The organism is Litoreibacter ascidiaceicola, from assembly GCF_900129235.1.
In the GTDB taxonomy this organism is placed as follows: Bacteria; Pseudomonadota; Alphaproteobacteria; order Rhodobacterales; family Rhodobacteraceae; genus Litoreibacter; species Litoreibacter ascidiaceicola.
This window is the reverse complement of the sequence record NZ_FQUV01000006.1, coordinates 115344-171866: the sequence shown is the minus strand read 5'-3', so window position 1 is coordinate 171866 and position 56523 is coordinate 115344. Positions and strand designations below refer to the sequence as shown.

Below are 56523 nucleotides of genomic sequence, written 5' to 3'. Positions count from 1 at the left end.
AGGAAGTGGGAAGGTATCACGACGCCCCAAGAAGGCCAAACCTTGGAATGGGCGCGTCCCAACGCATTGAAAAACTATCCTATGCCACCGGCAGATATTCCATTGATACCCATTTTACGTGACTGGCTATAGACTTAACACCTGCGTCAAATTGAAAAAATATTTGGTGGCATAGATGAAAAAGCTGGCTAAACTCCGCCTGAATAACTTTGGGGGAAGTTAAAATGCTACGTACAGTGACAATTGGCAGCTGCGTTTCAATTCAGGGTATTTTCGTCAAGGCGCTTGAGAACGGGTTTATCCGCATCAAGGTCGATGGCAACATTTATGAGGGTCGCCCCGTGACCCCCAGAATGAACTAGACCCAACCCTTCAGGTTATCTTCAATGATCTGGGTCAGCGCTGCGATGTGCTTTGACTCGTCGTTGAGGCATGGAATATAGGTGAACTGCTCGCCACCGGCTTCTTCAAAGCTTTCTTTAATCTCTTCATTGATCTCTTCCAGCGTCTCGATGCAGTCGGCAGAAAATGCAGGGGCGATCACAGCGATCTTCTTTTTGCCAGCCTCCGCCAAACGAGCCACCTCTTCAACGGTGTAAGGTTTTAGCCATTCCTCACGGCCAAAAACAGACTGGAAGGTCGTAGTGATTTCGGTATCCGCCCAGCCTAAACGCTCCTTCAAAAGACGCGTCGTTTTCTGGCATTGGCAGTGATAGGGATCGCCCTCCATTAAATAGCGGATTGGCATTCCGTGATAGGAACAGACCAAGATATCCGGCCGCTCAATTCCCTCATACGCGCGTTCAACCGAGTGAGCGAGCGCGTCAATATACGCCTCGTTCTCGAAATATGCTGGAACAGTGCGGGCAGACGGCTGCCATTTCTCCTGCATCAAAGCTCTGAAGAACTCGTCATTTGCAGTGGCCGAGGTTGCTCCCGCGTAATGGGGATATAGCGGGAAAAACACGATCTTGTCGCAGCCCTTAGCGATCAGTTCCTTAACCTTTGATTTGGTCGACGGATTGCCGTAGCGCATGCAAAAATCTACTTCGACGGCGTCGCCGTATTTTTCGTGCATTGACGCCTTGATCGCTGCGGTCTGTTCTTTGGTGATCGTCAACAACGGGCTCTCGCCCTTGTCATGGTTCCAGATGCTTTTGTAAGCCTCGCCGGACGCGAAAGGGCGGCGCGTCAGGATGATCAGCTGTAGCAATGGCTGCCACTTCCACGACGCGATATCCACAACACGCTTGTCGGATAGAAACTCGTTCAAATAGCGGCGCATCGGCCAATATGTGTAGTCATCAGGCGTGCCAAGGTTGGCAACGAGGACGCCAATCTTTCCGAATTTTACTTTAGGGTGGTCTGCGTCTGCGTAAGGCAAGGGTGTCGGGTTCATCATATTCATTTCTATTGATCCTTGTCCCCATTAACGGGTTTTGCATCTGATCCCAACTCGGGCGTGCTTAGAAAATCCGCCAATCGCGTGGTGGCCGACCCGGGTTGCAACGGTTTTTGCTGCGTTTCGGAAGGAGCCCACCCGGTCAGGAATATCATCTCGAACGTGGCCGCCACCCGATCTGGTTCAGAACTATAATTGTCGGAGTAGATACGTGCCATGCGCGCAAACAGATCACGCGGTGGCGGGGTTTTCTGGCGGTCAAACAAGACGTTGCCCTCGCCCATCGCCCGCAAGTCATGAAGCAGGACCATTGGAGAGCTGTAGCTAACAGTGCGCTTGGAGCTATCTGCGACCGGTAATGCAAGCCCGGCGCGTTGCAGCAAACCACCCAAGTCACGAATTTCACCCATCGGTGCCACGCGGGGCGACAGGCCGGCGGTCAGGGAGACTTCGGCCTCCGACAATGCGGCCCGTAATTCGGAAAGCGTTTGGCCACCAAGGAATGCCGAAAGAAACAAGCCGTCGGATTTCAAAGCGCGGCGGCACTGGACCAGCTGACCGACAGGGTCGTTTGACCAGTGTAGGCACATTGCGTGAATAACCAGATCATGCGCCTCAGGCTCCAGCGCCAAGGTGTCTTCGTCCGGCACAATCCGTGCATTGGGGAAAGCTTTCGCCCAGAAATCCGGATGCCCCGTAACAATCGCGGGGGACGTAAACGACCTGTTAACGTCAATCAGCCTTTCTTGAACCTCAAACAGCGCCTCGTCGTGCAGGAACATCGCAGAGCCCTGCTGCTCCGCCCGTGCACGCTGCCGAAGCAGCGCCGCGCGGTCAGTGAGGAGGCGAGGTTGGGACAATGAAAAACTCCTGTGGCTAAGACGCCGCTACTTAGAGGAATGGTATGAAATTGCAATCCGCCCTGAGGCTGATCTACCCGCCACAATGCCTCACATGTGGCGCAGCGGTAGAGGACGATCTGTCGCTTTGCGGCGAATGTTGGCGCGAAACGCATTTCATTCATGGCCTCACGTGTCGCAGTTGCGGCTTACCGCTCCCTGGCAAAGATCGCGGCACAGACATGCAATGCGATGATTGCATGACCATTGCGCGGCCATGGAACCGCGGCGCGGCGGCGATGATGTATCGCGGGAAGGGGCGCGACATTGTTTTACGCCTGAAGCATGGCGATCGCACGGATCTTGCGCGACCCGCGGCGCGGTGGATGGCGCGCGTCGCACCGCCCGTTGAAATGGGCACACTCATCGTTCCTGTTCCGCTTCACTGGTTGCGGCAACTCAAGCGCCGCTACAATCAGTCAGCCCTTATCGCAAAAATTTTGGCGCGGTCGCTGAATGCGACCTATTTGCCAGACGCTTTGCACAGGCCCCGCGCCACAGAAACGATGGATGGAAAATCGCGCGATACGCGTTTTGCCTCGCTCGATGGGGCAATTGTTCCACACCATAAAAGAGGCCAACTGCTTAAAGACCGTTCGGTGTTGCTGGTCGACGATGTCATGACATCGGGGGCGACGCTCGCCGCTTGTACCGAGGCGTGCATTTCAGCGGGCGCGCGGCAAGTTGACGTGCTGGTCCTAGCGCGGGTGTCGAAAGATGACTAGATAAGACGCAAACACAATGTGACGAAGGACTTAGCCACATGGCGAATATTGAAATCTACACGACCTCTTTGTGCGGCTACTGCCACGCTGCGAAACGGCTATTGGCCCAGAAAGGCGTTTCCTACGCCGAAACAGACGTAGGTCGCGACAGCAGCGAAAAGGCTGCGATGATCCAGCGGGCCAACGGGGGCCGGACTGTGCCCCAGATTTTCATTAACGATAAGCATATCGGTGGGTATGACGATCTCAACGCTCTGGATCGGGCCGGCAAACTCGACGCGCTACTTGCATGAAAATCGCTCTCCTCCAGCTCAATGTATGCGACGACCCTGTCGCGAATTTGCCCGTCACGCTGTCGCTGATTGAAGACGCCGTGGCCGACGGGGCGGAGTTCATATTGACACCGGAGGTGACCAACTGCGTGTCGACAAGCCGCAGCCATCAGATGCAGGTTCTGTCCCATCAGGATGACGATCCAACCTTGGCAGCGCTGAGGGCTGCGGCAGCCAAGCATAGTATCTGGCTGCTGATTGGCTCGCTTGGGCTGAAAACCGACGATCCTGACGGGCGTTTTGCCAATCGCTGCTTTCTGATCAACCCCAAGGGAGGGATCGAGGCGTGGTACGACAAAATCCATATGTTTGATGTGCAGATATCCGAAAGCGAAAGCTATCGCGAAAGCGAAGGGTATCGGCCCGGTAATCGTGCGGTGGTAGCTGACGCGGGGTTTGCCAAAATTGGTATGTCGATCTGCTATGATATGCGGTTCCCGAAGCTTTACCGCGATCTGGCGCATGCAGGTGCGCAAATTATCACGGTTCCAGCCGCGTTCTCCCCCATAACGGGTGCTGCACATTGGGAAAGCCTGCTGCGCGCCCGCGCTATCGAAACAGGTTGTTTCGTGATCGCGCCTGCCCAAACTGGCAAACACCAAGCATCTAAGGGGAAATCTCGGTCAACGCATGGGCATTCAATTGTTATCAGCCCGTGGGGGGAAGTTATTCTGGACGCAGGGACCGATCCCGGTATGGTTTGCGCAGAGATCGATCTGGACGACGTTGCGAGGGCGCGACAGCGTGTCCCTTCCCTAACTCATGACCGTCCCTATACGATTTGACTTATGGCAGAGACCCAAGATCCAATCGCAGTATCGCTGTTTAGCGAGCTGTTTATGGCCGACCAACTTGCCCGTAGCAAGTTGAGCAAAGCGCTGCCCAAGGGGATGGAACTGTCCCACTTCACAATGTTGAACCACCTCTACCAACTGACCGAGCCCAGAACCCCCGCGCAATTGGCCAAAAGCTTTGCGCTCACCCGTGGGGCGTTGACCAACACACTCGCAAAGCTGGAATGGGCCGGTCACATCCACGTTTCACCAGACTGGGACGACGCACGGCGCAAGCAGGTGGTGATCAGCCCAGCAGGACGCCGCGCGCGCGATACCGCATTGGAGTCAATTGCCCCGATCATCTTGAAGATCATCGAACGCGTGGGTGCTGACAGGGTTCGGGACGCCGTTCCGGTTTTGCGCGACTTGCGCCGCAGCCTTGCGGATGACTAAGCGGGCTTAACGCTGGCTGTGACATAATTTACAGACAAGTCACGATCAGACAGCGACCAGCTCCAAGTGATCGGGTTGAATACGAATCCTTTGCGATCTACGGGGTTTAACCCCGCATTTGAGATCAGCTCGAACAACTCATCCGGCGTGATAAACTTGTTCCACTCATGGGTGCCTTTGGGCAACCAGCGCATAATATGCTCCGCGCCAACGATGGCCATCATGAAGCTTTTCGGATTGCGGTTGATCGTCGAGCACACCATCAGACCGCCCGGCTTCAACAACGTTTTGCACGCGGTGAGGTAGGCCAGCGGATCGGATACGTGCTCGACAACTTCCATATTCAGAACGACGTCAAACTGCTCACCATCCTCTGCCATCGCTTCGGCAGTTGTGTGACGGTAGTCGATTTCCAGCCCGGACTGCGCTGCATGTACTTGAGCGACCGGGATATTCCCACCCGCGGCATCCGCCCCTACGACGTCCGCACCAAGTCGCGCCATGGGTTCAGAAAGCAGCCCGCCACCGCATCCGATATCCAGAATGCGCAGGCCCTTAAATGGTACCGGCGCATCCAGATCGCGATCAAACTCGGCTGATATCTGACTGGTGATGTAGTCCAGACGGCACGGGTTGAGCATATGAAGAGGCTTGAATTTGCCGTTCAAGTCCCACCATTCGGCAGCCATGGCCTCGAACTTTGCGATTTCCGAGGGGTCGACGGTAGACGTATTCATGTGCAGACTCATCTTTGACTTGGTCATTTTCGGGCATGGTACCCAGCGCTCAACAAACTATATAGGGCTCTATGGACAGATCGTCAGGACAAAACCGCGCGGTGGCACATCTCTACCCACCGATTGACCCATTCGACCAGCAGATGCTGGACGTGGGCGATGGCCACCGGATTTATGTCGAGCAATGCGGAAATCCGGACGGTATTCCGGTTGTTGTCTTGCACGGCGGGCCGGGCGGTGGATGTTCTCCCGCAATGCGGCGTTACTTTGATCCGACCACATATCGTATAGTTCTGTTTGACCAGCGAGGCTGCGGCCGGTCACGCCCGCATGCCAGCGTCGAGAACAACACTACGTGGCATTTGGTCCGCGATATCGAGTTGATCCGCGCACGGTTCGGCATTGAAAAATGGATTGTCTTTGGTGGCAGTTGGGGCGCTACGCTGTCGCTGCTCTATGCCCAAAGCCATCCTGACCGAGCGGCACATCTAGTCCTTCGCGGCGTGTTTTTGATGACGCAGGCAGAGTTGGACTGGTTCTACGGTGGCGGCGCGGGGCTATTCTTCCCCGAACAATGGTCCAAATTCGCGGATCTTATTCCCGAGGACGAGCAGGGCGACATGATCGCGGCCTATCAGCGACGCTTGTTCTCAGGAGACATACCCCTTGAATCCCGATACGCGCGTGCTTGGGCTGGATGGGAAAATGCACTTGCGGCCCTGACCGTTTCACATCCCGTTGGCGATGCTCCGGCAGAATATGCCCGTGCCTTCGCCCGCTTGGAGAACCACTATTTCACCAATCAGGGCTTTCTGGAAAGCGATGGCCAGATTCTCTCGAACCGGGAGGCAATCGAGCATATTCCTGCCGTGATCGTTCAAGGCAGATACGACATGATTTGCCCGCCTATTTCCGCATATCGACTGGCTGATGGATGGGCGAAGGCCGACTTGCGGATGATTAAAGCGTCCGGACACGCGCTATCCGAGCCGGCCATCACTGCTGAACTTGTGCGCACCATGGACGATTTACGCGCCGTTTACGCGTAAATGAGACCTTAGGAATACAAAAATAACCTAATTCGGTGTTACGGGTTTACAGATCAAGAGCAACCGCTAGTCTCGCGTACTCTGGGAAACTGTTGGGATGTAGAAAGCCTGTGGCTGGACTTTTAGGGATTATCCTCCAAAGATTGTTGCTAGGGATCGCAACGCTCTTCGCTGTTTCCATAATCATTTTCGTCGCCGTGAATGCCCTGCCGGGTGATTTTGCACAGTCTATTCTTGGACAAGGTGCAACGCCTGAAGCCGTTGAAGCCATTCGCAACCAATTGGGCCTGAACGAGAGCCCTCCGACCCGGTATTTCAAGTGGCTTCTTGGTGCAGTGCAGGGCGATCTTGGCATACCAATGTCCCAAGCCTTGTTTCAGTCGTTCACGGGCTCGAGCACGGGTGGCGACGTCGTCACTGTTTTCGACCAAATCATTCCCCGACTGAAAAACACCATGTTTCTTGCCGGGGTGAGTGCCGCGATTTCGGTTCCCCTTGCTGTGACGCTCGGCATTTTGACAGCGCTGTTCCGCAATACCGCATTCGACAAAGCGATGAACGTATCGACGCTGTCAGCGATCTCCAGCCCGGAGTTCTTTCTGGCCTATATCCTGATCTTGTTTCTTGCAGTTCTGAATCCGGTGTTCCCATCCCTGTCCAACATCTTTCCGGGGATGGAGTTCGGTGACCGGTTGAATAAAACCATGCTGCCCGCGTTGACGCTTACACTTGCAGTCACGGCACAAATGATGCGCATGACACGCGCCGCCATCATCAACCTTCTGGCTTCGCCTTATATTGAAATGGCGCGGCTAAAAGGTCTTTCACCGATGCGCGTAATCGTGAAGCATGCTTTGCCAAATGCTTTGGCGCCGATCATCACCGTTGTTGCATTGAACCTTGCCTACCTCGTCACCGGCGTTGTCGTAGTGGAGGTTGTCTTCGTCTATCCGGGCATCGGCCAGCTATTCGTCGACAGCGTCAAAATCCGCGATATCCCGGTAGTGCAGGCCTGCTGCCTGATCTTTGCGGCTGTTTACATCCTGCTCAACCTGACGGCTGACGTCTTGTCCATCATTTCAAACCCACGCCTGAGGCACCCCAAATGAACGCACTTGTTTGGATCCTTGGCGGGCTTCTCGTCATTCTTGCGATCGCTTGGGTTTTCCGGTTTGCCACGCAAAAAGCAACGGACAACAAGCCCTACTTCCGCGACATGCCGCTGAGCGTCGCATTCGGCTATGTGTTCGCAGCAGCGGCGCTACTGCTCAGCATTTGGTACTTTTTCCAGCCCAAAGCCGTTGACGGAATTCCGTCAGCAGGCGTGATCTTCTTTCGCTGGGCTATCATCGGATTGCTTGGCTTTGCGGCGGCGGCCTGGGTCTTTCGCACAGTGTTTCGCAACGTCGGGTCAGAGAATAGCAAAAAGCTGTTCCGCTCCATGCCGCTCACCGCTGCCTTTGGCGTGATGATCATCATTGTCTATGCAATCGTGTCGATCTTCGCTGGCCTCATCGCCCCTTACGGCCAAGAAGAAATTCTAGGTGCGGCGAATGTCGTCGCTGGTGGCGATCCGGCAATTGGTGGCAATCCGGAGTATCCGCTTGGCACCGATCAGATTGGTCGGGATATTCTCAGCCGGCTTATTTACGGCGCGCAGAACACGGTCGGCATCGCCTTCATTACCACCTGTCTAGCCTTTATTCTGGGCGGCACCTTGGGCTTTCTTGCTGCGGTGTTAGGCGGCTGGCTGGACCAATTGCTCTCTCGGATGGTCGATGCACTTATGGCAATTCCGTCCCTGATCTTTTCGCTGTTGCTGATGACAATCGCCACCGCTTGGGCGGGCAGCGAGGCTTGGCTGGTCACCATCTACATGATCTTCATCATTGCCGTGATCGATAGCACGCGTGTCTTTCGACTGTCGCGCGCGGTCGGGCAAAGCATCGTCGTCATGGACTATATCGAAGCCGCGAAACTCCGCGGCGAAGGAATGGGCTACCTGATTTTCCGCGAGATTCTGCCAAATGCCTTGGCACCGCTGCTCGCCGAGTTCGGATTACGCTTTTGCTTTGTGTTCCTCACAATTGCGTCCCTCAGCTTCCTTGGTGTCGGCATTCAACCACCTAAGGCCGACTGGGGCACCATGGTGCGTGACCTGTCACCGTTCATCAACTACGCGTCGTTCGCGCCGAATGCCGCCGTTACGCCCTTGTTGGCGGCTGGCGCTATCGCCCTGCTAACAGTCGCTGTAAACTTTGTGGTCGACTGGATGCTTCATAAATCATCGGGGCTAAAAGAATGAGCGATCTGCTGCTAAAAATTCGTGGCCTGAAGATCGAAGGTCGCTCTGACGAGACATGGAACCCGATTATCAACGGTATCGACGTTGATCTGAAAAAGGGCGAAGTGCTGGGCATGATCGGCGAGTCCGGTGCCGGTAAGTCCACGGTCGGGCTTGCTGCAATGGGCTACACACGCGATGGCGTACGGATCAGTGAAGGCTCGGTCGAGTTTGACGGCGTTGATCTGGTAAAGGCATCCGCTTCGGTAAAACGTTCGCTGCTTGGCAAACGGATTGCCTATGTCGCGCAATCTGCCGCCGCCAGCTTCAACCCGGCTCATAAGCTGATCGACCAGCACACTGAAGGTCCTGTTCAGCATGGCGTCTCCAGCCGTGCCGAAAGCGAAATTGATGGTATCGAGCTTTACCGCCGCCTGCGCCTGCCAAGCCCCGAAGAAATCGGCTTCCGCTATCCGCATCAGGTGTCTGGTGGACAACTTCAGCGGGCAATGACAGCAATGGCGATGGCGTGTCGTCCTGATCTGATTATCTTTGACGAACCGACAACGGCCCTAGACGTGACAACCCAAATCGAGGTTCTCGCCTCGATCCGCGACATCGTCGAGCAGTTCGACACGGCCGCGATCTACATCACGCATGATTTGGCTGTGGTCGCGCAGATGGCGGATAGGATCAAAGTTCTGCTCAAAGGTGACGAAGTCGAAGAAGCTGACACGCGCACCATGCTTACCGCGCCGACAGAGGATTATACCAAGTCGCTTTGGGCGGTCCGCAGCTTTGAGCGCCCCGCAAAGCCGGCAATCAACGTGAATGCCACACCTGTCGTCAGCGTCCGCAACGTAACCGCAGCCTATGGCACCGTCGACGTGCTGCATGATGTAAGTTTTGATATTCACGCAGGTCGGACTGTGGCTGTTGTCGGTGAATCCGGCTCTGGCAAATCAACCGCGGCGCGCTGCATCACAGGGCTACTTCCTCCTCGCATTGGCCATATTGAGTTTGACGGCCAACAACTTCCATTAAGCTACAAGCAGCGCGACAAAAGCCAGCTGCGCCAAGCGCAGATGATCTATCAAATGGCTGATACCGCCCTCAATCCGCGCAAAAGCATTGGTGAGACGATCGGGCGACCGGTCGAGTTCTACATGGGCCTTAAAGGCCGCGAAAAGCGCAAGCGTGTCGAGGAGTTGCTGGCCGAGATCGAGCTGGAGCCGACAGAGTATTTCAATCGCCTACCGTCAGAGCTTTCGGGTGGCCAAAAGCAACGTATCGGCATCGCGCGCGCACTGGCCGCGGAACCGCAATTTATCATCTGTGACGAAGTGACATCCGCTTTGGATCAACTTGTCGCCGAGGGAATTCTGCGACTGCTTGCCAAGCTGCAAGACGAGTTGGGCTTGAGCTACATGTTCATTACACACGATTTGGCCACCGTCCGCTCCATCGCTGATGAAGTCGTGGTGATGAAAGACGGCGACGTGGTTGAGCAAGGCCCCAAGAAGGAAATGTTCAAGCCGCCGCACCACGCCTATACCGACCTTTTGCTAAGCTCCGTACCTGAAATGGACCCGGACTGGCTGACAAATCTTCTGCAGGAACGCGGAGTTGATAACATCGGCGACGCTGCTGTTGATAAGATGTAAAACGAATCGCCCTGTAGAGGGGCCGATATAATTGCGGAAAAACCGCTTTTAACTAAACCAACTGGGAGACACTCATGTCACAAATTTCAAGACGTAGCCTGCTTAAGACAGGTGTAGCTGCTGGCGTTCTATCCGCCACTGGCCTGCCGCTTCGTGCACAAGCCAAAAAGGGTGGAAGACTTCGCCTCGGCATCGCTGGCGCAAACACTTCTGACAGCTGGGATGGTCGTACCCACTCTGACAGCTATATGATCATGTGTGCCCACGGCGCCGTGTTTGATTGCCTGACCGAAATCGGTGCTGATGGCCAACTCAAGGGTGAATTGGCCGAAAGCTGGGAGGCTTCCGCCGACGCAAAAACTTGGACGTTCAAACTGCGCCAAGGCGTAACCTTCCATAACGGCAAGGCCTTTGGCGCTGACGATGTGATCGAGTCGCTGGGAATGCACACCGCCGAAGGCGCGAAATCCGCTGCTAAGCCGATCATTTCTGCCATCACCGAGATGAAGAAGATCAACGATCACGAAATCCAGATGACTCTGGAAGCCGGCAATGCCGACTTCCCATTCTTGTTGTCAGATTATCACATCTTGATGTTCCCCGCAGGCCAAGTGGATGAAGCAATCGCAAAAGGCATCGGTACGGGATTGTATCAGGTCGAAACTTTTGACCCAGGTGTTCGCTTTGTCGGCAAGCGTTTCCCCAACCACTACAAGGGCGATAACGCCGGTCACTTTGACGAGGTCGAGGTCATCGCAATCAACGACTCCTCTGCCCGCATGAACGCGTTGATGACCGGTCAGGTCGACGCCGTGAACCGTGTGGACGTGAAGACCGAAGCACTACTCAAGGCCAACCCAATGGTCACCATCATGGAAGTAACTGGCAACCAGCACTTCACGTTCCCGATGCTGACTGCCAACGCGCCGTTCGACAACATGAATGTGCGCAAGGCGCTAAAACACGGCATCAACCGTGAAGAGTTGGTCAATAAAATCTTGCAGGGTCACGGCCAAGTTGCCAATGATCACCCAATTGGCCCAGCAAACCAGTATTACGCCGCTGATCTGGAGCAGAACTCCTATGATCCAGACAAATCCAAGTTCTACCTAAAAGAGGCTGGATTAGACAGTTTGAGCGTAGACCTCTCGGCGGCAAACGCTGCCTTCCCGGGTGCAGTCGATGCGGCGCAATTGTATCAGGCTTCCGCCAAGTCGGGTGGCATTAACATCAACGTGGTTCAGGAACCTGATGATGGCTACTGGTCCAACGTTTGGTTGAAGAAATCCTGGTGCGCCTGCTACTGGTCTGGACGTGCAACCGAGGACTGGATGTTCTCGTCTGCGTATGAAGCTGGTGTCCCTTGGAACGACACTGGTTGGGAAAATGCACGCTTCCAAGAACTGCTTCTGGCGGCTCGTGCAGAGCTCGATAGCGCTAAGCGTAGAGAGCAGTATACTGAAATGCAGAGCTTGATGTCCAAAGAGGGCGGAACCGTAGTTCCAATGTATGCCAACTACGTTGACGCGCACTCGTCCAAGCTGACCAATTCCGGCACCACGGGTAACGTGTTCCAGATGGACAGCTCTCGCTTCATGGAGCGCTGGTGGTTCGCATAAGCGACCCTACCTAAAATTAGAAAAACGCCCCGTCCATTTGGCGGGGCGTTTTTTTTGGTTAGGCTGCGGTGGCAGCGCGTTCAGAGCGCTCCGCATCCCGTTTTTTCCAAGTGCGGTTCATCACCACATACATGACGGCCACGCCGCACAGAAATGCGCCGCCGCCAACAGTGGCGACTACGCCAAGGCTGCTAAAGTCCATTTTCGTTCTCCTTCCGAATTGACTGCAGCAATGGTTAATTTCGGAATAGGGCAGATTTTGGACAGGTTTGCGGCCCTTGCCGGAATACTCAGAAACAAAACTTGCAGACTCACCCGCCTTCCCCTATATCCCCCTCAACAGCGGCGCGCTGGTCTCCACCCCCAGCGCTCCACCGGGAAACATCAACGGGCCGCGCGCCCGTTTTTTTGTGCCTCTAAGGAAACTATGTCTGATCTGATTGCCAAAGCCGCCATCGACCGCCGTCTGGCCGAGATCGCCCAACCCGTTATTGAGGGTCTGGGCTATGAACTCGTGCGGATGCGCCTGCTCACAGGCAAAGCCGATATCGTGCAAGTTATGGCTGAGAAGCCCGAAGGCGGCATTGAAGTCGATGACTGTGCTAAGATTTCTACCGCCTTGTCTGCGATTTTCGATGTCGAAGATCCGATCTCTGGCGAATATAGCCTAGAGGTGTCGAGCCCCGGCATCGACCGCCCCCTGACCCGCTTGAAGGATTTCGAGATGTGGGACGGGTACGAGGCAAAGATTGAAACCGAAGAACTCATCGACGGCCGTCGCCGCTTTAAAGGGCAATTGGCTGGCGTTGAGGGTGATGAAGTTCTGATCACCATCGAAGAGGGCACAATCGGCCTGAAATTCGAATGGCTCACTGATGCGAAGCTTGTTCTGACCGACGAGCTGATCCGCGATGTTCTTAAAAACCGCAAAGACGCGGGCGAAATTGACGAAACCCAATTCGACGAAGTTCAACAGATCGTCGATGGCGAAGGAGACGACTAATGGCAATTACTTCAGCCAACCAACTTGAGCTGCTGCAAACCGCAGAAGCCGTGGCCCGCGAGAAGATGATCGACCCGGAACTGGTTGTCGAAGCGATGGAAGAATCCCTCGCCCGCGCCGCCAAGTCTCGCTATGGCGCAGAGTTGGACATCCGCGTTTCCATCGACCGTAAGACCGGTAAAGCAACTTTCACCCGTGTACGCACGGTTGTGGCAGATGACGAGATCGAGAACGACCGCGCCGAGTTGAATGTCGAGGACGCCAAAGATTATCTGGACGACCCGAAAATCGGCGACACAATCGTAGACGAAGTACCGCCGGTTGAAATGGGCCGCATCGCCGCGCAATCCGCCAAGCAGGTTATATTGCAGAAGGTGCGCGAAGCAGAACGCGACCGTCAGTACGAAGAGTTCAAGGATCGCGCCGGCACGATCATCAACGGTCAGGTCAAACGCGAAGAATACGGCAACGTCATCGTCGACATCGGCCGTGGCGAAGCCATTCTGCGCCGCAACGAAAAAATCGGCCGCGAAAGCTACCGCCCGAACGACCGCATCCGCGTTTACATCAAAGATGTGCGTCGCGAAGTGCGCGGTCCGCAAATCTTCCTGTCGCGGACCGACCCGCAATTCATGGCCGAACTGTTCAAAATGGAAGTGCCAGAAATCTATGATGGCATCATCGAGATCAAAGCGGTTGCCCGTGACCCCGGTTCGCGCGCCAAAATCGCTGTCATTTCGCATGATAGTTCCATCGACCCCGTTGGTGCCTGTGTTGGTATGCGCGGCTCCCGCGTTCAAGCTGTCGTGAACGAGCTTCAGGGCGAAAAGATCGACATTATCCCGTGGAATGAAGACCAGCCGACCTTCTTGGTGAACGCGCTTCAGCCCGCTGAAGTCTCCAAAGTGGTTCTGGACGAAGAAGCCGAACGTATCGAAGTTGTGGTTCCCGAAGAGCAGCTGTCGCTGGCGATTGGCCGTCGCGGCCAGAACGTGCGTCTTGCGTCGCAGTTGACCGGCCTCGACATCGACATCATGACCGAGGAAGAGGAATCCGCACGTCGTCAGGCTGAGTTCGAAGTTCGCACCAAGCTGTTCATGGAAACGCTGGACCTCGACGAATTCTTCGCACAACTGCTGGTCTCCGAAGGCTTCACCTCGCTGGAAGAAGTGGCTTACGTCGAAGTGGACGAGCTGCTGGTTATCGACGGCGTCGATGGTGACACAGCGTCCGAGTTGCAGGCTCGCGCCCGTGACTATCTGGAAGCTGCTGCCAAGAAATCCTTGGAAACCGCACGTGAACTTGGCGCGCAGGACAGCCTTATTGAATTCGAAGGTCTGACACCCCAAATGGTGGAAGCACTTGCGAAAGACGATGTTAAAACGCTGGAGGATTTCGCAACCTGCGCTGACTGGGAACTGGCCGGTGGCTGGACGACTGTTAACGGCGAGCGGTCGAAAGATGACGGTGTTCTGGAGCCCTTCGACGTGTCGTTGGAAGAAGCTCAGAACATGGTCATGACGGCCCGTATCCAACTTGGCTGGGTCGATCCTGCCGATCTGGTGTCTGAGGAGGAAGCCGAAGACGGCGCCGAAGAAGAAACTGCGGAGGCTGAGGCCTGATCTCAGGCCTCAGGGATCCCGGCATGAGCCGCGGCGGTCAGGAAAAAGAACAAAACGGCCCGGAGCGACGCTGCATCGCTACGGGAGAGTTGCGCGATCCTGCGTTGATGATCCGTTTTGTGGTCGGACCGGAAGGTCAGGCCGTACCCGACGTGCGTAACAAGTTGCCGGGTCGTGGCATCTGGGTAAGCGCCGACAAAGACGCCTTGGAAAAGGCGATCAAAACGAAGGCGTTCTCGCGCTCCGCCAAGGAGCAGGTAACTGTGCCGGATGGTCTGTTCGAACAGACCGACAAACTGCTGGCACGCAGACTGGTTGATCTGATCTCGCTCGCGCGTAAGGCGGGGCAGGCAGTCACCGGTTACGAGAAGGTAAAAAGCCTGCTGGAGAACGAGCGTGCGACGCTGTTGGTGCAGGCAAGTGACGGGTCCGAACGGGGCAAATCAAAGCTCCATTCGCCGCCCGGAAAAGACGTATTTATTGGCTGTTTGACCTCTCAGGAATTGGGTTTGGCTTTCGGTCGGGAAAGTGTGATACATGGCGCCTTAACGGCAGGTGGACTCAGCAGACAGATAAAAGCTGAGGGCATCAGGCTGAAAGGTGTCCGCGGACATAGCGGCGGAAAGAAATCCCGCCCGAAAGGAAAAGACGACGCATGAGCGATAGTGACGGTAAAAAACCCCTTGGCCTTAAAGGTGGCGCACGTCCCGGTAACGTGAAGCAAAGCTTCAGCCACGGGCGCACCAAGAACGTGGTGGTGGAAACCAAGCGCAAGCGCGTAGTGGTGCCTAAACCCGGTGGCGCTAAGCCTTCAATTACAGGATCGCCCTCTGTTGGTGATCCTTCCAAACGTCCTGCTGGTATTTCCGATGCAGAAATGGATCGCCGCATGAAGGCGCTTCAGGCTGCTAAAGAGCAAGAAGCAGCCGACATCGAACGCCGCGCCGCCGAAGAGGCCGAACAGCAAGAGCGCCGCGAACGCCGCCGCGCCGAGGCTGAAGAAAAAGAGCGTGAAGAAAAAGAACGCGAAGACGCCCTCAAGGCCAAGGCCGATGAAGAAGCGCGCAAAATTCGCGAAGCCGAGGAAGCTAAAACACGTGCAGAAGCACCTGCCCCTGCGGCCGCCGCGCCGGGCGAGCCCGCTGTGTCTCCGTCCGGTCCACGCGGTGGTGGCAAAGCAGCGCCGACACCTGCGGTACGTCGTGACCGTGACGATCGCGAAAGCAAAGGTGGCAAAGCCCGTGTCGATGACGCGCGCCGTTCCGGCAAGCTAACGCTGAACCAAGCCCTACGTGGTGGCGAAGGCCGTCACAAATCCATGGCCGCGATGAAGCGTAAACAAGAGCGCGCACGTCAAAAGGCGATGGGTGGATCTGTTGAGCGCGAAAAGGTTGTTCGTGACGTTAAGCTTCCAGAAGCCATCGTAGTTTCGGAGCTGGCCAATCGCATGGCAGAGCGCGTCGCTGACGTTGTGAAAGCCTTGATGAACAACGGCATCATGGCGACTCAGACCCAGTCAATCGACGCCGATACGGCTGAATTGATCATTGAGGAATTTGGCCACAACGTGGTTCGCGTTTCTGATTCTGACGTGGAAGATGTCATCACGGAAGTGGCTGACGACGACAAAGACCTTAAATCACGTGCGCCTGTGATCACGATTATGGGCCACGTTGACCATGGTAAAACGTCCCTGCTTGACGCTATCCGCAACGCTCGCGTCACCGCTGGCGAAGCTGGCGGCATCACGCAGCACATCGGCGCTTACCAAGTCGACCAAGATGGCACGAAGCTTACGTTCCTTGATACACCGGGTCACGCGGCGTTTACGTCGATGCGTGCTCGTGGTGCTCAGGTAACGGACATTGTTGTGCTGGTTGTCGCTGCTGATGACGCAGTCATGCCGCAAACCATCGAGGCGATCCACCACGCGAAAGCGGCTGGCGTTCCGATGATCGTAGCGATCAACAAAGTCGACAAGCACGATGCCAACCCTGACAAAGTTCGCACCGACCTGCTTCAGCACGAAGTGATCGTTGAGAAAATGTCCGGCGACGTCCAAGACGTCGAAGTCTCTGCAACCACCGGGCAAGGCCTTGATACCTTGCTTGAAGCCATCGCGCTTCAGTCGGAGATCCTGGAATTGAAAGCCAACCCTGATCGCGCCGCTTCTGGCGCTGTGATCGAGGCGCAGCTTGACGTGGGTCGCGGCCCTGTCGCCACCGTGCTGGTTCAAAACGGCACGTTGCGCCAAGGCGACATTTTCGTTGTGGGCGAGCAGTACGGTAAAGTCCGGGCGCTGATCAACGACCAAGGCGATCGCATCAAGGAAGCCGGTCCTTCGGTTCCCGTAGAGGTTCTAGGCCTGAACGGCACACCCGAAGCCGGCGACGTTCTGAACGTCGTTGATACCGAAGCGCAGGCCCGTGAAATCGCAGAATACCGCGAGAAAGCCGCCAAGGACAAACGCGCCACCGCTGGTGCCGCAACGACCCTTGAGCAGCTGATGGCCAAAGCCAAGGACGACGAAAACCTGACCGAGATGCCAATTCTGGTGAAAGCCGACGTGCAAGGTTCTGCAGAGGCAATCGTTCAAGCGATGGAGAAAATCGGTAACGACGAGGTGCGCGTTCGCGTTCTTCACTCCGGTGTAGGTGCCATCACAGAAAGCGACATCGGTCTGGCGGAAGCCTCCGGTGCGCCCGTGTTTGGCTTCAACGTGCGGGCCAATGCGTCCGCGCGGAACACCGCCAATCAGAAGGGTGTCGAAATTCGCTACTACTCGGTCATCTACGACCTTGTGGACGATGTAAAGCAAGCCGCATCCGGGCTTTTGTCCGCCGAAGTCAAAGAAACTTTCATCGGTTACGCCGAGATCAAGGAAGTCTTCAAGGTCACCGGTGTTGGCAAAGTTGCAGGGTGTATCGTTACCGAGGGTGTGGCTCGCCGCTCCGCCGGTGTTCGACTGCTACGCGACAACGTCGTGATCCACGAAGGCACGCTGAAGACCCTCAAGCGCTTCAAAGACGAAGTGCCTGAAGTTCAGTCGGGCCAGGAATGCGGCATGGCGTTTGAAGCTTATGACGATATTCGCCCACAGGACGTTATCGAAATCTTCACGCGTGAAGAAGTTGAGCGTTCGCTAGAATAAGCTCGCAGTTCATAAATTCGAAAAGGCTCCGCGCAGAAATGCACGGGGCCTTTTTTATATTTGAACCATTCTAAAATGCGCAAAGGGGCGCTTTTTCGTTTTTTACATATCGGTCAATCATATGCCGCACCCGCGCACCGGACTGTAATGGCCTCACAGGACATGGTTGCACCATCATGACTTTGGCAAGCCCCTCCGGAAAAAGGATCGCCAACTCTTCACGCGCAGTGCTTGAAACCGCTTCAAGCGACTCAGGCCCAAGATACAAGCTTTCTGCGGCCACGCCATTGGCGTTCAGAACGTGGTGGCCGTCCAGAAGCAGGTGGAAGTAAAAGAAGGCCGTCTTCGAGGTATCAATCGAAACACCAGCACAGCCCAACAAGTCTTTCGCGGGGACGAGAAGCTCGTTGTGGCCAAACATGCGCTGCGCAATCTTGCCGGTGACAAGAAGCCGGTGTTGACGCGACACGCGAAGTGGGCTTTGTCCGGTGGCGAGCCCGACAGCCTTCGCGTTGATGGAGATAGGTGCAAGATTGTCATCAGCCAGAAGATCCCAGGCGCTAACGCGCCGCGCGAATATCCAACGGATCGGCTGGAAACCATCGTCGCGGGTGTTCACAAAGTCACCCACGCGCAACCGCTCGATACTGGTAAATCCTTGCGGTGTTTCCAGAACGGCTCCGGAAGCAAAGCACACATTTTGCGAACCGGGCGTTGGAGTAGAATTGTTGGTGAAACTTGCCCCGCCGCGCTGAATCGAGAACCCGTCTTGATCATTTCCGAAGTTTTCGCCCGAGCCAACACGTGTGGCTGTACTCGAAAATCCAGTATAGTTAGAGCCTGTTGTTGGATCATCCAAGGCATCGCCGTTGAATGTGGCTTGAATGAATTCGTCATTCGCAGGGTCATAGACAACCAGATTGTCGCCGCCGTTGTTGAACACGTTGCTGCTATAATTGGCGTCAAACGCCAGATTGTCGCCAGTCACACTGGGAAGACTGCCTCCACTTTGGACATTGCGCACGACGACAGCTACCGCCCCCGATTCCAAAACAGTGCCAGGGGGGAAGGTAAACCAGTTGTCGCGGCCAGCGTCCCAAAGCTCGAGGCCTGAAATGTCTATTGCGCTGCCCGAGGTGTTTATAAGCTCAAGAAATTCGTCGCCGCCACGTGCGACGCCGTTTCCATCCGTGTCAAAGTTGTTTGCGCCATTGGGGTCAACGAGGACCTCGTTAATCGCAATACCGCCCAGTAATAAGTCGGGCACTGCTCTGCTCTTTATAATTTATGATCTAGACGATTCTAATTTACCTGAACTTTTAGGCAAAATTGCGGGGAAACGGTGCCACCCGAATGCAAGAAATCAATTCTGAAGGGTTTCTGACACCTCTTTGCGCTCACTCCCATCCATGACTATATGTCCTCAAAGAACTAAGGAGAGCGGCATGTCTGACGACAAATTTCCCGGCTGGCACGGCACCACCATCATTGGCGTCCGCAAGGGCGGTAAAGTGGTTATCGCGGGGGATGGGCAGGTTTCTGTCGGCCAAACCGTGATGAAAGGCACCGCGCGCAAGGTCCGCCGCCTGTCTCCGGGGGGGATGGATGTCGTTGCCGGTTTTGCGGGATCTACCGCTGATGCGTTCACTTTGCTTGAACGGCTCGAAAGCAAGCTGGAGGCCGTGCCCGGCCAACTGGCGCGCGCTGCGGTTGAATTGGCCAAGGACTGGCGCACCGACAAATACCTGAAGAATCTGGAAGCCATGCTGATCGTCACTGACGGTAAAGACCTGTTCGTCATCACTGGCGCAGGGGACGTGCTGGAACCGGAACACGATGTCACAGCCATCGGCTCTGGCGGGAATTTCGCGCTCGCGGCAGGTCGTGCCATGATGGACACCGACAAAGACGCTGAGACCATTGCGCGGGACGCAATGAAGATCGCAGCGGACATTTGCGTTTACACAAACGGCAATTTAACCGTCGAGACAATCGATGAGTGAGGGTGTTTCGCGCGACGATCTTCGCGCCGCGGTCGCGTCCGGTGTTTTGGACGAGGTCCAAGCCAGCAAACTGATGATTTTGTCAGACCAGCGGCAAGGCTACCGCGCCAACATGATTGGCGATGATGAGCCGTTCGAGCTGTTCAAGGGCTTTGCCGAGATTTTCGTGACGGTTGGCCTTGGCTTGCTGATGTCCGGATTGATCGGCCTGACAGCAATCTTCGGCGAGGTGGCCTTGATACCCGCATTCGCAATGGTGATTTCTGTTGCGCTGGCCTTCTACTTCACCAAGAAGCGCCGCATGTCGTTGCCATCAATTGCGCTTTGTATCGCGTTTGCCTCGACCCTCGCACTAACGGTCGTAGCGGCAATCATTGGTAAATACGGGGATATGACGCCCTTGAAAACGGTAATCCTTGGCGTGGTCGGCATAGCAGGCATGCTGGGCTATTTTCGCGTGTTCCGATTGCCTTTCGCCATGTTCGCACTTGGCGTGTTTGGCATCATCACGATCGTCGGCGCTGTTGACTTAATGTTTCCGGGCAGTGCATCGAACGATGCGGGTCTAACCGACTATTTCGATCTGCGACGCCAGCCATATCTTGCCCTTGGGACGCTCGTGTTTGGCGTTTTCGCCTTTGTTGGCGCGCTATGGTTTGACCTACAGGACCCCCATAGGGTTAGCCGCAAATCGGCATCTGCCTTTTGGCTACATATCCTCGCAGCCCCTGCCTTGGTAAACACACTGGTGATGTCGAATTATCAAGCCGGCGGCACTGTTGGCACGACCCTCGCAATTGTTGTTCTAGCGCTATTCACGCTGTTGGCGATCATCATTGACCGGCGCAGCTTTCTGACCGCTGGATTGGTGTATATGGGGCTGTTGTTGGCCTCGGCAATCAATGAAACGGGCGCCGATTGGGCACCCGTTCTGACCATGCTTGTGCTTGGCCTTTTCGTAACCTCGCTGGGTGCGTTCTGGACGCAAACCCGCGCTTGGCTGCTTGGTCTACTGCCCGACTTTCCGGGCAAACACCGCCTGCCACCCTATGAGGACGGTCTAGCGGTGTCCGAGTGATTACAGCTTGGCAACGCCCAGCGGCACGTTGAACTTTTCGCACCAGATCCAGACCTCGTTGTAGTCATCGGGGTTGATTCCCGCAGGAATCTTGTATGTGGAAGCGCCGTTGTTCGACTTTAGGGGACCCATCAAAGTTTTTGGATCGTACCCATTCTTGCCCAAAGCGACTTTAGGGTCGGGGGCGCCGTCAAAAGTGAAGTCGCCCATCAGCTCCACAGAACCTCCGGAACCAGACTTAACAAGCTCGGCGCGACCCGTGGTCTTGTGATTGCTTGCGCCTTTAAACTTGCCGATACGGCCGTGGCCGCCCGCAAATGCCGGAAGGGCTGCAACAGTCGAAACGGTGACCGCGCCGCGTAAAATAGCTCGACGAGAGATCATGGGATGCTCCTTTGGTTGAACTCTTGGGTTCGAGTATTCGACGGAATTCTGTAAATCGGAAGCCCTCACACGCAAACGTCAACACCTGTGAGGCAACCCTTCAAGTTGCGGGTGAGGAACCATAGGTCTAAAACAATCTCAAACTAGAAGGATGTCGCCGTGACCGACCTAACCCCCCGCGAAATCGTATCCGAGCTGGATCGATTCATTATCGGGCAAAAAGACGCCAAAAGAGCCGTTGCAGTGGCTTTACGAAACCGTTGGCGGCGCAAGCAACTGGCTGACGATCTTCGTGACGAAGTATACCCGAAGAATATCCTGATGATCGGCCCCACCGGCGTAGGTAAAACCGAAATTTCGCGCCGTTTGGCCAAGCTTGCCCGCGCACCGTTCTTGAAGGTCGAAGCGACTAAATTCACCGAAGTCGGTTATGTTGGCCGCGATGTGGAGCAGATTGTGCGCGACTTGGTTGACGCTGCGATAATCATGACCCGCGAACAGATGCGTGAAGATGTCAAAGCGGCCGCACATGAAGCTGCAGAAGAACGCGTTATTGATGCCCTTGCCGGAACTGACGCCCGCGAAGGCACACGTGAAATGTTTCGCAAGAAACTACGCGACGGGCTGCTTGATGATAAAGAGATCGAGTTGGACATCGCCGACAATAGCGGCGGCAACCCATTCCAGATGTTTGAAGTCCCCGGCCAGCCCGGCATGGGTGGTGGCCCCGGCATGATGAACCTCGGAGACCTGTTCGGCAAAGCCATGGGTGGCAAAACCACCAAGCGCAAACTGAAGGTGTCTGAATCCTATGAAGTGCTTGTTGCCGATGAAGCTGACAAACTGCTTGATCAGGAGGCCGTGACAGAAAACGCCATCGAAGCGGTAGAGCAAAACGGGATCGTTTTCCTTGACGAGATCGACAAGGTCTGTGCGCGTGCCGATGCGCGCGGGGCAGATGTCAGCCGCGAAGGCGTTCAGCGTGATTTGCTGCCACTTATTGAAGGTACGACAGTGTCGACCAAACATGGTCCGGTAAAAACCGACCACGTTCTCTTCATCGCGTCTGGTGCATTCCACATCGCCAAGCCTTCGGATTTGCTGCCAGAGTTGCAAGGACGTCTTCCTATTCGGGTCGAACTCCGCGCCCTGACGGAAGAAGATTTTGTACGCATCCTGACCGAAACCGATAATGCGCTGACGCTTCAGTACACAGCATTGATGGGCACCGAAGAGGTGAAGGTATCCTTCACAGACAATGGGATCGCGGCTTTGGCGCGGATCGCCGCCGAGGTGAACCAATCCGTTGAAAATATCGGCGCCCGCAGGCTTTACACCGTTATGGAACGTGTCTTCGAGGATCTAAGCTTCACCGCACCTGATCGCGCTGGCGAGAACGTCGTGGTCGATGCCGATTTTGTCGAAACACATCTGGGCGAGCTGAGCAGATCAGCGGACCTCAGCAAATACGTGCTGTGACAATATGAAAGCCAAAGCCCTCCTCCTTTTCGCTGTTATTTTGCTGACAGCGTGCACGCACAAAGGAGGGCTTGCCCGTATTCCTGCCGGTTTAACACCCGCGGTGGAGCGTCCGATCTTTTTTGCCACAACGCGCCAAACAGATCGTCTTCCGTTCGGAACGCTTCGCTCGCGCAAATCAATCTACGGTCTCGTGGATGTCTCCATACCGCCGGTTCACAAGGCGGGGCAGATCGAGTGGCCAAATGCGAAACCTGACCCACAGAAGCACTTCCTGTTGGCAAGCACCGAGGCTTTTGAAAACAGCACCGGAATGCGGGCAGCGTTGAACAAGGAGCTCGCGACCAAGAACGCGAAAGATCGCGCTGTGATCATCTATATCCATGGGTTCAACAACCGGTTCAGCGACGGCCTGTATCGTATCGCACAGATGAGCCACGATCTTGGCCTGCCCGGTGTCGCGATAACTTATTCATGGCCTTCTGCTGGGAACCCCCTGAATTATGCTTATGACCGTGATAGCGCGCTGTTCGCCCGCGACGGATTGCGTCGTTTGATTGAGGTTGCAACCAGATCAAACGCCCGCGAAGTCATCCTCGTTGCGCATTCCCTTGGCTCAATGGTCACAATGGAAACTCTGCGGGAACTTAGTGTTTCGGGTAACACGCGTGCGCTCAACAGGATTGGTGGCGTTGTTCTCATGTCTCCAGACCTTGATCTGGATGTCTTCAAGTCGCAAGCCGATGCCATCGGGGAGCTGCCTGACCCATTCATCATCTTCTCGTCCAAGAAAGACCGCGCGCTACGTTTGATCGAACAGCTAACTGGTCAGAAGAACCGACTTGGGCGGCTCGAAGATGTGAGCGAAATTGCTGAATATGACATCACATATGTTGACGTGACTGCGTATAGCGAAGGTGGAACTAACCACTTTCCGGCGGCCAAATCACCAGCGTTGCTAAAGCTGCTAGGTCAGATACCAGACTTGGAAAACGCTCTTTCCCGCGACGGCGCGCGCATCGGCCTATTGCCGGGGTCAGTTTTGACCGTTCAGAACGCCACAGCGTTAATCCTATCACCGGTGGCGAGCCGGTAGTGGATACCCTTCGATTTATTCGCAGCAACGCCCATTGGCTTAGCGCGGGACTGCTCCTCACATTCGCATCATCGTTCGGGCAAACTTTTTTCCTTTCGATTTTCGCAGGCGAAATTCGCGCAGAGTTCGGGCTGACATATGCGGCGTGGGGCGGCATCTATATGTTGGGCACGCTGTGCTCCGCCGCTGTGATGGTCTGGGCCGGCGTCCTGACGGACTTGCTAAGGGTGCGTGTTCTGGGACCAACAGTTCTTATTGTCCTGGCACTTGCCTGCGCCTCGATGGCCTTCGTTTCATCAGTGCCAATGCTCGTCGCGCTTATCTTTATGCTGCGCTTGATGGGGCAAGGAATGTCCAGCCACGTGGCAAGCACGGCAATGGCGCGATGGTTTGTGGCTGCAAGGGGCCGGGCACTCGCTGTTGCAAGCTTTGGGTTCTCGATCGGGGAGGCATTACTGCCAATCCTGTTCGTAGCCCTGATGGGGTTGATAGGTTGGCGCAGCTCATGGCTTATCGCTTGTGGCGCGCTTGTCGTCATCTCGCCCTTGGTATTTCTGCTATTAAAGCAAGAACGCACGCCCCAATCGTCGTCATCTGATGATCATGTATCGGGTATGGGAGGGCATCACTGGACGCGGCTTGAAGTATTGCGATCACCACTGTTCTGGATGGTTGTGCCTGTATTGATTGGCCCGCCCGCCTTCGGAACTGCGTTCTTCTTTCTTCAAGTCCATTTGGCAGACGTAAAAGGGTGGAGCCATCTCGAGCTTGTCCAACTCTTTCCCGTTTACACAGGCATGTCGATCTGCGCGATGATCGTGTCAGGCTTTGCGATCGACAGATTTGGCACCGGCCGGATGATGTCGGTTTACACGCTGCCCTTGGCTGTAGGGTTTCTGGTATTCTCACAAAGCACATCACTGGTCGGAGGCGCCCTTGGCATTGCGTTTTTCGCCATGACGTCCGGCATGCAGGCGACCCTTCCCGCAGCGTTCTGGGCCGAGTTTTTCGGAACTCGGTACTTGGGAAGCATTAAGGCAATGGCCACCGCTATCATGGTGTTTGGCTCCGCCATCGGGCCGGGATTAACCGGCCTGATTATCGACTTCGGGATTGATTACACGCGGCAGATGGTTTGGGTCGCCCTATACATGATCGCGGCAACTGCATTCGCAATGACCGGCCTGAAAAAGGCGCGATCTCATTTACCGCGTACGCCTGAGGTAGACGTAATACGCACCTGAACCGCCATGCTTCAGGCTTGCTTGTGTTACCTGTAAAATATGGGGTTTCAGCGGGTATTGTTGGAACCAATTCGGAACCTGATGACGCAAAACGCCCAACCGTGTGGGGATCGGCCCCCCGTCATCGCGGCTTTTTCCTTTGCCCGTGATAACCAGAACCAACCGTTTACCCTGCGCATGAGCATCGAGAATAAATCGGTTAAGACGCGGATGTGCCTGATCAAGGGTCATGCCATGCAAGTCCAGTCGCGCCTCGGGGCTTAGCTTGCCTTGCTTCAATCGCGTGAACGCTTTCTTGTCCATCGCCACGGGAGCCTTCGCCAAATGCTGGTCCAGACTTGGCGCCAGATTGTGTTTGGACGTCTTACTGGTTGCACGCTCTCCAAGCTTGAATGACTTGATGGGACGTGGCGACACGGGATCGGCAACTTTGGTTTTCAATGGTTGGTTCGAGATTTTTGACTTCGACCGCACCTGCATTGGAATTGCCGTCTCGGTGACGCGCGCCCAAAGCTCTTGCTCCTCTGGGTTTAGCTTTCGTTTACCGCGTCGCATCCGGTTAACCGCCGGGGGCCAGTGTGTAGGCAGTCTGGATCGGCATCAACGCAACCAACCTGCCGCGGTCACGGATGCGGCCCGCAGCGCGGCCTGCCTGATCACCGGTGCCATAGTAAATATCCGCACGTTGCGCGCCTTTGATCGCAGAGCCCGTATCCTGCGCGATCATCAAGCGGTGCAGCGGCTTTGCGCCACCTTTCTCTATCCAAACCGGTCCGCCCAAAGTATTGAACTTCGGATCAACCGCGATGGAGCGCATGGGAGTGATCGAGCGGTTCATTGCACCAAGCGGGCCCTTGTCAGCAGGAACCTCGGATACTTCGCGGAAAAACACGTAGGACGGGTTGTGGCGCAGAAGCTCCGCCCCCTCAATCGGGTTTCGCTGGACCCAACGCCGAATGACCTGCGCCGATACTTGATGGGGCTCATAAGTACCGCGGCGGATCAGCTCCTGACCGATTGACCTGTATTCGTGACCATTCTTGCCACCATAGCCCACACGCATCGCGCCGCCCTCGGCCAGCTTAACGCGACCCGATCCCTGAACTTGCAGGAAAAACTTTTCAACCGGATCGTCGATCCAGACCAGTTCCAGCCCTCGACCGTCCAGCAGGTTTTGCTCTTCAATCTCACGGCGCGAGAACCATGTGCTTCCGTTCTGAACTTCTGGAGGCTTGCTGTGGAGCGGGTATTGATATGGTCCACCGCGCCTTCGGGAACCGCGCAGCTCCGGTTCGAAATAACCGGTAAACAGCGCTTGGTCTTCTCCGTTGATCAAAACGGGGCGGAAGAACAGTTCAAAGAATGTGCGCGCTGATGGTTGGCTTGTCGCTAATGCACACAGGGTTGCCCACTCGGCATCTTTTATGTCGGCACAGGTTTCCTGAAACACAGCAAGGGCGGCGGAATGGTCGTCATCCTCCCAGCCGTCCAAATCCTCGAATTTGAGGATTTCATAGGTGGGCGCGGCGTCAGCTGAGTTGAGAGTCATGGTCGCCCCCAACGCAAATATTGCCGCTGCCCACCGGACATGCCTCATTCCCCGGTTGCGACCAATTGCCAGTTGGGATCGTCACTGCCCATGATGCGCGCAAAGGTCCAGACATCCTTGACCCGCTTAATCGCATTCGGGTCACCTTCGACAATGTCGCCGGCGGAGTCGCGGACAACAGATGTAAGCTCACCCACAAATCTGACCTTCAACTCACCTTCTTTGGTGTCTTTGTCGTATTCCGCGTCAAGCAGCGTCAATTCGCGGACGCCAACGAAGTTTGCTTGAACCAGAAGACCTTCTTTTTGGCGCTGCTCGATCACTTCTTCGAATGCCTCAAGAACATCGCCGGATAGGAACGGGGCGATTTCGTCGATCTCGCCCAACTCGAAGGCCATCAGGATCATCTCGTAAGCGCCACGTGCGCCGCCAAGAAAGTCACTTACCCCAAAGGACGGGTCAACGCGCTTCATTTCCGCAAGAGCCTTCGCGGCGTCGCTGTCTTCGTCAACGTGATCAGTGATATCGCGATCCACGCCGCCGTCGATAACCTCGAACTTTTGACGGGCCTTTTGTGCAGGGCCATTCGCGGGAGGTACCGGCAGCGGAGGTTTCTCAAAACCTTCACGTGTGCCGAGCACCGATTTCAACTTGAGAATGAGAAAGACGGCGATGCCCGCCAAGACAAGAAGTTCGATCATTGTGTGCTCTTCAACGCCTCTGTGTGCCGGAAAGTTGGCAAATTGGAACTCAGCCTCTTATGTAGGTGCTAGGGGGACACAAGTCCACCAAACGCTCTACTAGGAATAGGCTTTTGCCATGTGGCTATTTTTGCTCTTCGTGACGATCCCGATTGTGGAGATCGCATTGTTTATCCAAGTCGGTGGGTGGCTTGGCCTTTGGCCGACGCTGGCGATTGTGATTTTGACTGCTATTCTGGGGACGTTTCTAGTGCGTGCGCAGGGTCTTATGGCCATGTCGCAAATTCGGTCCAACTTGCAGGAATTTCAGGATCCAACTGAATCACTGGCACATGGTGCCATGATTCTGGCGTCCGGATTGCTGCTCCTGACGCCCGGATTCTTCACCGATGCTGTCGGCTTTGCTTTGCTGGTTCCTCCACTTCGTCTGGCATTGTTCAATTGGATCAGAAGCAAGGTGAAAGTGCAAAGCTTCGTTCAAACAGACTATCGCCGCGAGCAAAGGCCGCGGCCCGACAGTGATGTGATTGATGGCGATTTTTCCGAATTGGACGACGATGCCCCTCGCCCGACGCATCAACCACCTTCAGGCTGGACACGGCATTGAGTTGAGGCGAACGTGACGACCTGCTAAGCACATCGCAGCTTTATTTCTCGCTTTAAGGAGACGCCTCAGATGGCCGAAGAAAACGGCGCGGCACCTGCCGCCCCAACACCACCCCGCATGCAAGTTCTGGCTCAGTTCATCAAGGATATGTCCTTTGAGAATATCGCAGCCCAAAAGGGTCTGGGCGAGGGCGACCAGACGCCGGACATTCAGGTTCAGGTAAATCTCGACGCGAAAAAACGCGGCGACGAGAACCAGTTTGAAGTGTCCACCAAGCTGGAAGTCACCGCCAAAACCACTGGCGAAGGCAAGCCGATCTTCCTGATGGAGCTGGAATATACAGGCATCTTCCACGTTGAGAACGTGCCAGAAGACCAGCTGCACCCGTATCTGATGATCGAGTGCCCGCGCATGTTGTTCCCGTTCTTGCGTCGTATCGTATCCGACGTGACCCGTGACGGCGGCTTCCCGCCATTGAACTTGGAAACGATCGACTTCCTTGCGCTGTATCGCAACGAGCTGGCACGCCGTGCGCAGGCCGAGGCCGCAGCAAAAACCGCAGACGCTTAAGTCTGCGACTTCCACAAAGCAGCGTCGCCCAGTTTGTCTACGAAGACTTGGTGGGCGGCGCGCTCTTCCTCGGTAATCCGAGGCGCTAGCGGCTCCGGCCTTGGCATTGGACGCCATGCGTCTGAAGCCGCACCCTGGCTGGTTGATCCGCTTGAAGCAGACAGCACCAAATCGGGCTGACGGCCACCGATCAACTCCAGATACACCTCCGCCAGAATCTCGCTATCAAGGAGCGCCCCGTGCTTTTCGCGCGCCGAGTTGTCGATACCAAAGCGGCGGCACAGTGCATCCAAAGACGCAGGCGACCCCGGGAACTTCTTTCGCGCAATCGTCAAGGTATCGAGCGCCTGATTGTTGGGCAGCAGCGCGAACCCGCCCCACCCAAGCTCCGCATTCAGAAACTTCATGTCGAAAGCTGCGTTATGAATAACCAGTGTAGCGTCACCAACAAAATCCAGAAACGCCTGACCGACCTTTTTAAACACTGGTTTGTCGCGCAGGAATTCATCGCCAAGCCCGTGAACCTCAAACGCCCCTTGGGGCATGGAGCGCTCAGGGTTGATATACTGGTGGTACACCTTGCCGGTTGGCATGTGATTGAAAAGCTCGACCGCGCCGATCTCGACGATGCGGTCGCCTTCTCCCGGTTCAAAGCCGGTGGTCTCGGTATCTAGTACAATTTCACGCATGTCTGGCCCTCAAGTTCTCGACCAAAGATGTCACGTCAGCCTTGGTACCTTCAAGGGTCAAGGTTTCTATAATGTGGTCCGCACGGGCGCGTTTTTGCGCGTCGGGGAGTTGTTTGGCAAGGATCGCTTCAAACATCTCCGGCGACATCGTTCCCCGCTCAAGTACCCGTTCCCGCTGCACATGAGCTGGTGCTGAAACGACCAGAATCGCATCAACCTGATCCTGTGCACCGGTTTCAAACAGCAGCGGAATATCTAGGACAACAAGCTTGTCTTTGGCGTGACTTGAAAGAAACTTCTCTCGATGAGCACGCACCAGTGGGTGAATTACATTTTCGATTTTTGTCAGAACAGACGCGTCTGCAGCGATAGCTTGCTTCATTTCCTGACGGTCAGCCGCACCATCTACAACGAAGTTTGAGTTTAGCGCGTGCAACGCTTCAACTGCACCGCCGCCTTTCGAGTACAGTTCAGCCACTGCCTGATCTGCGTCCCAGACGGGCACACCAAGATCGCGGAACATTTGGGCTGTCGTCGACTTTCCCATCCCGATGGAGCCGGTCAGGCCCAAAATGAAACGCTTGGTGGTCATCCCAAAACAGCGCGACGCAGGTCTTCATCCACTTCAGGCGCCCTGCCAAACCATCTCTCGAACCCCGGTACGGCTTGGTGAAGCAGCATTCCAAGTCCGTCCACAGTGAAGCACCCACGTTCTTGGGCGCGCGCAAGGAATGGGGTGATCAGCGGGTTGTACACAATGTCGGTCACCAGCGTTTTTGGCGTCAGCGCATCCAAGTTGAATTTCAGCTCTTCCTTGCCAACCATACCCAAGGCGGTTGTGTTGATAAGAGTGGTAGCCTCTTCAAGGTGGCTTGCGGCTTGTGTCCAGTCCACGACTTTGATTTTTCCGCCAAAATGCGCCTTTAACGCGTCCGCTCTGGCTCGGGTGCGGTTGGTCAGGATAATTTCCGGTACTTTTTCATGCAAAAGCGCGGCAACGATGGCCCGCGATGCGCCACCCGCGCCAAGAACCAAGGCAGGACCCGCTTTGGGATCCCATCCTGGTGCTTCCTGCTTCAAGTTCGAGATGAACCCGATGCCGTCGGTATTGTCCGCATGAAGCTTTCCATCGCTTTGGAATGTAAGCGTATTCGCTGCCCCGATAAGCGCAGCTCTGTCAGAGATGACATCCGCAATATCCAGAACGCTTTCCTTGTGGGGCAGCGTGATGTTCACCCCTCTGAATCCCATTTTCGGCAGGTTGTTCAGAACATGGGGCAAGTTCACGCTGGAGACGTCCATCGGAATGTAATGCCCGTTGATACCATATCGTTTCAGCCAGTGCCCGTGCAGCGCGGGTGATTTGCTTTGCGTTATCGGTTGGCCAATTACTCCCGCGAGGAGGATTGTCTCTTTGGTCATCCGTCAATTGCTCCCGACATGGTAAGATAGCCTAGTACTTCTAATAGCGGCAGACCGAGCACTGTGAAATAGTCGCCATCCACACGGGCGAAAAGCCGCGCGCCCTCGGCTTCCAGTTGATACCCGCCAACGCAGTGGCGGATTTCCTCCCAATTTCGTTCAACGTAGCCCTCGATATAGGCGGGGTTGAGCGTGCGCATGGTTAAACGGACCTGACCCACAGTTCGCCAGACAGGCTTGGCATCTTGATAGATGACGGCTGCCGATAGCAACTTGTGTTGTTTGCCCGACATTTGGTTGAGTTGAGCGATTGCGTCGTCCGGAGACTTTGGCTTCGACAAGATTTTGCGTTCAAACTCGAGAACCTGATCACTGCCAATGACGACTGCTTCCGGGTGCTGATCGGCGACGCGGCGCGCCTTGAACTCGGCCAAGGTGTCGGCAACATCGCGGGCTGATGCGTCCTCGGCAAGAAGCGAGGCTTTAATACTATCTTCATCAATCCGCGCAACTTTGGATGTGAAGGACAGCCCTGCCTGACGCAGCATTGTCTGTCGCGTTTCGGAGCTGGATGCGAGGATAATTGGTCGGTTCATGTGGATAACTCTGAGGGAAACCTCAGGGATACTTATTGCGTTAAGGAAGTCTTATCCACCGCGTTTGCACGGATCAGTCATTCCACCCACACTGTTCGTTTTTTGGACCTGCCCTTATCCCTTGTGGAGTACGCTAAACACGGGTGTGTGCAAGGGAACTCAAGGCAATTCCATACACTATTTACTCACAGATTCTCCACCAGATATAATTCTCATAACTTATTGTTATTTATAAGTTTTTATTGGATCGGAGTTTTCTGTTAAGAAATCTTCTCTGTCAATCGACAATCCGTGGACAAGTATTTGATCCACACTATCCACTGTACCTACTAACAACATCATCTTTTCTTTCTTCTTTATTTATTTAAGAAGGAACTCTTTAGAGCGAGGCGAAAATGACAGATTTTCTGGCAGAGATTTACCCTTGGACCAAAAGTCTGCATGTGATGTCTGTAATCGCATGGATGGCAGGGTTGTTCTATCTGCCACGTTTGTTCGTTCATCATACGGAGAAAGTTGAAGTCGGGTCCGAGACAGACAAGCTGTTTCAAATAATGGAGCGGAAGTTACTCAAGCTTATCATGAATCCAGCGATGATAAGCACTTGGATTTTCGGGCTGGCCCTGGTTTTCACACCGGGCATCGTGGATTGGTCGGAGGGTTGGCCTTGGATCAAAGCTGGTGCCGTGCTGGGAATGACTTGGTTTCACGGCTGGTTGGATCAGCGCCATAAAGAATTCAGGGATGGCCAAAACACGCGATCCGGCCGGACCTACCGGATGATGAACGAGCTACCGACTGTTTTTATGATCATCATTGTTATCATGGTGATCGCGCGTCCGGTTTGACGCGCATTGACTCATGCAGTCATGGTTGCTACCCAGCACCCCTAGCAGCCGTCCGGCTGTGATGACTCCCGAACTTATACATTTACGACCTGGCTTAACTGCCACCTGAATTGGGTGATCCCTTATGTCTGAAGACACGCTGAATCTCGCTGACCTCAAGAAAAATAGCCCTGCTGATCTGGTGGCTATGGCTGAGGAGCTGGAAATTGAAAACGCTTCCACGATGCGGAAAGGGGACATAATGTTCTCGATCCTCAAGGAGCGGGCGGAAGAAGGCTGGGAAATCTCGGGCGACGGTGTGCTGGAAGTTTTGCAGGACGGCTTCGGCTTTCTGCGCTCTCCAGAGGCAAACTATCTGCCGGGTCCTGACGATATTTATGTATCGCCTGATATGATCCGCAAGCACTCGCTACGCACAGGGGACACGGTTGAAGGTGTCATGAGCGCGCCGGGTGACAATGAAAGTTACTTCGCGATCACATCGGTGACGCTGATCAACTTCGAGGATCCCGAGAAAGCGCGTCATAAAGTATCTTTCGACAACCTGACGCCGCTTTATCCTGACGAGCGGATGACAATGGAGCGGCAAGACCCGACCGTGAAAGACCGCTCTGCACGGATCATCGATTTGGTTGCACCCATCGGTAAAGGCCAACGGTCTTTGATCGTGGCACCACCGCGGACTGGTAAAACGGTTTTGTTGCAGAATATCGCCAAGTCGATCGAAGAAAATCACCCCGAATGCTACCTGATCGTCCTGCTGATTGACGAGCGTCCCGAAGAGGTGACGGATATGCAGCGCTCGGTTAAGGGCGAAGTTGTGAGCTCCACTTTTGATGAGCCTGCGACCCGTCACGTCGGTGTGGCAGAAATGGTTATCGAGAAAGCCAAGCGTCTGGTCGAGCATAAGCGTGATGTTGTGATCCTTTTGGACTCCATCACCCGTTTGGGCCGTGCGTTTAACACCGTGGTCCCTTCATCCGGTAAGGTTTTGACCGGTGGTGTCGATGCGAACGCGCTACAGCGGCCTAAGCGCTTTTTCGGGGCTGCACGTAACATCGAGGAAGGCGGCTCTCTGACGATCATCGCTACGGCTCTGATCGACACCGGCTCCCGGATGGACGAGGTGATCTTTGAGGAATTCAAAGGGACGGGTAACTCCGAGATCGTTCTGGATCGCAAAGTTGCCGATAAGCGCGTCTTCCCTGCGATGGATATTCTTAAGTCTGGTACGCGGAAAGAAGAGCTGTTGGTCGATAAGAACGATCTTCAGAAGACTTTCGTACTGCGCCGTATTCTGAACCCTATGGGGACAACAGATGCGATCGAGTTCCTGATTGGGAAGCTCAAGCAAACCAAGTCAAACGCAGACTTCTTCGACTCAATGAACACCTAATTTCTGTTTAAAAACAGTAAGGTATAAGAATATGGACACGATATTCGCCCTCGCTACGGCGCGGGGTAAAGCTGGTGTTTCTATCGTCCGCCTCAGTGGGCCGTTGGCCTTTGAGGTAGCTGCTGTCTTGACTGGTCGCGATATTCCGGTCCGTAAACCTTTGTTAGTCGAGCTTCGGGATGGCAACGGGGGTCTAATTGACCAATCGCTTGTCCTTGGGTTTGCCGAGGGTGCTAGCTTCACAGGTGAGCGGGTCGTCGAGTTTCAAGTACATGGCAGTCCGGCAATCGTATCTGCCTTGTTGAAGCTGCTTGGCGACATGGATGGTGTGAGGCTTGCCGAGCCCGGAGAATTCACGCGCCGCGCTTTGGAAAACGGGTGTCTGGATCTAGCCCAAGTCGAAGGGCTAGCCGACCTGATTGATGCAGAGACCGAGGCGCAACGTCGGCAGGCGGTTCGGGTTTTCAGCGGCGCCTTGGGTGAGAAAGCTGAAGGCTGGCGCCGCGATTTGATACGCGCCGCAGCGCTTCTTGAGGCGACTATAGACTTCGCCGACGAAGATGTTCCGGTGGATGTTTCGCCTGAGGTTCGCGCGCTTACCTCCGGCGTTCGGAGTGAACTAGATCAAATGGCTGAAGGTGTTACTGCTGCGGAGCGGATCCGTGACGGGTTTGAAGTCGCGATTGTTGGTCCTCCGAATATTGGCAAGTCCACGCTGTTGAATACTTTAGCAGGCCGTGAGGCGGCGATTACGTCTTCTGTGGCGGGGACAACGCGGGACATCATCGAAGTTAGGATGGATTTACGCGGCTTGCCCGTGACGTTTCTTGATACTGCTGGGTTGCGTGACACGGATGATGAAGTTGAATCCATCGGTATTGACCGAGCGTTGAGGCGTGCAGAAATTGCCGATCTGCGCGTTTTTTTGGTGGAAAGCGCTGATGCTGTACTTCCGTTGAAGGTTCTGCAGGATGATATCGTTGTACGGGGGAAAGCCGATCAAACAGGCTCCGGTCTGTCTGGCTTGACGGGTCAAGGGGTTCCGGACCTGCTGGCAAAGGTGCATGCGGTTTTGGAACATCGCGCATCAGGTGCGGGTTTGGCGATAAGAGAACGGCATAGAATTGCACTGCATCGGGCGTCTGGCGCGTTGGCAGGCTGCGACCGAGAGATGCTTTACGGGATGGATCGGGCGGAGATTGCAGCAGAGGAGCTTAGGACCGCTGTCAGGGCGCTAGAAAGTATGATAGGACGCGTCGACGTCGAATCCGTGCTGGATGAGATATTCGCAAGTTTCTGTTTGGGCAAATAGGAGTGTTTCACGTGAAACATTCATCATTCGATGTGATTGTTATTGGCGGCGGTCACGCTGGTACCGAGGCCGCGCATGCTGCGGCGCGCACTGGTGCGCGTACCGCCCTAATCACCCAAAAGTCTGAAACCATTGGTGTAATGTCGTGTAATCCGGCAATTGGCGGCTTAGGAAAAGGGCATCTGGTTCGCGAGATCGATGCGCTTGACGGCTTGATGGGGCGAGCTGCAGACCTTGCTGGCATTCAGTTCAGACTTCTTAACAGGCGCAAGGGGCCTGCGGTACAAGGACCTAGGGCGCAGGCGGATAGAGCGCTATATCGATCAGCGATCCAAAATCTTATCGCGAATCAACCCAATTTGTCGGTAATCGAGGCGGAGGTCGAAGATCTTATCGTCGCAAATGACACAGTTGGCGGCGTTGTTCTATCTGACGGGTCTGAAGTTACGTCTCATTCAGTGGTGCTGACAGCAGGTACCTTCCTGCGTGGCGTTATTCATATAGGCGACGAATCTCGACCGGGCGGTCGCGTCGGGGATGCGCCTGTGGTGCGACTGGCAGAGCGGATCGATACATTTGGTGTAGAAATGGGCCGTCTAAAAACCGGCACACCTCCAAGGTTGGCCAGTGATTCGATTAATTGGTCTGTATTGGAGCTCCAGCCCGGAGATGACGAGCCGGAGCTGTTTTCCTTCATGTCCAAGAAGGTTTCGGCAAAGCAGATTTCTTGCGGAATTACGCACACGAATGAGAAAACTCACGAGCTCATTCGCGACAACCTTGAGCGGTCAGCAATGTATGGAGGCCATATCGATGGAATTGGCCCCCGATATTGCCCCTCGATCGAAGATAAAGTTGTGCGCTTTGCGGATAAATCCTCTCATCAGGTTTTCTTGGAGCCCGAAGGCATCAATAGCAACAGCGTGTATCCCAACGGAATCTCGACGTCTCTTCCTGTGGCTGTGCAGGAGCAGTATGTTCAATCAATACAAGGACTTGAAGCCGCCCTTATCTTGCAGCCGGGTTATGCGATCGAATATGACTACGTCGATCCGCGAGCGTTGAATAGAACGCTAGAACTTGATGTCATGCCGGGGTTGTATTTGGCTGGCCAAATCAACGGAACCACCGGATATGAAGAGGCAGGTGCTCAGGGATTGGTTGCCGGAGTTAACGCAGCTCGTCGCGCCCTAGGTCAGGACGAATTTATTCTTGGTCGTTCTGAGGCATATATAGGGGTCATGATTGACGATCTGATCACGCGCGGTGTTCAAGAACCCTACCGGATGTTTACCTCGCGTGCAGAATATCGAATGTCGCTGAGGGCTGACAATGCCGACCAACGCTTGACTGAAAGAGGCGTTGCCATCGGGTGTGTCGGGGCGGAGCGCGCTTCGGTGTATAATGAAAAGAAAGAAAAGCTGGTCAGTCTCCGTTCGGAAATGGAAGCAATTCGCGTCTCTCCTCAGGAGGCGGAAAAAGCAGGTTTGCGAGTTAACAAAGATGGCCGGTTGAGGTCTACATTCGAATTGCTTTCTTTCCCAGACGTGACGCTTGACGCGGTAGGTCCTTTGGTTCCTACGCTTTCTTCTTACCCAACTGAGATTGGGGTTCAGGTGGCGCGCGATGCGTTATACGCCAACTATCTGGAACGCCAGAACAGAGACGCAGAGGCGCTTCGTAAGGATGAGGCAATTGTTATTCCAAGAGATTTCAGCTTTGATGAGCTGAAAGGCCTCTCTAATGAACTGAAAACAAAGCTTACCCGCGCACGACCTTCAACCTTGGCTCAGGCGTCAAAGGTGGACGGAATCACCCCCGCTGCGCTTACGCTTATTCTTGGTAAGATTAAGGCTGAAAAGGCGCGTGCTAGTTGATGAGGAGTGAACAAAACCAGTTCGCCTCGCAGTACGATGTTTCACGTGAAACAATCGAGCGACTTTACGTTTATGAAGATTTGCTAAAAAAATGGACAACCAAAATCAATTTGGTTGCCAAGTCGACGGTATCTCAGATTTGGTCTCGACATTTCGCGGACTCGGCACAGGTTTTCAACGAAATACCTGATAGCTCAAAAAAACTCTGTGACTTTGGTTCTGGTGGTGGCTTTCCCGGTCTCGTGATTGCAGCACTAGCACAGGAGAAAATGCCGGAACTTCGCGTGTCCCTGGTGGAATCAGATGTTCGCAAAGCCTCATTCCTTGTCACCGCCTCTCGTGAAATGGGGTTAAGAGTTGATGTACATGCAGATCGCGTAGAGTCGTTGCAATCTCAGGCTGCAGATGTTGTTACGGCGCGCGCATTAGCGCCGTTGGCGGACCTGCTTTCTCTTGCCGAGATGCACTTACAGAACAATGGAACGGCCATGTTTTTAAAGGGTGAGCGGCATCAAGAGGAACTGGACATAGCCTCAACGATATGGGACTTCAAAGTGAACAAGCAGAAAAGCACGACCAATGATGCGTCAGCGCTTTTGATAATAACAAACCTGAGGCGAGCAGCTTAAATGGCCAAGAAGCCACCTAGAATCATCTCTGTCGCCAACCAAAAAGGCGGTGTGGGAAAGACTACGACGACGATCAATCTGGGTGCCGCATTGGCGGCGAAAGGATTGAAGGTCGCATTGATCGATCTCGATCCGCAGGGCAACGCATCAACCGGGTTGGGCATTGATCACACCGACCGCGATAAAACTACCTATGATCTGCTACTCAATGAGATGCCCTTGAGGGATATCCTGAGGAAAACAGCAGTTCCAGGTCTGGTTATTTCACCGGCGAACTCCGATCTCAGCTCTGCGGATTTAGAACTGGTTTCGACAGCACGACGGATATTCCTTATAAAGGACGCACTGACGGGACCTGACATAGACGTTCTTGATCTGGATTATATCCTGATTGACTGCCCGCCATCGCTAAACTTGCTAACTTTGAATGCGATGGTCGCCTCGGATTCCGTCCTTGTCCCTCTTCAGGCAGAATTCTTTGCGCTAGAAGGTCTTTCGCAACTGATGTTGTCGGTGCGAGAAATTCGCGAAACCGCAAATTCGAAACTTCGTTTGGAAGGTGTTGTGCTAACGATGTATGACAGACGCAACAACTTGTGTCACCAAGTGGAGCTCGACGTGAGGGAAAACCTTCGTGACCTTGTGTTTAAAACCATGATCCCAAGAAATGTGCGCCTTAGTGAAGCGCCGTCATACGGCCTCCCAGTAATCAATTATGATCCGAGCTCACTTGGATCGGTGGCGTACAAGTCGTTGGCGACCGAGATGCTGGCGCGGCACTCTAAACAGGATGGAGCTTAAGATGGCTGAAAAACGTGGATTGGGTCGTGGACTCTCGGCGCTGATGGCGGACATCGATGTGTCTGTGCCTGCAAAATCAGATAGCTCAACTGGAGCGGGTGAACGGATTGTCCCAATCGAGAGAATCGAGCCGAATCCTGATCAGCCGCGTAGAGATTTTGTTAAGGCTGATCTTGAAGAGCTTGCGGAATCGATTCGGGAAAAGGGCATTATTCAGCCGTTGATCGTTCGAATTCATCCTAAAGCTGCCGACAAGTTTGAAATTGTTGCAGGTGAGCGTCGGTGGCGCGCTGCGCAGATGGCTCAAGTACATGAAGTTCCGGTAGTTTTGCGCCAGTTGAACGACACTGAAGTTCTTGAAATTGCTATCATTGAGAACATTCAACGGTCTGATCTCAATCCGGTAGAAGAGGCGATGGGCTATCGTCAGCTACAGGACAAATTCGGGCATACACAAGAGCAGTTGGCGACCGCGTTGGGTAAAAGCCGCAGTCATATTGCCAACTTGATGCGCCTATTGAGTTTGCCAGAAGATGTTGTTCGCATGCTGCGGCAGGGAGATTTGACCAGCGGACATGCACGCGCACTCATTACGACTGACAACCCGAGTGATCTGGCAAGAAAAGTTGTGAGGGACGGACTATCTGTTCGCGAAACAGAACGGTTGGCAAAGTCTGGTGGGTCAAAGCCCAACCGCAAGAAGGAACCTCGGCGCTTGGAAAAAGACGCTGACACCAAAGCGCTGGAAGGTGATCTGACGGCGACCCTGAAAATGGGTGTGAGCATTGATCACACGGCAGGAACAGAAGGTGGCCTCGTTACAATATCCTATAAAAATTTCGAGCAGCTAGATGAGCTTTGCCGGCGCCTTGCAGGGAATTGAGTTTTTAAGTCACCAGTTGCGCTAAGATCGTGTTCAATAGGATTCTGGAGCGTGCAGGGACAGTTAGCTTTGATTGATTAACCTCCAAATGACCGGTGTCCGATAACTCTTTGATTTTATGAGTGGAAATCGCATTTCGATCAAGAGAGCGCAACCAATCTAGATCGCAGCCTTCGGCTAATCTGAGCGACATCAAAAGATACTCGAGCGCCTGTTCTTCTTTCGAGAGGTGTGAGTTGTTTGTTTCACCCGTGCCTGTGGCAGAGACAGATTCCAGCCATTTCGCAGGTCCAAGGTGGGTTTCGGTTGCTTTTCGTTTCCCGTCGACATCGAATCTACCATGCGCGCCCGGACCAACCCCCACATAGTCGCCTCCGCGCCAGTAAATCAGGTTATGGCGTGATTCCTGACCCGGTTTCGCATGATTAGACACTTCATAGGCGGCAAAACCATGTGCTTCCGTGATTGTTTGGGTAAGCTCATATAGATCCGCGGAAAGGTCTTCATGAGGAAGACCCAAGAGGCCGCCACGCGCAAATCGATCACCGAAGGCAGTACCGTCTTCGATGGTCAGTTGGTATAACGAGAGGTGATCGGCGGCCATAGTCAAGCCGAGGGTCAACTCTGCTTCCCAATCGGCGAGTGACTGGTTCTGGCGCGCGTAGATGAGGTCGAAACTGACCCGATCAAATGTGGTGCGCGCGATGTCAAATGCGTGCTCGGCCTCTGTCACGGTGTGAAGTCTGCCTAGAAGTTTTAAATCTGCATCGTTGAGCGCTTGTATGCCCATCGAAATGCGATTTACGCCTGCATGGCGGAATCCCTTGAACCGGTTTGCTTCAACAGAAGTGGGGTTTGCCTCAAGTGTGATCTCGACATCATTGGTGAACCGCCAGTTCTTTTGAATTCGATCTATAATAGCGGAAACGGTCTCAGGCAGCATCAGGCTGGGCGTGCCGCCGCCGAAGAAGATCGAGCTAACGACGCGATTTGGTGTGAGCTCTGCAAGGCGGTCCAACTCGGATAAATAGGCTCTAACCCAAGCGGATTGGTCGACATTTGCCGAAACATGGCTGTTGAAATCACAATACGGACATTTAGCCTGACAAAAGGGCCAGTGAACATAAATGCCAAATCCAGCTCTTTGCCAGTTTTCAGGTTTCAAAAGCTTCTACCAGTTTGGCAAAGGCGTTGGAGCGATGGCTGATCTTGTTCTTTTCCCAACGATCCATTTGCCCAAAGGTGATTTCGTATCCATCTGGCTGAAATATCGGATCGTAGCCGTGACCTTGATCACCGCGCATGGGCCAAACGACCTGACCCTCCATCGTACCGGTAAAGACTTCGTCATGTCCGTCGGGCCACGCTAATACAAGGGTCGCACAAAAGCGGGCAGTCCAAGGTGCTTTATGACCTGATTTTATAATCTCGTCATAGGTACGGCTCATCGCAACGACAAAATCCCGCCCGTCTGGCGTTTCGGACCAATCGGCGGTGTAGACGCCGGGTGCGCCATTCAAACAGTCAACCTCGATACCGCTGTCATCCGAGAGGGAGGGCAAGCCTGTCGCTTGAGCGGCGGCATGCGCCTTTATTCTGGCGTTTCCAACAAACGTGTTCTCGGTTTCGTCCGGTTCTGGCAAGTTGTGCTCTGCTGCGGAGGTCACATTGATCCCAAAAGGCTCTAATAAGGCCGAAATCTCTTCCAGCTTGCCTTTATTATGCGTCGCAACAAGCAGTGTATCGCCAGTGAATTTTCGCATGACTAGCCTTTCACGGCGGCTTTTTGCGCTGCAGCAAGTTCGGCGACACCTTTTTCTGCGAGGTCCATCAGTTGATTTAACTCAGTACGGGAGAATGTTGCGCCTTCGGCGGAGCCTTGGACCTCGATTAAGCCAAGACTGCCTGTCATCACGAAGTTTGCGTCGGTGCCAGCATCGCTGTCTTCAGGATAATCAAGATCAAGAACCGGCTGTCCCGCATAAATACCACAACTCACTGCCGCAACGTGGTCGGTCAATGGGTCGGTTGAAATGTCACCGGCTTTCATCAGGGCATTAACTGCAAGCCGCAACGCGACCCAACCACCGGTAATGGACGCGCAGCGCGTGCCGCCATCAGCCTGTATGACGTCACAATCCACGACGATCTGCCGCTCGCCCATTGCCACGCGATCAACGCCAGCGCGAAGGGAGCGACCGATAAGCCGTTGAATTTCCTGCGTGCGGCCGGATTGCCCACGTTTGGCTTCGCGATTCATGCGTGTATGGGTTGCGCGGGGTAACATGCCGTATTCGGCGGTAACCCAACCCAGACCAGAATTCCGCAGAAAAGGCGGTACCCGCTCGTCAATTGACGCGGTACACAGCACATGGGTGTCACCGCATTTGATCAGGCAAGACCCCTCTGCGTGGCGGGTCACATCGGTCTCAATGGTAATGGAACGCATTTCGTCAAGCTGGCGGCCGGAAGGGCGCATGGCATTTCTCCTGTTGAACGGGTCCAGATACCCTTGTGATACCTTAGGTTGCAAGCCACATTGAACATTGCCACATATCAGTCGGATTATAAGAGAAGTAACAAGATGAACCGCGAAGATCTCTTGTCGCAGATGAATGACCGCAGCCGAGAGGTGTTTCAACGGATCGTGGAGTCATATCTAGCCAGCGGTGAACCCGTGGGCTCCCGAACCTTGAGTCGCACCCTTACTGAAAGTGTAAGTGCTGCGACCATTCGCAATGTCATGCAGGATCTTGAACTCCTTGGGTTGTTAAACAGCCCACACGTTTCTGCCGGTCGAATACCTACCCAAGCGGGTTTGCGCATGTTCGTGGACGGGTTGCTGGAAATGGACGAGGTTACAATCCACGACCGCGAAAAGCTGGATGCAACCCTAGGGAGCAATGACCGCGATGTCGGGGTCCTTCTGGATCGTGTTGGCTCCGCACTTTCGGGCCTAACTCACGGCGCAAGTCTGGTTTTGACGCCAAAACACGAGGCCCCGATCAAGCATATCGAGTTTGTGAGCTTGGCGTCGGATCGCGCCTTGGTTGTTTTGGTGTTTGCTGACGGACATGTTGAAAACCGTGTGTTTACGCCTCCGCTTGGCCAAACGCCTTCGTCCATGCGCGAAGCTGCAAACTTTCTGAATGCTGTCGCCGTGGGCTCTACGATTTCAGAACTGCGTGGTCGAATTGAGAAAGAAATCAAATCCAGACGCCGAGAGTTGGATCATTTGGCGCGGGATCTGGTGAAAACCGGACTGGCCGTATGGGAGAACGAGGGGGAACAGACCGAACGCCTGATTGTCCGCGGAAGGGCGAATTTGATTGAAGACGCCGATGATACCGAGACGCTGGAGCGCGTAAGAGCCCTGTTTGATGACCTCGAGCGTAAGCGCGATATCGCTGAATTCCTCGAGCTGACCGATGCAGGCGACGGAGTTCGCATTTTTATTGGCTCAGAAAACAAACTCTTTTCACTTTCGGGTTCCTCTTTGGTGGTGTCTCCCTATATGAACTCTGATCGAAAGATTATTGGTGCTGTGGGCGTAATAGGTCCGACACGACTGAACTACGGGCGCATTGTGCCTATCGTGAACTATACAGCGCAGATGGTCGGCAAACTGATTTCGGACGGTGGCTAGAGGTAAAAATGTCGGACGTGAACAAAGACGATGATTTTCAAACAGATCACTTGGAGGCGATGGCCGAAGAGACTGTAGATATCATGGAAGAAAACGACGAGATGCAGGCGCTTGTTGAAGAGCGCGACCTGCTGAAGGATCGCCTTCTGCGCGCATTGGCGGACATTGAAAATACGCGGAAGCGTGGTGAGCGTGATCGGCGCGAAGCTGAAAGCTATGGCGGCTCGAAGCTCGCGAAAGACATGTTGCCGGTCTATGACAACTTGCGTCGCGCGCTTGATTCCGCCGACGATGCGCAACGTGAAGCCGCCAAGGCCATTTTCGACGGTGTTGAACTGACCCTGCGGGAGTTGATCCATGTCTTCGGAAAGCACAAAATCGAAGTTATTTTGCCCGAAATCGGTGACCGTTTCGATCCCCAACTACATCAGGCCATGTTCGAAGCGCCGCTGCCCGATACCAAAGCTGGCGACATCATTCAGGTGATGTCTGAAGGCTTTATGTTGCACGAACGCTTGTTGCGGCCGGCGCAGGTTGGCGTTTCGTCAACTCCGGCTTAATTCCTTCAACTCATAGAGCAATTGCAAAGCCTCGCGCGGCGTTAACTCGTCGGGCGAGACCTCGTTCAGCCTCTCATCTACTAAGGTTACCTTGGTCGTTGGCTGAGGGGTCGATGTGGAGGCGAATAACGGCAGGTCGTCGATCAGCGTTTTCTGACGCACTCCACCTTCACGTTCGCCTTTTTCCAGCTGCTCAAGGACGATACGGGCGCGGTCAATGACCGATGCCGGAAGGCCGGCGAGCTTTGCCACTTGAACGCCGTAGGATCGATCAGCGGCACCGCGCTTAACCTCATGCAGGAATATAACGTCTCCGTCCCACTCCTTGACGGTGACGGTTGCATTCTCAACCCCCGGTAGCTTCCCGGCGAGCGCTGTCAGTTCGTGGTAGTGCGTGGCAAAAAGTGCTCGGCAGGTATTCGTGGCGTGAAGGTGTTCTAAAGTCGCCCAAGCAATGGACAGGCCATCATAAGTGGCGGTGCCACGCCCGATTTCGTCAAGGATAACCAAGGCGCGTTCATCTGCCTGATTTAGAATCGCAGCAGTTTCCACCATTTCGACCATGAAAGTTGATCGCCCGCGGGCAAGGTCATCGGACGCCCCTACGCGACTGAACAGCTGTGAAACGATGCCGATATGGGCTGTATCAGCAGGAACGAAAGACCCTATTTGGGCTAAAAGCGCGATAATTGCGTTCTGGCGGAGGAAGGTTGATTTACCGGCCATGTTTGGTCCGGTGAGCAGCCAAATACTTGCTGCACTCGGGGCAGCAGACAGGTCGCAATCATTGGCCACGAATGGCGCTGCACCCTGTTCCTTGAGTGCTTTTTCAACAACCGGATGTCTGCCCCCTGCCACTTCAAACGCTCTGGATTCATCGACGGTGGGGCGCACCCAGTTCTCTGATATCGCCAGATCGGAAAGCGCCGCGAAGACATCGATTTGTGCCAGCGCAGCCGCCGCAGCAAAGAGGCCTGCGCTGACTTCAAGTATCTCTGCCTTCACGGAATCGAATATCTGAAGCTCGATTTCTATGGCGCGCCCACCCGCATTCAGAATCTTGGTTTCCAGCTCCGACAATTCCAATGTCGTAAACCTGATCGCGTTTGCGGTTGTCTGCCGATGGATGAAGCGCTCGGATAGCGGGGGCTTGAGCATCTTCTCAGCGTGCGCTGCCGTTGTTTCAATGAAATAACCGAGCACGTTGTTATGTTTTATCTTCAGGGTGCTGACACCCGTAATGGTGGTATACTCGGATTGATGTTCGGCGATAACCTTACGCCCCTGATCTCGCAGCTTTCGCATTTCGTCGAGTTCGTCGTGGTATCCAGCGGCAACAAATCCTCCGTCACGTGCCAACAGCGGTGGCTCGTTTGAAAGGGTAGCCTGGAGGAGGAATAGTGTTTCGTTGTGGCCTGTGAGGTCCTTGATGCTGGCTTGAAGGGGTGGGGTCAGATTGTCTGAATTCAGCAATTTTTGCAGTATTAGACACTGTTCTAACCCGGTTCTGATAGCCACCAGGTCTCTGGGGCCGCCCCTGTTCATAGCCAGTCGGGACAGCGCACGATCAATATCAGGAACGCGTCTTAACTCGTCTCTCAGTTGATTTCGCAAGTGAGAAGACTCGCAAAGCGCTTCTACCGAACTCAACCGAGACTGAAGTTCTCCAACATCGGTCGACGGGCTGGACAACCTGCGATCCAACAGACGGGCGCCACCTGCGGTTAATGTTCTGTCGATCGTATCGAGCAACGACCCTTTTCGAGTGCCGTTTAGCGTTTGAGATAATTCGAGATTGCGGCGAGTCGCGGCGTCGATCTGCATTGACCTGTTTGCGCTTTCACGGACGGGAGGGCGCAAAAGCGGAAGTTTGCCCTTCTGCGTTATGTCGAGGTAATCGACAAGAGCGCCGAGCGCCGCAACTTCGGCGCGTGAAAAAGTGCCGAAAGCATCTAGGGATTTTACGGAATAGAGACTAATAAGGCGTTTTTCTGCAGATGTGCTGTCGAAGCTTCCCTTGCTAAGGGGTGTCAGCGCAGAACCGGTTTCATCTACAATCGAGCGCAAACTGTCAAAGTCGAGTTCAGATACAAGAACCTCACTTGGGGCCAATCTTGCAAGTTCCGGCGACAGCCGCATCCTTGAACAAGGACCGACTCGCATTTCTCCGGTTGAGATATCGACCCAAGCAATCGCGCCATCACCGCGAATCTCGGAATAGGCTGCGAGGAAGTTATGCCGGCGCGGCTCTAACAGACTGTCCTCGGTCAAAGTGCCCGGCGTAACAAGGCGAACCACATCGCGTTTAACAACAGATTTCGAACCGCGTTTCTTTGCTTCGGCTGGGCTTTCCAGCTGCTCACCCACGGCAACGCGAAACCCTTTTCGGATCAGCGTCAGCAGGTAGTTTTCTGCGGCGTGAACAGGTACACCACACATCGGGATATCGTTGCCCAAATGCTTGCCGCGTTTCGTAAGGGAAATGTCCAAGGCTTCTGAAGCTGCAACGGCATCGTCGAAGAACAGCTCGTAAAAATCGCCCATACGATAGAAAAGCAGCGCGTCAGGATACTGGGCTTTGATATCCAGATATTGCGCCATCATGGGCGTAACAGATGCATTGGCGACGTTCAAAATTTCACCCCCCAGTGTGTTGGGAGGATTCTAGTGATCTGGGAGGGGGGGCGAAACCCCGAATTCCGATGGATGTTGTCGCGCGGGGTCAAGCTGGGTATCAATGGCGACGGCCCAACAGAAAGAACGTCTATGTCCAAGAAAAACCGCGTCACCGATGAAGAGGCACTGTCCTATCATTTGGAACCTACTCCGGGGAAACTGGAGATCATTGCTTCAACGCCAATGGCGACACAGCGCGATTTAAGCTTGGCCTATTCTCCGGGAGTCGCAGTTCCTGTGGAGGCGATCGCCGCCAACCCTGAAACAGCCTACGACTATACGACCAAGGGCAACATGGTTGCCGTGATTTCCAACGGCACTGCGATCTTGGGACTGGGCAACTTGGGTGCGCTTGCGTCAAAGCCGGTGATGGAGGGTAAGTCGGTTCTGTTCAAGCGGTTCGCCGACGTGAATTCCATTGACCTTGAACTGGACACCGAAGATCCGGATGAGTTCATCAATGCCGTCCGTTTAATGGGCCCCAGCTTCGGCGGCATTAACCTTGAGGACATCAAGGCACCCGAATGCTTTATAATTGAACAACGTCTTCGCGAGATTATGGATATTCCGGTCTTCCATGACGATCAGCATGGCACCGCAGTGATCTGCGCGGCAGGGCTGCTAAATGCATTGCACCTGACAGGTAAGAAAATTGAAGAATGCAAAATTGTGCTGAACGGTGCTGGCGCTGCCGGCATTGCTTGTATCGAACTGATCAAGGCGATGGGAGCCAAGCACGACAATTGCATCGCGTGCGATACCAAGGGCGTCATTTACCAAGGTCGCACCGAGGGCATGAATCAATGGAAGTCCGCCCACGCCGCGAAGACCACTGACCGCACGTTAGAAGAGGCGATGACGGGCGCGGATGTTTTTCTTGGCGTTTCAGCGAAAGGGGCAGTGACACAAGGCATGGTGAAGTCCATGGCCGACAACCCGGTCATCTTCGCGATGGCGAACCCTGATCCGGAAATTACGCCAGAAGATGCTCATGAGGTTCGTCCTGATGCCATCGTAGCGACGGGTCGTTCGGACTACCCGAACCAAGTGAATAACGTCCTGTGTTTTCCATACCTGTTCCGCGGCGCTTTGGATATTCGCGCACGCACGATCAACGATGCGATGAAGATTGCGTGTGCGGAGGCCTTGGCGAAGCTTGCTCGGGAAGATGTGCCGGATGAAGTCGCCGTAGCCTATGGTCAGAAGCTAACCTTTGGCCGCGACTATATCATCCCGACGCCGTTTGACCCGCGACTGATTTACACCATTCCGCCCGCTGTTGCGCAGGCCGGGATCGACACTGCGGTTGCGCGTAAACCGATTGTCGACTTTGACGCCTATACCGTCAGTTTGCGGTCCCGGATGGATCCGACGGCATCTATGTTGGAAGGGCTTCATAACCGCGCCAAAACCAAAAACGCCCGCATGATTTTTGCAGAGGGCGACGACATTCGCGTGTTACGCGCAGCGGTTGCGTATCAGCGTTCTGGGCTTGGGCAGGCCTTGGTCGTCGGGCGCGAGGACGACGTTAAAGCGAAGCTGACAGCGGCGGGGATGGAGGATTCCTATCGTGAGTTGAGTATCGTAAACGCGCGCAACACCGAGCATCTCGATACCTATCGCTCGTTTCTTTACAGCCGCCTTCAACGCAAAGGATATGACGCGCAGGATGTGCATCGCTTGGCGTCGCGGGACCGTCACGTGTTCTCGGCTCTGATGCTTGCGCACGGGCACGGGGACGGTTTGATCACAGGCGCAACTCGCAAATCGGCGCATGTTTTGGAATTGTTGAACCACGTTCTTGATGTATCCCCAGAAGACGGCGCGGTTGGTGTGACCGCATTGCTTCGCAATGGGCGCATAGTCTTGATTGCAGATACGTTGGTGCATGAATGGCCTGATGAACACACACTGGCTGATATTGCCGAACGCGGCGCTGCCACCGCGCGGTCGCTTGGGCTTGAACCGCGCGTTGCGTTTGTGAGCTTCTCGACCTTTGGCTATCCGGTTAGCGAACGTGCCGAGAAGATGCACATCGCGCCCAAGGTGCTGGATCAGCGCGGGGTGGATTTTGAGTATGATGGAGAGATGACGGTAGACGTTGCGATGAATCCGGACGTCTTGGCAAATTATTCATTCTGTCGATTGAGTGGTCCAGCCAATGTTTTGGTCGTACCTGCGCGTCATTCATCGTCGATATCGGTGAAACTGATGCAGGAAATGGGCGGTGCGACCGTTATCGGCCCGATCCTGAGCGGTGTAGATCACCCTGTGCAGATATGTTCCACTACATCGACATCCAATGACATTCTCAACATGGCAGTCATGGCGGCGTGTAACGTCGGGTAAAAAAGAAGCGCCCGAATTGGGCGCTTCCTTTAGCTCTTCATGTCTTCCCAGAAGGACTTTACCTTGGAGAAGAAGCTTGAAAGGTGAGGATTGTTCTCCTCGCTCAGCTTTTCGAACTCTTTTAGCAGTTCTTTTTGCTTGCTGGTCAGGTTGACCGGGGTTTCCACCGCTAGTTCGATAAACATATCACCGGTTCCGGCACCACGAAGCGCTGGCATGCCTTTGGAGCGCAGACGCATCTGACGGCCGGATTGGCTGCCCGCTGGAACTTTCACACGCGAGCGTCCGCCGTCTATCGTTGGAACCTCAACGTCGCCACCAATGGCAGCTGTCGCCATGGCAACGGGGACCCTGCAAAACAGATCAATGCCTTCACGTTGGAACAGTGCATGCTCCGTTACTTCGATGAAGATATACAGGTCACCCGACGGTCCACCGCGAAGACCTGCTTCGCCTTCTCCAGCAAGACGGATGCGCGTACCGGTTTCAACGCCTGCGGGAATGTTAACACTCAAAGAGCGTTCTTTTTCTTCGCGACCAGAGCCACCGCAGGAACGACAAGGGTTCTTGATGATTTGACCGATGCCGGAACATGTCGGACAGGTGCGCTCTACAGTGAAGAACCCTTGCTGCGCGCGAACCTTACCCATGCCTGAGCATGTCGGGCAGGTTTGCGGCTCCGCCCCGCCTTCAGCCCCAGAGCCATCACAGCCCTCGCATGAGACGGAAGTTGGAACGGTGATCGTCTTTTGCAAACCCGCATAAGCATCTTCGAGCGAGATGCGCAGATTGTAACGCAAGTCCGAGCCGCGCGTGGCGCGTTGGCGCCCGCCACGTTGTGCACCACCGCCCATGAAGTCGCCAAACAGGTCTTCAAATACGTCAGAGAATGCGGAGGAAAAATCGCCGTTACCGTGTCGCTGTCCGCCACCGCCCATGCCATTTTCAAACGCGGCGTGGCCATATCGGTCATAGGCTGCTTTTTTGTCCGCGTCTTTCAGGACCTCATAGGCCTCGTTCGCTTCTTTGAACTGCGACTCTGCGTTGGGGTTGTCAGAGTTGCGATCGGGGTGCAGCTCTTTCGCCTTTGTGCGGTAAGCTTTTTTCAGCTCGTCAGCTGACGCTCCGCGGGCGACACCTAGAACTTCGTAATAGTCACGTTTTGCCATGGATCAACCTTCCCAAAACTCGATCCCTGAAACATGCAGACCGGCCCGTTTTTTCGGGCCGGCCTTTGATTTCAGGACTTGGCGACATTAGCCGCGTTTGTCGTTGTCCAGATCTTCGAAGTCGGCATCCACGATGTCTTCGTCAACACCGCGCATTTCATCGGGCTCTTCGGAAGGCTCTGCCGCCGCAGCTTCGTCTTGTTGCGACTTGTAGATCGCTTCACCCAGCTTCATGGCCGCGTCGGTCAGGTTCTGAATGCCGCTTTTGATCTTGCCAGCGTCTTCAGATTCCATGGTCTCTTCGAGGGCCTTAAGGGCCAACTCGATGACTTCCACGGTAGAGCCGTCAACTTTATCGCCATGCTCTTCCAGCGACTTCTTAGTGCTGTGGATCAGGCTTTCAGCCTGGTTGGTCGATTCCACCAACTCACGACGTTCAGCATCCGCATCGGCGTTAGCCTCCGCATCTTTGACCATTTTTTCGATGTCATCATCGGACAGGCCACCGGACGCTTGGATCGTGATCTTCTGCTCTTTGCCTGTGCCTTTGTCTTTGGCGCCAACTTCAACGATGCCGTTGGCGTCGATGTCGAAAGTTACCTCGATCTGAGGCAGGCCGCGTGGTGCGGGCGGGATGTTTTCAAGGTTGAACTGACCAAGGATCTTGTTGTCTGCAGCCATTTCACGCTCGCCTTGGAACACCCGCAACGTCACAGCGTTCTGGTTGTCTTCAGCAGTCGAGAAGATTTGCGACTTCTTGGTCGGGATCGTTGTGTTGCGGTCGATCAGGCGGGTGAACACACCACCAAGGGTTTCGATGCCCAAAGACAGCGGGGTCACGTCGAGAAGAACAACGTCCTTCACGTCACCTTGCAAAACGCCAGCCTGAATGGCGGCACCCATGGCGACGACCTCATCAGGGTTCACACCTTTGTTGGCTTCGCGACCGAAGAATTTGGAAACCTCTTCGATGACTTTCGGCATACGGGTCATACCACCGACCAACACGACTTCGTCGATGTCAGAAGTGGTAAATCCCGCATCTTTCAACGCAGCCTGGCATGGCTTGATCGACGCCTTGATCAGGTCGGCCACAAGGCTTTCCAGTTTGGAGCGTGTCAGCTTCATGACCATGTGCAGCGGCTGGCCACCTTTAGGGTCCATGGAGATGAACGGCTGGTTGATTTCGGTCTGCTGGGCAGACGAAAGCTCGATCTTTGCTTTCTCGGCAGCTTCTTTCAGACGTTGCAGCGCCATTTTGTCTTTGGTCAGGTCGACGCCGTTCTCTTTTTTGAACTCGTCGGCGAGGTAAGACACGATGCGCATGTCGAAGTCTTCACCACCAAGGAACGTGTCGCCGTTGGTGGATTTTACTTCGAACAGACCGTCGTCGATTTCCAAAATGGTAACATCGAACGTACCGCCACCAAGGTCATAGACAGCGATGGTTTGGGTTTCTTTTTTATCGAGGCCATAAGCCAACGCAGCCGCTGTCGGCTCGTTGATGATGCGTAGCACCTCGAGGCCAGCGATCTTGCCAGCGTCTTTGGTTGCTTGGCGCTGGGCGTCGTTGAAGTAGGCAGGAACGGTGATAACCGCCTGCGTCACGTCTTCGCCCAGATAGCTTTCAGCGGTTTCTTTCATCTTTTGCAGGATGAAGGCCGAGATTTGCGACGGGCTGTATTTTTCACCTCTGGTGGAAACCCAAGCATCGCCATTGCCACCATCGACCACGTCGAAGGGCAGGTTCTTCTTGTCTTTTGCAAGGTGCTTGTCGTCAAAGCGACGACCGATCAGGCGTTTCACGCCAAAGATCGTGTTGTCCGGGTTGGTTACGGCTTGCCGTTTGGCGGCCTGACCGACTAGACGCTCGTCGTCCGTAAAGGCGACGATAGAGGGCGTTGTACGTGCACCCTCGGCGTTTTCGATAACGCGGGGTTGAGAGCCATCCATGATGGCCACACAGGAGTTTGTTGTACCAAGGTCGATACCGATGACTTTTGCCATGAGCGTAGGTCCTTTCTTCGCGGCGATGTTGAGGAAGGCAGGCCCAATCTGGCTCCTGCTCTCCGATCCCTAATTGACCCGGGGGCTTAGCCCCATCGGAATTCGAAGCGTATATAAGGCTGGCTCATAGGTGCTGCAAGGCGCAGGGTCGTCGGAATCTCTCAAATTCGTGAGAAAGACGGCTGAAAGGGGGTCAGGGACGAAAATGAGCGACAATTTTGGGAGAAAACCACCAGATTTGGTAATCCGAGGGTTTGAGGTTTTTGAGAGATTTCTCGATGAGCCCTTTCAGCGCGCGCTGCTGAATGACCTTCGCAAAGTGGTAAAGGCGGCACCGCTATTTGCCCCCACGACAAGCCGTGGCAAAGAGATGTCCGTCCGCATGACTTCAGCAGGCAAACTGGGATGGGTATCTGATCGAAATGGCTATCGGTATGATGCGCTTCACCCACAAGGTGTCGCGTGGCCGGCCATTCCAAACAGCATCCTGAATATCTGGCGGGCAGTCGGGTCCGAAAACCGCGAACCTGACTGTTGTTTGATCAACTTCTATAATGCCAACGCGCGGATGGGTCTTCACCAAGACCGTGATGAGGCAGATTTCTCGTGGCCGGTGGTTTCGATATCGCTGGGCGACGATGCATTGTTCAGAATTGGGAACCAAACGCGAGGCGGCAAGACCGAAAGCGTTTGGTTGCGATCCGGTGATGTTGTGGTCATGGGAGGAGACGCGCGGCTGACATATCACGGTGTGGACAGGATCAAGGCGGGCACCTCCCTATTGCTGCCAAAAGGTGGACGCATCAACTTGACGTTGCGGGTGGTAACTTAGCGTCCGGCACTCCAACTGATCGAGGCATGGCGACGTGCTTTGAACTCGCCCATAAGGCCAACCATGATCAAGGTTATCGAAACGATCAACGGATAGCTGATCGAGCTGAAATGCGGATTGTAGTTGATAAAAGTGAAGCCGCGAGCTTGGTCGATGCAATGAAATAACGGGTTCCAGTCGAAAAATGCCAAAATAGCCGAGGGCATGTTGTTGGCGACAAACATCTTACCAGAGGCGACCATGTTGGCACGGCTGTAAACGGTTGATGCGATGGACGCGAAGCCGGGAAACCATGGCTTGATTGCTAAGAAGACCATTCCAACAGCGACACCAGAGAACCACGCAAGCAGGTACATCCCGATGGCTCCGGTGGTATTGTCGATGATAACCGGATGCCATGTGACATTGACCAGAAACAGAATTAGAACCCCGGAAAGGGTTTGAATGTAGAGAGCAGACAACGCTGCCGACGCAATTGAAATCGCCGTATTCATTGGCGCGTGTTTCATCATCGCAGATGTCGGTCCTTCCGACCCCATGATCGCGCTAACCGCCTTGGTGTGCGTCAGGAAAAGGAATATACCCGACAGAAGGTACAAAATGAAATCACCGCGAATGGCGCTGCCGCGTAGCCCCAAAACCGAGAACATGAGGTAGAAAGCGGCAACCATGATGACTGTTGCCATCATGTTCATGGCCAGCCCGATAATGGCGTTGCGGTGCGATTTTCGGATATGCCGGACGGTGCTGACGTAAATCAATTCAGCCAGCGCGATGGCTGACCGAAAATGCGTATTGCGCTCTTCAATTCTGAACATTGGTGCAATCCTGCATTGCCTACGGCCGGAGCTCTGATTCTTAAACGCCAGAAAACTTGCCGATCCGTTATCAAGGAAGCATAAGTAGGCGGAAACGTTAAATCAATTATCCGGCAGGAGAGCAGCTTTGGACTATAACAAGATGGCAACGGTCTTTCGAGAGCTGGCGTTAGAAGCTGGTGACAAGATCATGGAAATCTATGACGCCGATGATTTTGACGTGCGTGCTAAGTCTGACGATAGCCCGGTCACAGCCGCGGATGAAGCCGCGGATGCGTTAATCTCGACTGGCCTACGCGCGGAGTTCCCCGATGTTCTATTGGTGACTGAAGAACAAGCTGCGACCCACACGGAAAGCGCGGCAAATTTTATCATCGTTGACCCGCTGGATGGCACCAAGGAGTTCATTAAGCGGCGAGGCGATTTCACGGTGAATATTGCTTACGTTGAAAACGGTATTCCCGTGCGCGGTGTGGTTTATGCCCCTGCCAAAGGGCGCATGTTCTACACGGATTCTGATGGTGTTACGGTTGAAGAGGTTGGCCCCTTTGATCGTAAAAAACAGGGTCTAACAAACCCTATTCACGTAAAAACTCCTGACAACAAAGCGCTTATCGTGGTCGCCTCCAAGTCTCACCGGGATCAGGCTACCGATGACTACATCTCCAAGTACCAGACCACGGATATGACCGGGGCCGGCTCATCGTTGAAATTCTGCCTTGTGGCTGCGGGCGAAGCTGACCTTTACCCTCGGCTTGGCCGCACGATGGAGTGGGATACGGCGGCTGGGCATGCCGTTTTGAATGGCGCAGGTGGCGCGGTGGTCCGATTTGATAATCACGAGCCGCTCACTTACGGCAAGCCAATCTATGAAAACCCGTTCTTTATCGCCTACACACCCGGCGTCGATCTGAAGCCCGCCTGATGTCCGTTACAATCGTCATCCCCGCCCGCTATGCGTCGACCCGATATCCGGGGAAGCCGTTGGTGACGCTTACTGGCGCAACCGGTGAAGCCCGAAGCTTGATTGAACGGTCCTGGAACGCGGCGAAATCTGTTTCCGGGGTTGATAGGGTAGTTGTTGCCACCGATGATGAGCGGATCAAGCATGCCTCGGAGGCGTTCGGGGCAGAAACTGTGATGACGTCATCCGATTGCTTTAACGGAACCGAACGGTGTGCAGATGCGTTGCCTGCGCTGGGTACAGAGCCGGAAATCGTCGTAAACTTGCAAGGCGACGCGCCACTAACCCCAGCTTGGTTTGTGGAGGATCTGATCAAAGGCCTGCGCGCAGCGCCAGATGCTGCCTGTGCGACACCTGTGTTGCGTTGCGACGGATGGGCGCTGAACGGGTTTTTGGAGGATCGCCGTAACGGGCGCGTTGGTGGAACGACAGCCGTATTCGCGCAGGACATGACGGCCCTCTATTTCTCTAAAGAAGTCATTCCTTTCACATCCAACACATACTCTAACAATGCCGAAACCCCCGTTTTCCACCATGTCGGTGTTTATGCGTATCGTCCTGATGCTTTGCGCGCATATGCGGCGTGGCCTGTTGGCCCGCTGGAGAAACTCGAAGGGTTGGAGCAGCTTCGCTTCCTTGAAAACGGTCGCAAGATTTTGTGTGTTGAAGTTGAGGCGCGTGGCCGCCAGTTCTGGGAGCTTAATAACCCGGAAGACGTACCACGTTTGGAAGCGATGTTGTCGGAGATGGGCCATCCATGAATGATCTATCGGTCAGTGTGGTTGTCGTCAGTCGCCACCGACCGGATCATCTCCGCCGCTGCGTTCGGGCGCTGGAGTTTCAGACTCAACCTAGTTTCGAAGTTGTTTTAGTAACGGATAGCGATACAGCGGCGTTGTTGCCTGACAACGTTCCGCACGACCGGGTCAAAAGTGCAATTTGCAATGACGCCAATATTTCAAAAGCCCGCAACATTGGAATTGGCTTGGCGGCGGGTGATTTGATTGCGTTCATTGACGATGATGCCATCGCGGAACCCACATGGTTGGAACGCCTCGTCGAGCCCTTTTCCGACCCTAAAGTTGCGGCATCCGGTGGTTTTGTGAGAGGACGCAACGGTATCAGCTTTCAATGGTGCGCAGAGGAAATCGGCGCGGATGGCGTGTCGCATCCGATCTCGATAGATGGCACCGCAATACTGAAAGCGAAGTCCGGCAAAGGCGTTAAAACGCAAGGCACCAACTGTGCATTCCGTCGTGATGCCTTAGTCGAACTGCACGGATTTGATGAGAACTACAAATTCTACCTAGATGAAACCGATCTGAACATGCGTATCAGTCAAGCGGGGCATTATACGGCCATTGTGCCTAATGCAGAGGTTCAACACGGTTATGCTGCTTCGTCGTTGCGTGGAAATGACCGACGCCCGAAGTCGCTATTCGAGATTGGCGCAAGCCAAGCATATTTTTTGAAAAAGTTCGGGCGGCCTGCGAGCGATTTGATGGCCTTTCGAGAAACTCAGTGGGCGCGGCTTGAGGTTGCGCTGGTAAAGGGCTTGCTCGAGCCTCGTGATGTTCGCCACCTCAGAGATGACCTTGAGGCTGGAATTGCGGAGGGCTGTAAGCGCACTCCGGCATCGAAACCTGATTGGCCGACCCTATCGCTATTCAAACCTTTCATAAGTGACCGAAAAGCAGTTGATCACTGCTTCATTTCCAGTCGCTGGATTTCCCGTCGGCGAGCTTACGCCGCTGGCAAATCGTGCGCAGAACGGGGCATTCCCAGCACTGCGATAATCCTGAGCCCAACGGCGATTTTTCACCGACGCTGGTTCCATGACGACGGGTTTTGGGTTCAATCAGGGGGAATATTCGGCAAGTCTTCCCGTACTGATCGCATCTGGTCTTGGTTAGTTCGGGAGAAGCGCTTTCGCCGAGAGCGAGAGTTGCTTCAAAGAACGCGGTAACCGAAGTGGCTAAGGTAAGTGATTGGCGGTGCTTGGACACCACAGGCACTTAGATTCGGTGATGTGAAGTTTGAAATTGTAGCGAAACGTTTGAGTAATGGGTACAACGGTCCAAAAGAATGAGGCACGGCCAATGAAGCGTAAAGTCACGAAGGCGGTTTTCCCCGTCGCTGGGCTAGGGACTCGGTTCCTTCCTGCGACAAAGTCAATTCCTAAGGAAATCATGACCTTGGTCGATAGACCGTTGATCCAATATGCAATCGATGAGGCCCGTGCTGCCGGAATCAAAGAATTCATCTTTGTGACGTCTCGCGGCAAGGGAGCGCTGGAGGACTACTTTGATCACGCCCCAGAGTTGGAAAACTCTCTGCGCAAGAAAGGTAAGACAGAGCTTCTTGCGACCCTCAAAAGTACAAACATGGATAGTGGGGCGATTGCTTATATTCGTCAGCACAAAGCGCTGGGTCTTGGGCATGCGGTATGGTGCGCCCGCCGTTTGATTGGGAATGAGCCCTTTGCAGTTATCCTGCCTGATGATGTAATCGCCGCTGAAAAACCGTGTCTTCAGCAAATGGTCGAAGCTTACAACGAGACCGGTGGCTGCATGGTCGCTGCGATGGAAGTTCCCCCAGAAAAGGCATCTTCCTACGGTGTTT

General features: G+C 54.5%; 57 protein-coding genes (2 of these 57 running past the window's edge). 37 read left to right on the top strand and 20 right to left on the bottom strand.

The features are described from left to right. Both mutT and BUB72_RS18870 read left to right on the top strand, forming a co-directional pair. Positions 1 to 132, top strand: the end of a protein-coding gene (gene mutT, locus BUB72_RS13655; protein ID WP_073144753.1) for an 8-oxo-dGTP diphosphatase MutT. It extends 267 nt beyond the left edge of the window; 132 of the gene's 399 nt are visible here — the last part of the coding sequence; its start codon lies off the left edge, out of view; the stop codon is at positions 130 to 132. A 92-nt stretch (positions 133 to 224) separates the two neighbouring features. Continuing rightward, the gene (locus BUB72_RS18870; protein WP_175549167.1) at positions 225 to 362 is read left to right on the top strand and encodes a hypothetical protein; all 138 of its coding nucleotides are present in this window, start codon (positions 225 to 227) and stop codon (positions 360 to 362) included. Here the strand turns inward: BUB72_RS18870 and hemH are convergent. Both hemH and BUB72_RS13645 read right to left on the bottom strand, forming a co-directional pair. Further along, a complete protein-coding gene (gene hemH, locus BUB72_RS13650; RefSeq protein WP_425435169.1) occupies positions 359 to 1408 on the bottom strand; it encodes a ferrochelatase in 1050 nt (349 codons plus the stop codon). The genes BUB72_RS18870 and hemH overlap by 4 nt on opposite strands. Before the next feature lie 2 nt (positions 1409 to 1410). Next, entirely contained in the window at positions 1411 to 2262 is an 852-nt protein-coding gene (locus BUB72_RS13645; protein WP_073144750.1) for a methyltransferase domain-containing protein, read from the bottom strand. 44 nt (positions 2263 to 2306) lie between these two features. Here BUB72_RS13645 and BUB72_RS13640 point away from each other — a divergent pair, with 44 nt between their 5' ends. Genes BUB72_RS13640 through BUB72_RS13625 form a run of 4 tightly spaced genes read left to right on the top strand, consistent with a single transcriptional unit; the run spans position 2307 to position 4587 of the window. Beyond that, a complete protein-coding gene (locus tag BUB72_RS13640; protein WP_073144747.1) occupies positions 2307 to 3026 on the top strand; it encodes a ComF family protein in 720 nt (239 codons plus the stop codon). A 38-nt stretch (positions 3027 to 3064) separates the two neighbouring features. Further along, a complete protein-coding gene (grxC, locus tag BUB72_RS13635; protein ID WP_073144745.1) occupies positions 3065 to 3319 on the top strand; it encodes a glutaredoxin 3 in 255 nt (84 codons plus the stop codon). Beyond that, positions 3316 to 4143 (top strand): carbon-nitrogen hydrolase family protein, encoded by an 828-nt coding sequence (locus BUB72_RS13630; RefSeq protein ID WP_073144743.1) that lies wholly within the window; start codon positions 3316 to 3318, stop codon positions 4141 to 4143. The genes grxC and BUB72_RS13630 overlap by 4 nt, the downstream gene beginning before the upstream one ends. A 3-nt stretch (positions 4144 to 4146) precedes the next feature. Further along, positions 4147 to 4587, top strand: a complete 441-nt coding sequence (locus BUB72_RS13625; RefSeq protein WP_073144741.1) for a MarR family winged helix-turn-helix transcriptional regulator — start codon at positions 4147 to 4149, stop codon at positions 4585 to 4587. Here BUB72_RS13625 and ubiG read toward each other — a convergent pair. Further along, positions 4584 to 5351 carry a bifunctional 2-polyprenyl-6-hydroxyphenol methylase/3-demethylubiquinol 3-O-methyltransferase UbiG gene (ubiG, locus tag BUB72_RS13620; protein ID WP_245814855.1) on the bottom strand — a complete coding sequence of 256 codons (768 nt, stop codon included), beginning with the start codon at positions 5349 to 5351 and terminating at the stop codon, positions 4584 to 4586. The two genes, BUB72_RS13625 and ubiG, sit on opposite strands and share 4 nt — an antisense overlap. 44 nt (positions 5352 to 5395) lie before the next feature. Here ubiG and pip point away from each other — a divergent pair, with 44 nt between their 5' ends. The 5 genes from pip (at position 5396) to BUB72_RS13595 (ending at position 11940) form a co-directional block, all read left to right on the top strand. Further along, positions 5396 to 6373 carry a prolyl aminopeptidase gene (gene pip / locus BUB72_RS13615; protein ID WP_073144736.1) on the top strand — a complete coding sequence of 326 codons (978 nt, stop codon included), beginning with the start codon at positions 5396 to 5398 and terminating at the stop codon, positions 6371 to 6373. 110 nt (positions 6374 to 6483) lie between these two features. Then, positions 6484 to 7482 carry an ABC transporter permease gene (locus BUB72_RS13610; protein ID WP_073144734.1) on the top strand — a complete coding sequence of 333 codons (999 nt, stop codon included), beginning with the start codon at positions 6484 to 6486 and terminating at the stop codon, positions 7480 to 7482. Then, complete coding sequence (locus tag BUB72_RS13605) at positions 7479 to 8678, top strand: ABC transporter permease (RefSeq protein WP_073144732.1); 1200 nt, start codon at positions 7479 to 7481, stop codon at positions 8676 to 8678. Before BUB72_RS13610 ends, BUB72_RS13605 begins: the two co-directional genes overlap by 4 nt. Then, a complete protein-coding gene (locus BUB72_RS13600; protein ID WP_073144730.1) occupies positions 8675 to 10321 on the top strand; it encodes an ABC transporter ATP-binding protein in 1647 nt (548 codons plus the stop codon). Before BUB72_RS13605 ends, BUB72_RS13600 begins: the two co-directional genes overlap by 4 nt. Positions 10322 to 10395: 74 nt before the next feature. Continuing rightward, the gene (locus BUB72_RS13595) at positions 10396 to 11940 is read left to right on the top strand and encodes an ABC transporter substrate-binding protein (RefSeq protein WP_073144728.1); all 1545 of its coding nucleotides are present in this window, start codon (positions 10396 to 10398) and stop codon (positions 11938 to 11940) included. A 58-nt stretch (positions 11941 to 11998) separates the two neighbouring features. Here BUB72_RS13595 and BUB72_RS18865 read toward each other — a convergent pair whose 3' ends face one another. Then, on the bottom strand, positions 11999 to 12142 hold the full coding sequence (locus tag BUB72_RS18865; protein ID WP_175549166.1) for a hypothetical protein: 144 nt from the start codon (positions 12140 to 12142) through the stop codon (positions 11999 to 12001). A gap of 225 nt (positions 12143 to 12367) precedes the next feature. Between BUB72_RS18865 and rimP the strand changes: the two genes are divergently transcribed. The 4 genes from rimP to infB are packed head-to-tail and all read left to right on the top strand — an operon-like array spanning position 12368 to position 17716. Then, positions 12368 to 12943, top strand: a complete 576-nt coding sequence (rimP, locus tag BUB72_RS13590; RefSeq protein ID WP_073144726.1) for a ribosome maturation factor RimP — start codon at positions 12368 to 12370, stop codon at positions 12941 to 12943. Next, complete coding sequence (nusA, locus tag BUB72_RS13585; RefSeq protein ID WP_073144724.1) at positions 12943 to 14565, top strand: transcription termination factor NusA; 1623 nt, start codon at positions 12943 to 12945, stop codon at positions 14563 to 14565. Before rimP ends, nusA begins: the two co-directional genes overlap by 1 nt. Positions 14566 to 14588: 23 nt before the next feature. After that, the gene (locus tag BUB72_RS13580) at positions 14589 to 15224 is read left to right on the top strand and encodes an RNA-binding protein (RefSeq protein WP_073144721.1); all 636 of its coding nucleotides are present in this window, start codon (positions 14589 to 14591) and stop codon (positions 15222 to 15224) included. Then, a complete protein-coding gene (gene infB / locus BUB72_RS13575; RefSeq protein ID WP_073144719.1) occupies positions 15221 to 17716 on the top strand; it encodes a translation initiation factor IF-2 in 2496 nt (831 codons plus the stop codon). Before BUB72_RS13580 ends, infB begins: the two co-directional genes overlap by 4 nt. 70 nt (positions 17717 to 17786) lie before the next feature. Here infB and BUB72_RS13570 read toward each other — a convergent pair whose 3' ends face one another. Continuing rightward, a complete protein-coding gene (locus BUB72_RS13570; RefSeq protein ID WP_073144717.1) occupies positions 17787 to 18983 on the bottom strand; it encodes a Hint domain-containing protein in 1197 nt (398 codons plus the stop codon). Between the two features lie 178 nt (positions 18984 to 19161). Here BUB72_RS13570 and hslV point away from each other — a divergent pair, with 178 nt between their 5' ends. Together hslV and BUB72_RS13560 are read left to right on the top strand one after the other, a co-directional pair. Continuing rightward, positions 19162 to 19719 (top strand): ATP-dependent protease subunit HslV, encoded by a 558-nt coding sequence (gene hslV / locus BUB72_RS13565; RefSeq protein WP_073144715.1) that lies wholly within the window; start codon positions 19162 to 19164, stop codon positions 19717 to 19719. Then, positions 19712 to 20797, top strand: coding sequence for a hypothetical protein (locus tag BUB72_RS13560; protein WP_073144713.1), 1086 nt, complete (start codon positions 19712 to 19714; stop codon positions 20795 to 20797). The genes hslV and BUB72_RS13560 overlap by 8 nt, the downstream gene beginning before the upstream one ends. Here BUB72_RS13560 and BUB72_RS13555 read toward each other — a convergent pair whose 3' ends face one another. Further along, complete coding sequence (locus BUB72_RS13555) at positions 20798 to 21181, bottom strand: DM13 domain-containing protein (protein WP_073144711.1); 384 nt, start codon at positions 21179 to 21181, stop codon at positions 20798 to 20800. It abuts the gene before it with no gap. A 159-nt stretch (positions 21182 to 21340) separates the two neighbouring features. On the opposite strand from BUB72_RS13555, the gene hslU reads away from it, so the two are divergent. The 3 genes from hslU to BUB72_RS13540 all read left to right on the top strand — a co-directional run bounded on the left by hslU (position 21341) and on the right by BUB72_RS13540 (position 25000). Next, positions 21341 to 22660: an ATP-dependent protease ATPase subunit HslU gene (hslU, locus tag BUB72_RS13550; RefSeq protein WP_073144709.1), complete on the top strand. Its 1320-nt coding sequence runs from the start codon at positions 21341 to 21343 to the stop codon at positions 22658 to 22660. Positions 22661 to 22763: 103 nt separating this feature from the next. Further along, the gene (locus tag BUB72_RS13545) at positions 22764 to 23756 is read left to right on the top strand and encodes an alpha/beta hydrolase (protein ID WP_175549165.1); all 993 of its coding nucleotides are present in this window, start codon (positions 22764 to 22766) and stop codon (positions 23754 to 23756) included. Further along, positions 23756 to 25000 carry an MFS transporter gene (locus tag BUB72_RS13540; RefSeq protein ID WP_073144705.1) on the top strand — a complete coding sequence of 415 codons (1245 nt, stop codon included), beginning with the start codon at positions 23756 to 23758 and terminating at the stop codon, positions 24998 to 25000. Before BUB72_RS13545 ends, BUB72_RS13540 begins: the two co-directional genes overlap by 1 nt. Here BUB72_RS13540 and BUB72_RS13535 read toward each other — a convergent pair. The 3 genes from BUB72_RS13535 to BUB72_RS13525 are packed head-to-tail and all read right to left on the bottom strand — an operon-like array spanning position 24962 to position 27250. Next, positions 24962 to 25555, bottom strand: coding sequence for a Smr/MutS family protein (locus BUB72_RS13535; protein WP_073144703.1), 594 nt, complete (start codon positions 25553 to 25555; stop codon positions 24962 to 24964). The two genes, BUB72_RS13540 and BUB72_RS13535, sit on opposite strands and share 39 nt — an antisense overlap. 4 nt (positions 25556 to 25559) lie before the next feature. Continuing rightward, positions 25560 to 26549 carry a murein transglycosylase A gene (mltA, locus tag BUB72_RS13530; protein WP_245814854.1) on the bottom strand — a complete coding sequence of 330 codons (990 nt, stop codon included), beginning with the start codon at positions 26547 to 26549 and terminating at the stop codon, positions 25560 to 25562. Between the two features lie 44 nt (positions 26550 to 26593). Next, positions 26594 to 27250 (bottom strand): Tim44/TimA family putative adaptor protein, encoded by a 657-nt coding sequence (locus BUB72_RS13525; protein ID WP_073144699.1) that lies wholly within the window; start codon positions 27248 to 27250, stop codon positions 26594 to 26596. Between the two features lie 118 nt (positions 27251 to 27368). Between BUB72_RS13525 and BUB72_RS13520 the strand changes: the two genes are divergently transcribed. Both BUB72_RS13520 and secB read left to right on the top strand, forming a co-directional pair. Beyond that, positions 27369 to 27857, top strand: coding sequence for an FxsA family protein (locus BUB72_RS13520; protein WP_073144696.1), 489 nt, complete (start codon positions 27369 to 27371; stop codon positions 27855 to 27857). Between the two features lie 69 nt (positions 27858 to 27926). Then, positions 27927 to 28427 (top strand): protein-export chaperone SecB, encoded by a 501-nt coding sequence (gene secB, locus BUB72_RS13515; RefSeq protein WP_073144694.1) that lies wholly within the window; start codon positions 27927 to 27929, stop codon positions 28425 to 28427. Here the strand turns inward: secB and dnaQ are convergent. From dnaQ to BUB72_RS13495, 4 genes are read right to left on the bottom strand one after another with little or no spacing between them, the layout of a single operon-like run. Beyond that, positions 28424 to 29116: a DNA polymerase III subunit epsilon gene (gene dnaQ / locus BUB72_RS13510; protein WP_073144692.1), complete on the bottom strand. Its 693-nt coding sequence runs from the start codon at positions 29114 to 29116 to the stop codon at positions 28424 to 28426. The genes secB and dnaQ overlap by 4 nt on opposite strands. Next, entirely contained in the window at positions 29109 to 29708 is a 600-nt protein-coding gene (coaE, locus tag BUB72_RS13505; protein WP_073144690.1) for a dephospho-CoA kinase, read from the bottom strand. Before coaE ends, dnaQ begins: the two co-directional genes overlap by 8 nt. Beyond that, the gene (locus BUB72_RS13500; RefSeq protein WP_073144688.1) at positions 29705 to 30538 is read right to left on the bottom strand and encodes a shikimate dehydrogenase; all 834 of its coding nucleotides are present in this window, start codon (positions 30536 to 30538) and stop codon (positions 29705 to 29707) included. Before BUB72_RS13500 ends, coaE begins: the two co-directional genes overlap by 4 nt. After that, positions 30535 to 31134 (bottom strand): Maf family protein, encoded by a 600-nt coding sequence (locus tag BUB72_RS13495; RefSeq protein ID WP_073144685.1) that lies wholly within the window; start codon positions 31132 to 31134, stop codon positions 30535 to 30537. The genes BUB72_RS13500 and BUB72_RS13495 overlap by 4 nt, the downstream gene beginning before the upstream one ends. Positions 31135 to 31529: 395 nt before the next feature. Here BUB72_RS13495 and hemJ point away from each other — a divergent pair, with 395 nt between their 5' ends. The 7 genes from hemJ to BUB72_RS13460 all read left to right on the top strand — a co-directional run bounded on the left by hemJ (position 31530) and on the right by BUB72_RS13460 (position 38880). After that, positions 31530 to 31982 carry a protoporphyrinogen oxidase HemJ gene (hemJ, locus tag BUB72_RS13490; protein WP_073144683.1) on the top strand — a complete coding sequence of 151 codons (453 nt, stop codon included), beginning with the start codon at positions 31530 to 31532 and terminating at the stop codon, positions 31980 to 31982. A 124-nt stretch (positions 31983 to 32106) separates the two neighbouring features. After that, positions 32107 to 33378 carry a transcription termination factor Rho gene (gene rho / locus BUB72_RS13485; RefSeq protein ID WP_073144681.1) on the top strand — a complete coding sequence of 424 codons (1272 nt, stop codon included), beginning with the start codon at positions 32107 to 32109 and terminating at the stop codon, positions 33376 to 33378. Positions 33379 to 33409: 31 nt separating this feature from the next. Further along, positions 33410 to 34690 carry a tRNA uridine-5-carboxymethylaminomethyl(34) synthesis GTPase MnmE gene (gene mnmE / locus BUB72_RS13480; RefSeq protein WP_073144679.1) on the top strand — a complete coding sequence of 427 codons (1281 nt, stop codon included), beginning with the start codon at positions 33410 to 33412 and terminating at the stop codon, positions 34688 to 34690. An 11-nt stretch (positions 34691 to 34701) separates the two neighbouring features. Beyond that, the gene (mnmG, locus tag BUB72_RS13475; protein ID WP_073144677.1) at positions 34702 to 36567 is read left to right on the top strand and encodes a tRNA uridine-5-carboxymethylaminomethyl(34) synthesis enzyme MnmG; all 1866 of its coding nucleotides are present in this window, start codon (positions 34702 to 34704) and stop codon (positions 36565 to 36567) included. Next, on the top strand, positions 36567 to 37196 hold the full coding sequence (gene rsmG, locus BUB72_RS13470; RefSeq protein WP_073144675.1) for a 16S rRNA (guanine(527)-N(7))-methyltransferase RsmG: 630 nt from the start codon (positions 36567 to 36569) through the stop codon (positions 37194 to 37196). Before mnmG ends, rsmG begins: the two co-directional genes overlap by 1 nt. Continuing rightward, on the top strand, positions 37197 to 37997 hold the full coding sequence (locus tag BUB72_RS13465) for a ParA family protein (protein WP_073144672.1): 801 nt from the start codon (positions 37197 to 37199) through the stop codon (positions 37995 to 37997). Beyond that, positions 37987 to 38880: a ParB/RepB/Spo0J family partition protein gene (locus BUB72_RS13460; RefSeq protein ID WP_073144670.1), complete on the top strand. Its 894-nt coding sequence runs from the start codon at positions 37987 to 37989 to the stop codon at positions 38878 to 38880. The genes BUB72_RS13465 and BUB72_RS13460 overlap by 11 nt, the downstream gene beginning before the upstream one ends. Before the next feature lie 4 nt (positions 38881 to 38884). Here BUB72_RS13460 and hemW read toward each other — a convergent pair whose 3' ends face one another. From hemW to rph, 3 genes are read right to left on the bottom strand one after another with little or no spacing between them, the layout of a single operon-like run. Continuing rightward, positions 38885 to 40045 (bottom strand): radical SAM family heme chaperone HemW, encoded by a 1161-nt coding sequence (gene hemW / locus BUB72_RS13455; protein WP_073144667.1) that lies wholly within the window; start codon positions 40043 to 40045, stop codon positions 38885 to 38887. Then, positions 40035 to 40643, bottom strand: a complete 609-nt coding sequence (rdgB, locus tag BUB72_RS13450; protein WP_073144664.1) for an RdgB/HAM1 family non-canonical purine NTP pyrophosphatase — start codon at positions 40641 to 40643, stop codon at positions 40035 to 40037. Before rdgB ends, hemW begins: the two co-directional genes overlap by 11 nt. A gap of 2 nt (positions 40644 to 40645) precedes the next feature. Continuing rightward, complete coding sequence (gene rph / locus BUB72_RS13445; protein ID WP_073144662.1) at positions 40646 to 41359, bottom strand: ribonuclease PH; 714 nt, start codon at positions 41357 to 41359, stop codon at positions 40646 to 40648. Between the two features lie 105 nt (positions 41360 to 41464). On the opposite strand from rph, the gene hrcA reads away from it, so the two are divergent. Both hrcA and BUB72_RS13435 read left to right on the top strand, forming a co-directional pair. Then, positions 41465 to 42526: a heat-inducible transcriptional repressor HrcA gene (gene hrcA, locus BUB72_RS13440; RefSeq protein ID WP_073144660.1), complete on the top strand. Its 1062-nt coding sequence runs from the start codon at positions 41465 to 41467 to the stop codon at positions 42524 to 42526. Between the two features lie 8 nt (positions 42527 to 42534). Beyond that, on the top strand, positions 42535 to 43086 hold the full coding sequence (locus BUB72_RS13435) for a nucleotide exchange factor GrpE (RefSeq protein ID WP_073144658.1): 552 nt from the start codon (positions 42535 to 42537) through the stop codon (positions 43084 to 43086). On the opposite strand, the gene mutS is transcribed toward BUB72_RS13435, so the two are convergent. After that, positions 43072 to 45690: a DNA mismatch repair protein MutS gene (gene mutS, locus BUB72_RS13430; protein WP_073144655.1), complete on the bottom strand. Its 2619-nt coding sequence runs from the start codon at positions 45688 to 45690 to the stop codon at positions 43072 to 43074. The genes BUB72_RS13435 and mutS overlap by 15 nt on opposite strands. 162 nt (positions 45691 to 45852) lie before the next feature. Here mutS and BUB72_RS13425 point away from each other — a divergent pair, with 162 nt between their 5' ends. Further along, the gene (locus BUB72_RS13425; RefSeq protein WP_073144948.1) at positions 45853 to 48111 is read left to right on the top strand and encodes an NADP-dependent malic enzyme; all 2259 of its coding nucleotides are present in this window, start codon (positions 45853 to 45855) and stop codon (positions 48109 to 48111) included. A 29-nt stretch (positions 48112 to 48140) separates the two neighbouring features. Here BUB72_RS13425 and dnaJ read toward each other — a convergent pair whose 3' ends face one another. Together dnaJ and dnaK are read right to left on the bottom strand one after the other, a co-directional pair. Further along, positions 48141 to 49280, bottom strand: a complete 1140-nt coding sequence (gene dnaJ / locus BUB72_RS13420; protein WP_073144653.1) for a molecular chaperone DnaJ — start codon at positions 49278 to 49280, stop codon at positions 48141 to 48143. A gap of 87 nt (positions 49281 to 49367) precedes the next feature. After that, positions 49368 to 51287, bottom strand: coding sequence for a molecular chaperone DnaK (gene dnaK / locus BUB72_RS13415; protein ID WP_073144651.1), 1920 nt, complete (start codon positions 51285 to 51287; stop codon positions 49368 to 49370). Positions 51288 to 51492: 205 nt separating this feature from the next. On the opposite strand from dnaK, the gene BUB72_RS13410 reads away from it, so the two are divergent. Further along, positions 51493 to 52119, top strand: coding sequence for an alpha-ketoglutarate-dependent dioxygenase AlkB family protein (locus BUB72_RS13410; RefSeq protein ID WP_073144649.1), 627 nt, complete (start codon positions 51493 to 51495; stop codon positions 52117 to 52119). Here BUB72_RS13410 and BUB72_RS13405 read toward each other — a convergent pair. Continuing rightward, positions 52116 to 52937: an ABC transporter permease gene (locus BUB72_RS13405; protein ID WP_073144647.1), complete on the bottom strand. Its 822-nt coding sequence runs from the start codon at positions 52935 to 52937 to the stop codon at positions 52116 to 52118. The genes BUB72_RS13410 and BUB72_RS13405 overlap by 4 nt on opposite strands. Positions 52938 to 53079: 142 nt before the next feature. On the opposite strand from BUB72_RS13405, the gene cysQ reads away from it, so the two are divergent. The 4 genes from cysQ to galU form a co-directional block, all read left to right on the top strand. Further along, entirely contained in the window at positions 53080 to 53862 is a 783-nt protein-coding gene (gene cysQ, locus BUB72_RS13400) for a 3'(2'),5'-bisphosphate nucleotidase CysQ (RefSeq protein ID WP_425435173.1), read from the top strand. Continuing rightward, a complete protein-coding gene (kdsB, locus tag BUB72_RS13395; RefSeq protein WP_073144643.1) occupies positions 53862 to 54662 on the top strand; it encodes a 3-deoxy-manno-octulosonate cytidylyltransferase in 801 nt (266 codons plus the stop codon). The genes cysQ and kdsB overlap by 1 nt, the downstream gene beginning before the upstream one ends. After that, the gene (locus tag BUB72_RS13390) at positions 54659 to 55867 is read left to right on the top strand and encodes a glycosyltransferase family 2 protein (protein ID WP_073144641.1); all 1209 of its coding nucleotides are present in this window, start codon (positions 54659 to 54661) and stop codon (positions 55865 to 55867) included. The genes kdsB and BUB72_RS13390 overlap by 4 nt, the downstream gene beginning before the upstream one ends. Positions 55868 to 56000: 133 nt before the next feature. Continuing rightward, positions 56001 to 56523 carry the 5' portion of a UTP--glucose-1-phosphate uridylyltransferase GalU gene (galU, locus tag BUB72_RS13385; RefSeq protein WP_073144639.1) on the top strand. The gene runs 371 nt beyond the window's last position, so 523 of the gene's 894 nt are visible here — the first part of the coding sequence; the start codon lies at positions 56001 to 56003; the stop codon falls past the right edge of the window.

Bases quoted from the DNA above. Each gene is read 5' to 3' on its own strand.
- BUB72_RS18870 (WP_175549167.1), top strand. From the start codon at position 225: ATGCTACGTACAGTGACAATTGGCAGCTGCGTTTCAATTCAGGGTATT.
- hemH (WP_425435169.1), bottom strand. From the start codon at position 1,408: ATGAATATGATGAACCCGACACCCTTGCCTTACGCAGACGCAGACCAC.
- BUB72_RS13640 (WP_073144747.1), top strand. From the start codon at position 2,307: ATGAAATTGCAATCCGCCCTGAGGCTGATCTACCCGCCACAATGCCTC.
- grxC (WP_073144745.1), top strand. From the start codon at position 3,065: ATGGCGAATATTGAAATCTACACGACCTCTTTGTGCGGCTACTGCCAC.
- BUB72_RS13630 (WP_073144743.1), top strand. From the start codon at position 3,316: ATGAAAATCGCTCTCCTCCAGCTCAATGTATGCGACGACCCTGTCGCG.
- BUB72_RS13625 (WP_073144741.1), top strand. From the start codon at position 4,147: ATGGCAGAGACCCAAGATCCAATCGCAGTATCGCTGTTTAGCGAGCTG.
- ubiG (WP_245814855.1), bottom strand. From the start codon at position 5,351: ATGACCAAGTCAAAGATGAGTCTGCACATGAATACGTCTACCGTCGAC.
- pip (WP_073144736.1), top strand. From the start codon at position 5,396: ATGGACAGATCGTCAGGACAAAACCGCGCGGTGGCACATCTCTACCCA.
- BUB72_RS13605 (WP_073144732.1), top strand. From the start codon at position 7,479: ATGAACGCACTTGTTTGGATCCTTGGCGGGCTTCTCGTCATTCTTGCG.
- BUB72_RS13600 (WP_073144730.1), top strand. From the start codon at position 8,675: ATGAGCGATCTGCTGCTAAAAATTCGTGGCCTGAAGATCGAAGGTCGC.
- BUB72_RS13595 (WP_073144728.1), top strand. From the start codon at position 10,396: ATGTCACAAATTTCAAGACGTAGCCTGCTTAAGACAGGTGTAGCTGCT.
- BUB72_RS18865 (WP_175549166.1), bottom strand. From the start codon at position 12,142: ATGGACTTTAGCAGCCTTGGCGTAGTCGCCACTGTTGGCGGCGGCGCA.
- rimP (WP_073144726.1), top strand. From the start codon at position 12,368: ATGTCTGATCTGATTGCCAAAGCCGCCATCGACCGCCGTCTGGCCGAG.
- nusA (WP_073144724.1), top strand. From the start codon at position 12,943: ATGGCAATTACTTCAGCCAACCAACTTGAGCTGCTGCAAACCGCAGAA.
- BUB72_RS13580 (WP_073144721.1), top strand. From the start codon at position 14,589: ATGAGCCGCGGCGGTCAGGAAAAAGAACAAAACGGCCCGGAGCGACGC.
- infB (WP_073144719.1), top strand. From the start codon at position 15,221: ATGAGCGATAGTGACGGTAAAAAACCCCTTGGCCTTAAAGGTGGCGCA.
- hslV (WP_073144715.1), top strand. From the start codon at position 19,162: ATGTCTGACGACAAATTTCCCGGCTGGCACGGCACCACCATCATTGGC.
- BUB72_RS13560 (WP_073144713.1), top strand. From the start codon at position 19,712: ATGAGTGAGGGTGTTTCGCGCGACGATCTTCGCGCCGCGGTCGCGTCC.
- BUB72_RS13555 (WP_073144711.1), bottom strand. From the start codon at position 21,181: ATGATCTCTCGTCGAGCTATTTTACGCGGCGCGGTCACCGTTTCGACT.
- BUB72_RS13535 (WP_073144703.1), bottom strand. From the start codon at position 25,555: ATGCGACGCGGTAAACGAAAGCTAAACCCAGAGGAGCAAGAGCTTTGG.
- mltA (WP_245814854.1), bottom strand. From the start codon at position 26,549: ATGACTCTCAACTCAGCTGACGCCGCGCCCACCTATGAAATCCTCAAA.
- BUB72_RS13525 (WP_073144699.1), bottom strand. From the start codon at position 27,250: ATGATCGAACTTCTTGTCTTGGCGGGCATCGCCGTCTTTCTCATTCTC.
- BUB72_RS13520 (WP_073144696.1), top strand. From the start codon at position 27,369: ATGTGGCTATTTTTGCTCTTCGTGACGATCCCGATTGTGGAGATCGCA.
- secB (WP_073144694.1), top strand. From the start codon at position 27,927: ATGGCCGAAGAAAACGGCGCGGCACCTGCCGCCCCAACACCACCCCGC.
- dnaQ (WP_073144692.1), bottom strand. From the start codon at position 29,116: ATGCGTGAAATTGTACTAGATACCGAGACCACCGGCTTTGAACCGGGA.
- coaE (WP_073144690.1), bottom strand. From the start codon at position 29,708: ATGACCACCAAGCGTTTCATTTTGGGCCTGACCGGCTCCATCGGGATG.
- BUB72_RS13500 (WP_073144688.1), bottom strand. From the start codon at position 30,538: ATGACCAAAGAGACAATCCTCCTCGCGGGAGTAATTGGCCAACCGATA.
- BUB72_RS13495 (WP_073144685.1), bottom strand. From the start codon at position 31,134: ATGAACCGACCAATTATCCTCGCATCCAGCTCCGAAACGCGACAGACA.
- hemJ (WP_073144683.1), top strand. From the start codon at position 31,530: ATGACAGATTTTCTGGCAGAGATTTACCCTTGGACCAAAAGTCTGCAT.
- rho (WP_073144681.1), top strand. From the start codon at position 32,107: ATGTCTGAAGACACGCTGAATCTCGCTGACCTCAAGAAAAATAGCCCT.
- mnmE (WP_073144679.1), top strand. From the start codon at position 33,410: ATGGACACGATATTCGCCCTCGCTACGGCGCGGGGTAAAGCTGGTGTT.
- rsmG (WP_073144675.1), top strand. From the start codon at position 36,567: ATGAGGAGTGAACAAAACCAGTTCGCCTCGCAGTACGATGTTTCACGT.
- BUB72_RS13465 (WP_073144672.1), top strand. From the start codon at position 37,197: ATGGCCAAGAAGCCACCTAGAATCATCTCTGTCGCCAACCAAAAAGGC.
- BUB72_RS13460 (WP_073144670.1), top strand. From the start codon at position 37,987: ATGGAGCTTAAGATGGCTGAAAAACGTGGATTGGGTCGTGGACTCTCG.
- rdgB (WP_073144664.1), bottom strand. From the start codon at position 40,643: ATGCGAAAATTCACTGGCGATACACTGCTTGTTGCGACGCATAATAAA.
- rph (WP_073144662.1), bottom strand. From the start codon at position 41,359: ATGCGCCCTTCCGGCCGCCAGCTTGACGAAATGCGTTCCATTACCATT.
- hrcA (WP_073144660.1), top strand. From the start codon at position 41,465: ATGAACCGCGAAGATCTCTTGTCGCAGATGAATGACCGCAGCCGAGAG.
- BUB72_RS13435 (WP_073144658.1), top strand. From the start codon at position 42,535: ATGTCGGACGTGAACAAAGACGATGATTTTCAAACAGATCACTTGGAG.
- mutS (WP_073144655.1), bottom strand. From the start codon at position 45,690: ATGATGGCGCAATATCTGGATATCAAAGCCCAGTATCCTGACGCGCTG.
- BUB72_RS13425 (WP_073144948.1), top strand. From the start codon at position 45,853: ATGTCCAAGAAAAACCGCGTCACCGATGAAGAGGCACTGTCCTATCAT.
- dnaJ (WP_073144653.1), bottom strand. From the start codon at position 49,280: ATGGCAAAACGTGACTATTACGAAGTTCTAGGTGTCGCCCGCGGAGCG.
- dnaK (WP_073144651.1), bottom strand. From the start codon at position 51,287: ATGGCAAAAGTCATCGGTATCGACCTTGGTACAACAAACTCCTGTGTG.
- BUB72_RS13410 (WP_073144649.1), top strand. From the start codon at position 51,493: ATGAGCGACAATTTTGGGAGAAAACCACCAGATTTGGTAATCCGAGGG.
- BUB72_RS13405 (WP_073144647.1), bottom strand. From the start codon at position 52,937: ATGTTCAGAATTGAAGAGCGCAATACGCATTTTCGGTCAGCCATCGCG.
- cysQ (WP_425435173.1), top strand. From the start codon at position 53,080: ATGGCAACGGTCTTTCGAGAGCTGGCGTTAGAAGCTGGTGACAAGATC.
- kdsB (WP_073144643.1), top strand. From the start codon at position 53,862: ATGTCCGTTACAATCGTCATCCCCGCCCGCTATGCGTCGACCCGATAT.
- BUB72_RS13390 (WP_073144641.1), top strand. From the start codon at position 54,659: ATGAATGATCTATCGGTCAGTGTGGTTGTCGTCAGTCGCCACCGACCG.